At 47.1% G+C, this 57,671-nt stretch carries 50 protein-coding genes and 1 pseudogene (1 of these 51 running past the window's edge); 21 read left to right on the top strand and 30 right to left on the bottom strand.

Annotated elements, in window-relative coordinates:
• The 3 genes in view from serS to ICN39_RS06970 are tightly spaced (at most 49 nt apart) and all read right to left on the bottom strand, a layout consistent with a single transcriptional unit that may run on beyond the window.
• Positions 1-412, bottom strand: the 5' portion of a protein-coding gene (serS, locus tag ICN39_RS06980; protein WP_216233335.1) for a serine--tRNA ligase. The gene continues 899 nt to the left of window position 1, outside the view; only the first 412 of its 1,311 coding nucleotides appear in the window; the start codon lies at positions 410-412; its stop codon lies beyond the left edge, outside the window.
• A gap of 48 nt (positions 413-460) precedes the next feature.
• Positions 461-1,102 carry an outer membrane lipoprotein carrier protein LolA gene (locus ICN39_RS06975; RefSeq protein WP_255532356.1) on the bottom strand — a complete coding sequence of 214 codons (642 nt, stop codon included), beginning with the start codon at positions 1,100-1,102 and terminating at the stop codon, positions 461-463.
• 49 nt (positions 1,103-1,151) lie between these two features.
• Complete coding sequence (locus tag ICN39_RS06970; protein ID WP_370623701.1) at positions 1,152-3,464, bottom strand: DNA translocase FtsK; 2,313 nt, start codon at positions 3,462-3,464, stop codon at positions 1,152-1,154.
• A gap of 39 nt (positions 3,465-3,503) precedes the next feature.
• Here ICN39_RS06970 and trxB point away from each other — a divergent pair, with 39 nt between their 5' ends.
• A complete protein-coding gene (gene trxB, locus ICN39_RS06965; RefSeq protein WP_216233334.1) occupies positions 3,504-4,460 on the top strand; it encodes a thioredoxin-disulfide reductase in 957 nt (318 codons plus the stop codon).
• 75 nt (positions 4,461-4,535) lie between these two features.
• On the opposite strand, the gene ICN39_RS11185 is transcribed toward trxB, so the two are convergent.
• The 3 genes from ICN39_RS11185 to ICN39_RS06950 form a co-directional block, all read right to left on the bottom strand.
• Positions 4,536-4,877 carry a DNA-binding transcriptional regulator gene (locus ICN39_RS11185; RefSeq protein WP_255532355.1) on the bottom strand — a complete coding sequence of 114 codons (342 nt, stop codon included), beginning with the start codon at positions 4,875-4,877 and terminating at the stop codon, positions 4,536-4,538.
• Complete coding sequence (locus tag ICN39_RS06955; protein WP_216233333.1) at positions 4,849-5,133, bottom strand: BrnT family toxin; 285 nt, start codon at positions 5,131-5,133, stop codon at positions 4,849-4,851. Before ICN39_RS06955 ends, ICN39_RS11185 begins: the two co-directional genes overlap by 29 nt.
• Positions 5,134-5,254: 121 nt before the next feature.
• Positions 5,255-7,315, bottom strand: coding sequence for a sodium-translocating pyrophosphatase (locus ICN39_RS06950; protein ID WP_216233332.1), 2,061 nt, complete (start codon positions 7,313-7,315; stop codon positions 5,255-5,257).
• A 182-nt stretch (positions 7,316-7,497) separates the two neighbouring features.
• Between ICN39_RS06950 and ppa the strand changes: the two genes are divergently transcribed.
• The 3 genes from ppa (at position 7,498) to ICN39_RS06935 (ending at position 10,097) form a co-directional block, all read left to right on the top strand.
• Complete coding sequence (gene ppa, locus ICN39_RS06945) at positions 7,498-8,034, top strand: inorganic diphosphatase (RefSeq protein WP_216233331.1); 537 nt, start codon at positions 7,498-7,500, stop codon at positions 8,032-8,034.
• A gap of 33 nt (positions 8,035-8,067) precedes the next feature.
• A complete protein-coding gene (locus ICN39_RS06940) occupies positions 8,068-9,687 on the top strand; it encodes an NAD+ synthase (protein ID WP_216233330.1) in 1,620 nt (539 codons plus the stop codon).
• A gap of 71 nt (positions 9,688-9,758) precedes the next feature.
• Positions 9,759-10,097: a P-II family nitrogen regulator gene (locus tag ICN39_RS06935; protein WP_072583818.1), complete on the top strand. Its 339-nt coding sequence runs from the start codon at positions 9,759-9,761 to the stop codon at positions 10,095-10,097.
• A gap of 35 nt (positions 10,098-10,132) precedes the next feature.
• Here ICN39_RS06935 and ICN39_RS06930 read toward each other — a convergent pair whose 3' ends face one another.
• Positions 10,133-11,128, bottom strand: a complete 996-nt coding sequence (locus ICN39_RS06930) for a helix-turn-helix domain-containing protein (protein WP_216233329.1) — start codon at positions 11,126-11,128, stop codon at positions 10,133-10,135.
• A gap of 78 nt (positions 11,129-11,206) precedes the next feature.
• On the bottom strand, positions 11,207-11,836 hold the full coding sequence (locus tag ICN39_RS06925; RefSeq protein ID WP_216233328.1) for a response regulator transcription factor: 630 nt from the start codon (positions 11,834-11,836) through the stop codon (positions 11,207-11,209).
• 230 nt (positions 11,837-12,066) lie between these two features.
• Here ICN39_RS06925 and ilvD point away from each other — a divergent pair, with 230 nt between their 5' ends.
• Positions 12,067-13,758, top strand: coding sequence for a dihydroxy-acid dehydratase (gene ilvD / locus ICN39_RS06920; RefSeq protein ID WP_216233327.1), 1,692 nt, complete (start codon positions 12,067-12,069; stop codon positions 13,756-13,758).
• Positions 13,759-13,843: 85 nt separating this feature from the next.
• Here ilvD and ICN39_RS06915 read toward each other — a convergent pair whose 3' ends face one another.
• From ICN39_RS06915 to ICN39_RS06880, 8 genes are all read right to left on the bottom strand, one after another.
• Positions 13,844-14,320, bottom strand: a complete 477-nt coding sequence (locus ICN39_RS06915) for a copper chaperone PCu(A)C (protein WP_216233326.1) — start codon at positions 14,318-14,320, stop codon at positions 13,844-13,846.
• Positions 14,321-14,359: 39 nt separating this feature from the next.
• Positions 14,360-14,797: a TlpA disulfide reductase family protein gene (locus ICN39_RS06910; RefSeq protein ID WP_216233325.1), complete on the bottom strand. Its 438-nt coding sequence runs from the start codon at positions 14,795-14,797 to the stop codon at positions 14,360-14,362.
• Between the two features lie 35 nt (positions 14,798-14,832).
• Positions 14,833-16,083, bottom strand: a complete 1,251-nt coding sequence (locus ICN39_RS06905; RefSeq protein WP_216233324.1) for a sialidase family protein — start codon at positions 16,081-16,083, stop codon at positions 14,833-14,835.
• 2 nt (positions 16,084-16,085) lie between these two features.
• Positions 16,086-18,275: a TonB-dependent receptor gene (locus ICN39_RS06900; protein ID WP_216233323.1), complete on the bottom strand. Its 2,190-nt coding sequence runs from the start codon at positions 18,273-18,275 to the stop codon at positions 16,086-16,088.
• An 80-nt stretch (positions 18,276-18,355) separates the two neighbouring features.
• Entirely contained in the window at positions 18,356-18,727 is a 372-nt protein-coding gene (locus ICN39_RS06895) for a DUF2946 domain-containing protein (RefSeq protein WP_216233322.1), read from the bottom strand.
• A gap of 113 nt (positions 18,728-18,840) precedes the next feature.
• Positions 18,841-20,103, bottom strand: coding sequence for an oxalate/formate MFS antiporter (gene oxlT, locus ICN39_RS06890; RefSeq protein ID WP_216233321.1), 1,263 nt, complete (start codon positions 20,101-20,103; stop codon positions 18,841-18,843).
• A gap of 579 nt (positions 20,104-20,682) precedes the next feature.
• A complete protein-coding gene (locus ICN39_RS06885) occupies positions 20,683-21,150 on the bottom strand; it encodes a DUF1854 domain-containing protein (protein WP_216233320.1) in 468 nt (155 codons plus the stop codon).
• Entirely contained in the window at positions 21,147-23,468 is a 2,322-nt protein-coding gene (locus tag ICN39_RS06880) for an ABC transporter ATP-binding protein (RefSeq protein WP_216233319.1), read from the bottom strand. Before ICN39_RS06880 ends, ICN39_RS06885 begins: the two co-directional genes overlap by 4 nt.
• 203 nt (positions 23,469-23,671) lie before the next feature.
• Between ICN39_RS06880 and cphA (ICN39_RS06875) the strand changes: the two are divergent.
• Both cphA (ICN39_RS06875) and cphA (ICN39_RS06870) read left to right on the top strand, forming a co-directional pair.
• Positions 23,672-25,852, top strand: a pseudogene (gene cphA / locus ICN39_RS06875) (cyanophycin synthetase); the annotation flags it as partial.
• 12 nt (positions 25,853-25,864) lie between these two features.
• Positions 25,865-28,435: a cyanophycin synthetase gene (gene cphA / locus ICN39_RS06870; protein ID WP_216233317.1), complete on the top strand. Its 2,571-nt coding sequence runs from the start codon at positions 25,865-25,867 to the stop codon at positions 28,433-28,435.
• A 69-nt stretch (positions 28,436-28,504) separates the two neighbouring features.
• On the opposite strand, the gene ICN39_RS06865 is transcribed toward cphA (ICN39_RS06870), so the two are convergent.
• A complete protein-coding gene (locus ICN39_RS06865) occupies positions 28,505-29,503 on the bottom strand; it encodes a class 1 fructose-bisphosphatase (RefSeq protein WP_255532352.1) in 999 nt (332 codons plus the stop codon).
• Between the two features lie 69 nt (positions 29,504-29,572).
• On the opposite strand from ICN39_RS06865, the gene ICN39_RS06860 reads away from it, so the two are divergent.
• A complete protein-coding gene (locus ICN39_RS06860) occupies positions 29,573-29,797 on the top strand; it encodes a type II toxin-antitoxin system VapB family antitoxin (protein ID WP_216233316.1) in 225 nt (74 codons plus the stop codon).
• Between the two features lie 2 nt (positions 29,798-29,799).
• On the opposite strand, the gene pepN is transcribed toward ICN39_RS06860, so the two are convergent.
• The 5 genes from pepN to ICN39_RS06835 form a co-directional block, all read right to left on the bottom strand.
• The gene (gene pepN / locus ICN39_RS06855; RefSeq protein WP_216233315.1) at positions 29,800-32,409 is read right to left on the bottom strand and encodes an aminopeptidase N; all 2,610 of its coding nucleotides are present in this window, start codon (positions 32,407-32,409) and stop codon (positions 29,800-29,802) included.
• A gap of 45 nt (positions 32,410-32,454) precedes the next feature.
• Entirely contained in the window at positions 32,455-33,030 is a 576-nt protein-coding gene (locus ICN39_RS06850; RefSeq protein WP_216233314.1) for a TMEM165/GDT1 family protein, read from the bottom strand.
• 87 nt (positions 33,031-33,117) lie between these two features.
• Complete coding sequence (ald, locus tag ICN39_RS06845) at positions 33,118-34,236, bottom strand: alanine dehydrogenase (protein ID WP_216233313.1); 1,119 nt, start codon at positions 34,234-34,236, stop codon at positions 33,118-33,120.
• Positions 34,237-34,248: 12 nt separating this feature from the next.
• A complete protein-coding gene (locus ICN39_RS06840; RefSeq protein ID WP_216233312.1) occupies positions 34,249-35,631 on the bottom strand; it encodes an amino acid permease in 1,383 nt (460 codons plus the stop codon).
• Between the two features lie 245 nt (positions 35,632-35,876).
• Positions 35,877-36,626, bottom strand: a complete 750-nt coding sequence (locus tag ICN39_RS06835; RefSeq protein WP_216233311.1) for a ThiF family adenylyltransferase — start codon at positions 36,624-36,626, stop codon at positions 35,877-35,879.
• Positions 36,627-36,648: 22 nt separating this feature from the next.
• Between ICN39_RS06835 and pdxH the strand changes: the two genes are divergently transcribed.
• Positions 36,649-37,284: a pyridoxamine 5'-phosphate oxidase gene (gene pdxH, locus ICN39_RS06830; protein WP_216233310.1), complete on the top strand. Its 636-nt coding sequence runs from the start codon at positions 36,649-36,651 to the stop codon at positions 37,282-37,284.
• 13 nt (positions 37,285-37,297) lie between these two features.
• Here pdxH and msrA read toward each other — a convergent pair whose 3' ends face one another.
• Entirely contained in the window at positions 37,298-37,870 is a 573-nt protein-coding gene (gene msrA / locus ICN39_RS06825) for a peptide-methionine (S)-S-oxide reductase MsrA (protein WP_216233309.1), read from the bottom strand.
• A 49-nt stretch (positions 37,871-37,919) separates the two neighbouring features.
• On the opposite strand from msrA, the gene ICN39_RS06820 reads away from it, so the two are divergent.
• The gene (locus ICN39_RS06820) at positions 37,920-39,317 is read left to right on the top strand and encodes a coniferyl aldehyde dehydrogenase (RefSeq protein ID WP_216233308.1); all 1,398 of its coding nucleotides are present in this window, start codon (positions 37,920-37,922) and stop codon (positions 39,315-39,317) included.
• Here ICN39_RS06820 and ICN39_RS06815 read toward each other — a convergent pair.
• Positions 39,305-39,547: a hypothetical protein gene (locus tag ICN39_RS06815; RefSeq protein WP_216233307.1), complete on the bottom strand. Its 243-nt coding sequence runs from the start codon at positions 39,545-39,547 to the stop codon at positions 39,305-39,307. The genes ICN39_RS06820 and ICN39_RS06815 overlap by 13 nt on opposite strands.
• Before the next feature lie 65 nt (positions 39,548-39,612).
• Between ICN39_RS06815 and ICN39_RS06810 the strand changes: the two genes are divergently transcribed.
• Together ICN39_RS06810 and ICN39_RS06805 are read left to right on the top strand one after the other, a co-directional pair.
• Positions 39,613-41,145 (top strand): DEAD/DEAH box helicase, encoded by a 1,533-nt coding sequence (locus tag ICN39_RS06810; protein ID WP_216233306.1) that lies wholly within the window; start codon positions 39,613-39,615, stop codon positions 41,143-41,145.
• A 2-nt stretch (positions 41,146-41,147) separates the two neighbouring features.
• On the top strand, positions 41,148-41,720 hold the full coding sequence (locus ICN39_RS06805; RefSeq protein WP_216233305.1) for a chorismate lyase: 573 nt from the start codon (positions 41,148-41,150) through the stop codon (positions 41,718-41,720).
• A 16-nt stretch (positions 41,721-41,736) separates the two neighbouring features.
• Here ICN39_RS06805 and ICN39_RS06800 read toward each other — a convergent pair whose 3' ends face one another.
• Both ICN39_RS06800 and hemC read right to left on the bottom strand, forming a co-directional pair.
• Positions 41,737-42,561 (bottom strand): uroporphyrinogen-III synthase, encoded by an 825-nt coding sequence (locus ICN39_RS06800; protein ID WP_216233304.1) that lies wholly within the window; start codon positions 42,559-42,561, stop codon positions 41,737-41,739.
• Between the two features lie 23 nt (positions 42,562-42,584).
• Positions 42,585-43,550: a hydroxymethylbilane synthase gene (gene hemC, locus ICN39_RS06795; RefSeq protein WP_216233303.1), complete on the bottom strand. Its 966-nt coding sequence runs from the start codon at positions 43,548-43,550 to the stop codon at positions 42,585-42,587.
• 43 nt (positions 43,551-43,593) lie between these two features.
• Between hemC and argH the strand changes: the two genes are divergently transcribed.
• The 4 genes from argH (at position 43,594) to ICN39_RS06775 (ending at position 48,458) form a co-directional block, all read left to right on the top strand.
• The gene (gene argH, locus ICN39_RS06790; RefSeq protein WP_216233302.1) at positions 43,594-45,012 is read left to right on the top strand and encodes an argininosuccinate lyase; all 1,419 of its coding nucleotides are present in this window, start codon (positions 43,594-43,596) and stop codon (positions 45,010-45,012) included.
• A gap of 5 nt (positions 45,013-45,017) precedes the next feature.
• On the top strand, positions 45,018-45,569 hold the full coding sequence (locus tag ICN39_RS06785; RefSeq protein ID WP_216233301.1) for a TRAP transporter small permease subunit: 552 nt from the start codon (positions 45,018-45,020) through the stop codon (positions 45,567-45,569).
• Positions 45,566-47,098 (top strand): TRAP transporter large permease subunit, encoded by a 1,533-nt coding sequence (locus tag ICN39_RS06780; protein ID WP_216233300.1) that lies wholly within the window; start codon positions 45,566-45,568, stop codon positions 47,096-47,098. The genes ICN39_RS06785 and ICN39_RS06780 overlap by 4 nt, the downstream gene beginning before the upstream one ends.
• Before the next feature lie 103 nt (positions 47,099-47,201).
• Positions 47,202-48,458 (top strand): hypothetical protein, encoded by a 1,257-nt coding sequence (locus tag ICN39_RS06775; protein ID WP_216233299.1) that lies wholly within the window; start codon positions 47,202-47,204, stop codon positions 48,456-48,458.
• 46 nt (positions 48,459-48,504) lie between these two features.
• On the opposite strand, the gene ICN39_RS06770 is transcribed toward ICN39_RS06775, so the two are convergent.
• Genes ICN39_RS06770 through ICN39_RS06755 form a run of 4 tightly spaced genes read right to left on the bottom strand, consistent with a single transcriptional unit; the run spans position 48,505 to position 53,145 of the window.
• Complete coding sequence (locus ICN39_RS06770; RefSeq protein ID WP_216233298.1) at positions 48,505-50,772, bottom strand: arginine/lysine/ornithine decarboxylase; 2,268 nt, start codon at positions 50,770-50,772, stop codon at positions 48,505-48,507.
• Positions 50,769-51,683, bottom strand: a complete 915-nt coding sequence (locus ICN39_RS06765; protein WP_216233297.1) for an ion channel — start codon at positions 51,681-51,683, stop codon at positions 50,769-50,771. The genes ICN39_RS06770 and ICN39_RS06765 overlap by 4 nt, the downstream gene beginning before the upstream one ends.
• A gap of 12 nt (positions 51,684-51,695) precedes the next feature.
• Positions 51,696-52,262, bottom strand: coding sequence for a dCTP deaminase (gene dcd / locus ICN39_RS06760; protein ID WP_011902492.1), 567 nt, complete (start codon positions 52,260-52,262; stop codon positions 51,696-51,698).
• Between the two features lie 40 nt (positions 52,263-52,302).
• A complete protein-coding gene (locus ICN39_RS06755) occupies positions 52,303-53,145 on the bottom strand; it encodes a formate dehydrogenase accessory sulfurtransferase FdhD (protein ID WP_216233296.1) in 843 nt (280 codons plus the stop codon).
• A 161-nt stretch (positions 53,146-53,306) separates the two neighbouring features.
• Here ICN39_RS06755 and metG point away from each other — a divergent pair, with 161 nt between their 5' ends.
• The 5 genes from metG to ICN39_RS06730 form a co-directional block, all read left to right on the top strand.
• Positions 53,307-54,977, top strand: a complete 1,671-nt coding sequence (metG, locus tag ICN39_RS06750; RefSeq protein WP_216233295.1) for a methionine--tRNA ligase — start codon at positions 53,307-53,309, stop codon at positions 54,975-54,977.
• A 103-nt stretch (positions 54,978-55,080) separates the two neighbouring features.
• Positions 55,081-55,269, top strand: coding sequence for a DUF3460 family protein (locus tag ICN39_RS06745; RefSeq protein ID WP_216233294.1), 189 nt, complete (start codon positions 55,081-55,083; stop codon positions 55,267-55,269).
• A complete protein-coding gene (locus tag ICN39_RS06740) occupies positions 55,262-56,125 on the top strand; it encodes a ScpA family protein (RefSeq protein ID WP_216233293.1) in 864 nt (287 codons plus the stop codon). Before ICN39_RS06745 ends, ICN39_RS06740 begins: the two co-directional genes overlap by 8 nt.
• A complete protein-coding gene (gene panC / locus ICN39_RS06735) occupies positions 56,122-56,973 on the top strand; it encodes a pantoate--beta-alanine ligase (RefSeq protein ID WP_216233292.1) in 852 nt (283 codons plus the stop codon). The genes ICN39_RS06740 and panC overlap by 4 nt, the downstream gene beginning before the upstream one ends.
• Before the next feature lie 90 nt (positions 56,974-57,063).
• On the top strand, positions 57,064-57,671 hold a 608-nt coding region (locus ICN39_RS06730; protein ID WP_216233291.1), incomplete at its 3' end, for a hypothetical protein.

Here is a 57,671-nt window from a genome sequence, read left to right as displayed (position 1 = left end):
CTTTAATCTCAAAATCAAAAATAGGTTCTTCACCCCAACGCTTTACTTCTTTGTTTTCTGTTTCGTCTTTACCGGTCGGCACAGATTCATCCGGCAGGTTAGGGATGCCCATCAAGAAATCAGAAATCTCTACTTGCAGAATGCCTAGTCTGGCAGCACCAGACTCCATATCAACATTCACTTGAGCAACTTCTGCCATCTCAGCAGAGGCATCTTCGCCTTTGCCTTTTTTCATGCCAATGGCTTTGGATAGTTGATTGCGCTTAGCTTGCAATTCTTCGGTACGGGTTTGCAAAAATTTGCGCTCCGATTCCAAGGTGTTAAATTTCTCAACATCTAATTGGAACTTGCGGGTAGCTAAACGCGCAGCAACTGCGGCGATATCTTTACGGAGTAATTGCGGATCAATCATGTGATGCTCTGTAGATTAGGGGTTCTAGGTTTGAGTTTTATATGGGCTCTAGTTTAAGCGCAAGACTTCCGCCCCGGCTGGCGGCGTGAAGGTAAAGCGATTGGCGGGCAAATTGACATTGAGTTGAATCTTATCCAGGGTGACCAGAACAACGCTACCCAGCCCATCGGTTAATTCAAGCGCCTTAGGCAAGCCATTTGCCATTCCGATGGAGATCTTTGTATAAGGCAGATCATTTTTATTCTTGGCACTGGGATCCTTTTTAGGGGTCAAGGCCACCCACTTCATTCCCAAACGCTCTTCACCTTCAACTAAGTCAAAGTGCTGCTCAAGGGAAGTTTCGCCAAACAGAATAGCTGCAGGAGTAGAAGCTAAAGCCTGCCCTGCTGGACGAAATGTTGCCTGATTTAAGTCTTTGTCCCACAAGATGAGTTGCTTGCCATCAGCAATTAACTTTTGCTCGTAAGGCTTTTGTGTATCCCAGATAAATCTTCCTGGGCGTTGAAACACAAAGTGACCCTTAGTCTCGCGCACCACTTTTAAACCTTTGTCTTGCGACTCATTAGCCTTAGGTGCGCGCAACTGTTGCTGCACGAAGTCCCCTTCAGCAGTTTTAGAGTTGCGTACAAATTGGCGCAACTGGTCTGGGCCGCTTTCACTTTGAGAATAGACCGCGTTTGAAAACAGCATGACTGTTCCAAGTAATACTGCAGATAAAAGTCTTTGCAAAATCACTGCCTTACTCTGAAGGACGATGGAGGATCTCACGACTGCCACCATTGCCCATCTTGGATACGAGTCCTGCTTTTTCCATATCCTCAAGGAGGCGGGCAGCGCGGTTATAACCAATGCGCAGGTGACGCTGCACTAATGAGATCGATGGGCGTTTGTTTTCCAGAACAATGGCAACCGCTTGATCGTAGAGTGGATCAGCCTCGCCACCACCCTCACCGGTCAATGCATCCACATTGGATTCATCGGCACCTTCGAGAACGCCATCAATGTAGTTGGCTTCGCCCTTCTCTTTGAGCCACTCCACTACGCGATGGACTTCATCATCCGATACGAATGCGCCATGCACGCGAACTGGCAAACCGGTACCTGGTGCCATGTAGAGCATGTCACCCATACCAAGCAATGCTTCCGCGCCCTGCTGATCCAAAATCGTACGACTATCGATCTTAGAGCTCACTTGGAATGAAATACGGGTTGGTACGTTGGCTTTAATCAAGCCGGTAATCACATCCACGCTTGGACGTTGTGTAGCCAATACGAGGTGTATTCCTGCAGCACGCGCCTTTTGCGCGATACGCGCAATGAGCTCTTCGATTTTCTTACCAGAGACCATCATCAAGTCAGCCAACTCATCGATCACGATGACGATCACTGGCGCTTTATAGATTGGCTCTGGGTCATCCGGTGTCAAACTGAATGGATTGGTGAGCTTTTCACCCTTTTCTTCTGCTTCCAGAATCTTCTTGTTAAAGCCGGCCAAGTTACGCACACCAAACTTACTCATCAGCTTGTAGCGACGCTCCATCTCATTCACAGCCCAATTGAGCGCGTTGTACGCCTGCTTCATATCCGTTACTACTGGGCAGAGCAAATGCGGTATCTTGTCGTAGATTGCCATCTCTAGCATCTTCGGATCAATCATGATCAAACGCACTTCATCTGGCTTTGCCTTAAAAAGTAGTGACAGAATCATGGCATTAATACCAACTGATTTACCCGCACCCGTAGTACCAGCAACCAAACAGTGCGGCATCTTTGCCAGATCAGCCACCATTGGACTGCCAGAAATGTCTTTACCCAATGCAAGCGTCAACAATGAATGGTTATCGTTATATACCTGTGAAGTCAGAATCTCTGACAAATACACAGATTGACGTGTTGGATTTGGTAACTCCAAAGCCATACAAGTTTTGCCTGGAATGGTTTCAACTACACGCATACTCACAACGCCAAGTGAGCGCGCTAAGTCACGCGAGAGGTTCACAATCTGACTACCCTTCACACCAATCGCTGGATCAATCTCGTAGCGAGTCACTACTGGTCCAGGATAGGCGGCAATCACCTTCACTTGAACATTGAACTCGGCTAACTTGCGTTCGATTAAGCGTGAAGTAAATTCCAGCACGTCAGCAGAGATCGTTTCTTTTGCTTCAGGTACTGGATCAAGCAACGCTAGTGGTGGCAATTCTGAATCAGGGATATCCACAAACAATGGCTGCTGTTTCTCGCGTTCTACACGAGCACTCTTCGGAATCTCAATTGGGGCACGAACGATTTGCACTGGTGCCGCCACTTCAACGCGACCACGGAACTCTTCTACAAACTCTTCACGTTCTTCTGCGGCAGCTTCACCCAGCTTGCGATCTTCTTCGCTATCGCGACGTTCGCGGATGCGGTGATAAGCCACCTCCAAGAAACGCCCCACCTTTTCAGCAACGTCTAGCCAGGAAAAATGCAAAAATAAAGACAGGCCAGCGCAAAGGCCAAATAAGAGAACTAGGGTTGAGCCGGTAAATCCAAGAGACATTTGCAAAGGATCGCCAATCAGTTCACCCAAAATGCCGCCAGGGGGCCTAGGGAGCTCCCAGGACAGCGAATGCATTCGGATCGACTCCAAACCCATGCTAGAGAACAGAGTCAGGCCAAAGCCCAACCAACGCAATACTAGGGAGTCTGGCTTGGCATCCGGATCCGGCGGCAAGGGAATGCTCCAAAGCTCACGCCAGCCATTGAGGACGCGGCGCCCAAAGAGAGCAACCCACCAAAAGGCAGAAATGCCGAAGATATACAGCATTAAATCGGCTAAATAAGCGCCAAAACGACCCCCCAGGTTCTTAGGAGTCTCAAAACTGGCATGAGACCAGGCCGGATCAGCCTTGGAATAAGTCAGCAAAATGGCAAATAAGCCCAGGCACAAGCCTAGAGAGATGAACCAGCGAGCCTCTAGCAGGAGGCGGGGCATCCTGCCCTGCGGGCCATTCTCTGGGGGCTGGGGACTCATTGGAGTCTTGGACTTCGGGTATGCGGTTCTTGCCATGTTCTACCGATTGTAATCAAGCAAATCTATAATTTGAATATGACTACAAATACCCCAAAACACTCCAAAGTTCTGATCCTCGGATCCGGCCCTGCTGGCTATACGGCAGCTGTCTATGCGGCCCGTGCCAATTTAAACCCCACCCTCATTACTGGCCTGGCTCAGGGCGGTCAATTAATGACCACTACGGACGTAGAAAACTGGCCTGCGGATGCTGATGGGGTTCAAGGCCCAGAGCTCATGGATCGTTTTTTGAAGCATGCTGAGCGCTTCAATACTGAAATCATTTTTGACCATATTCATACTGCGGCCCTAAAAGAAAAGCCCATTCGCTTGGTTGGCGATTCTGGAACCTATACCTGCGATGCTTTGATTATTTCTACTGGCGCTTCCGCTCAATACATTGGCTTGCCAAGTGAAGAAGCATTCATGGGTCGCGGTGTTTCTGGTTGTGCAACTTGCGACGGCTTCTTTTACCGCAATCAAGATGTTTGCGTAGTGGGTGGTGGCAACACTGCAGTTGAAGAAGCGCTTTACCTCACAGGCATTGCTAAAAAAGTGACGGTCATTCATCGTCGCGATAAATTCCGCGCTGAGCCAATCTTGAATGACCGCTTAATGGCGAAAGTTGCTGAAGGCAAAGTGGAACTCAAATTGAACTCTACTCTCGATGAAGTTCTGGGTGATGAAAAAGGCGTTACCGGCGTGCGCATTAAGAAGGAAGATGGCAGCACTGAAGATCTCGCTGTAACTGGTGCCTTTATTGCCATTGGTCACAAGCCCAATACCGAACTCTTTGTTGGTCAGCTCGACATGAACAATGGCTACCTCAAGACCCACTCAGGGCTTGAAGGCAATGCCACCGCTACGAACATCCCTGGTGTGTTTGCTGCCGGCGATGTACAAGACCATATCTACCGTCAAGCCATTACCAGTGCTGGAACAGGTTGTATGGCTGCATTAGATGCGCAACGTTACCTGGAAACTTTGGAATAAGAATCTAAGTTAATAAATCAGTAACCGAGCAATAAAAACGCCTAGCAATGCTAGGCGTTTTTATTTACGATCTATTTATACACTCAGAGCTAATAGGGCCGCCTCTGGTGCACGATCAAGAATCTTTAATAGTGCTTTTGCTGCGCCCGTAGGACTTCTTTTTCCCTGCTCCCAATTTCGAATCGTTTCTAAAGAAACTTCTATGCGATTAGAAAACTCCTGTTGAGATAAACCAATTCTCTCACGCACACGCTTCGCATACTTGGCTGCGTCGTGCATAGCTTCAGCATCATCTTCTTGTTGATGCAATTTAATAAGGCGCTCAGTAGTTGCATCAAGCAACTTCTTATTAACAAAACCCTTCGGAAAGCTTTTGGGATTATTAAGATCAATCCTTACTCTTACAATTTTTTTCATAACGCTTGACCTCCCTACTATTAGCCCTTGTAGCTGAAATAATTCTTATGGCCCTGAGCCTCCTGGTAAATATAACCACAAATACCTTCTCATCGACTACTCCAAGCGCACGAAAGCGCTCTTCTCCATAATCCCAACGCTGATCATGCTCAACAAGTAGCGTGGGATCTGAAAAAACTGATATCACATATGCAAAATCAAAATTTCGAGAAATCTGGCATGAGTTACTTTTAGCCAAATCCCATTCAAAATCCATTGGCTCTATAGTAGGCCATTGGCCTATACTTTGTCAAGTGTCGTCAACATAAAAAACGCCTAGCAATGCTAGGCGTTTTAGTTTGCTACAGTCCGATTGCTACTGCATTGAAATTCTTTTCTTAGCGTGAGATCACTGGTAACAATGGCACGATAAGTAATGCCACGATATTGATGATCTTAATGAGTGGGTTCACTGCAGGACCAGCAGTATCTTTGTAAGGGTCGCCTACGGTATCGCCGGTTACTGCAGCTTTGTGAGCCTCAGAACCTTTGCCACCGAAGTGACCTTCTTCGATATATTTCTTTGCGTTGTCCCAAGCGCCACCACCGGTACACATCGAGATCGCCACAAACAAGCCGGTCACGATGGTTCCCATGAGCAAGCCACCCAATGCAGCAGGCCCCAACAAGAGACCTACAACGACTGGAGCAACCACGGGCAAGAGAGAAGGAATGATCATCTCTTTAATGGCAGCTGAAGTCAGCATATCTACAGCTTTACCGTACTCTGGTTTAGCAGTGCCTTCCATGATTCCAGGGATGTCACGGAACTGACGGCGCACTTCTTCCACTACTGCACCAGCGCAACGACCAACCGCTTCCATCGCCATCGCGCCAAACAAGTAAGGAATCATGCCGCCAATAAAGAGACCAATGATGACCATGTGATTCGATAAGTCAAAGGAAACTTGTTGGCCCATGCCTTCTAAAGCATGCGTGTAGTCAGCAAAGAGTACAAGTGACGCCAAACCAGCTGAGCCAATTGCGTAACCCTTGGTCACCGCCTTAGTAGTGTTACCAACTGCGTCCAATGGATCCGTGATGTCACGAACAGATTGTGGCAAACCTGCCATCTCCGCAATACCACCAGCGTTATCCGTAATCGGTCCGTATGCATCAAGCGCCACCACAATACCGGCCATCGACAACATGGCAGTAGCTGCAATTGCAATGCCATACAAACCAGCTAACCAATACGCCGCAAAAATCGCTGCACAGACAAAGAGAACTGGGTAAGCAGTTGACTTCATCGAAATGCCTAAGCCAGCAATGATATTTGTACCGTGACCTTTAGTCGAAGCCTCAGCAATATGTTGCACTGGCTTGAACTGGGTACCGGTGTAATACTCGGTAATCCACACCAAACCTGCTGTCAGTAATAAGCCCACTATGGTTGATCCAAACAAGCGCCATTGGCTACCTGGGATACCCAATGCATCGTCCGGCATGATGAAGTTGGTTACAAAATAGAAAGCAATCAGCGACAAGCTACCCGCAATGATTAAGCCCTTATACAAAGCAGGCATCACATTTTTCATGCCAGGTGTTGCTTTGACAAATGAGCAACCGATGATAGAGGCGATAATAGAAACGCCACCCAGCACTAGCGGGTAAATAATCGCCGCGACTGGTGCACTAGAAACCATTAAGGATCCAAGCACCATCGTTGCAATCAACGTTACCGCATAGGTTTCAAATAAGTCCGCCGCCATACCTGCACAGTCACCAACATTGTCGCCAACGTTATCGGCAATCACCGCGGGATTGCGTGGATCATCCTCCGGAATGCCAGCTTCAACCTTGCCAACTAGGTCGGCACCAACGTCTGCACCCTTAGTAAAGATGCCGCCACCCAAACGGGCAAAGATCGAAATTAAAGAGGAGCCGAATGCCAGACCAATGAGCGGATGCAATACAGAAGAAAGATCTTGTCCAGCGCCGATCGACACGAGGAACATAAAGAAGAGGCCAACTCCTAAGAGGCCTAGTCCAACTACCAACATACCGGTAATTGCGCCGCCCTTAAATGCTACATTCAGCGCTTCGTTCATTCCCTTGGTGGCAGCTTCTGCAGTACGAACGTTTGCGCGTACAGAGACATTCATGCCAATAAAGCCACAAGCACCGGAAAGTACGGCACCGATGACAAAGCCAATCGCGGTAGCAAAATCAAGGAAGAGCGCCATAAGAATAGTCAGAACCACCCCAACCACGGCAATCGTTTTGTATTGGCGAGACAAATACGCTGCCGCCCCCTGCTGAATCGCCTCGGCAATTTCTTGCATTTTGGCGTTTCCCGTACTCTGCTTCAAAATCCAGCCGCGCATCACAAAACCGTAAATCACAGCTATGACACCGCACGCCAAGGCAAAATACAAGCCTAAAGTGACATTACTCATGCTTGAACTCCCCAAAGTTAATCATTTGTTAATCTTTATTGTTTTGCATAACCGCACTTAGGTAGACCCGGTTTCTGAAAGCTTTAAACTATGGTCTTTAAGCTGTACCAGTATGTAACAGAATCATCCCTGCGCTCCCTTGATAGGATCAGGGTATTTACTAATCACTATTCGGAGTATTTATGAGTCTCGAAAAAGTCAAGCCAGGTAAAAAGATCCCTGAAAGCTTCAACGTCATTATTGAAATCCCAATGAACGCTGATCCAGTGAAGTATGAAGTGGATAAAGAGTCTGGCGCAATTTTCGTTGACCGTTTTATGGGTACTGCAATGCACTATCCGTGCAACTACGGATACATCAACAAAACGATTGCTGGTGATGGCGACCCTGTTGACGTTCTCGTCATTACTCCATTTCCACTCATTCCTGGAGTTGTAGTGAGCTGCCGCGCAATTGGCGTTTTACAAATGGAAGATGAAGGCGGTCAAGACGCTAAATTATTGGCTGTTCCAGAAGACAAAATTTTGCCCATCTATACACACTGGCAAAAACCAGAAGACATTAATCCATTGCGTCTAAACCAAATCCAACACTTCTTCGAGCACTACAAAGACCTCGAGCCAGGTAAGTGGGTAAAAGTAAGCGGCTGGGGTGGTGTTGCTGATGCTCATAAGGAAATTCTTGAGGGCATTGAGCGCTACAACAAAGAGAACAAGTAATTTTAGTTTATTGAAAAGGCTTTGTGATTCGGAGTGAGCACGCAGAAAATTGCCTTAGCCCAAATCAACCCATTACTGGGTGATTTGGTTGGCAACGCGCAACTCATTCACAAAGCCGCTTTAGATGCCTACTCAAAAGGCGCTAAGCTGGTATTAACCCCCGAGCTTTCGCTCACCGGCTATCCCCCAGAAGACTTACTCCTTCGCCCTGCTTTTATCGAGGCAGCGCAATTGCAGCTCGAGATCTTGATGAGAGAGCTGGCTCAGTATTCCGGTCTGACGGTCATCGTCGGCCACCCTAAACAAACATCTGCGGGTTTGCAAAACTACGCATCTGTTTTACGAAATGGCGAAGTCATTGCAGGCTATGCCAAACAAGAATTACCTAACCATGAAGTATTTGACGAAGTTCGTTACTTCGTGCCCGGCAATCAAGCTTGTGTATTTGAGTGTGAAGGCATTCGTTACGGAATAATCCTGTGTGAAGATGCGTGGCATCCAGGGCCAGCTAAACAAGCGCATACCGCTGGCGCACAAGTATTGTTAGTCCCCAATGCATCGCCTTATCACCTTAAAAAAGAAGCACTGCGTATTGAAGTACTGCGTGGACATATTGCGCAAACTAAAATGCCACTGGTTTACGTCAACGCTGTTGGCGGTCAAGATGAATTGGTTTTTGATGGTGGCTCATTTGCATTGAATAGTGACGGCAAAGTTGTAATGGCCATGCCCCAATTTGAAACAGGCTTAGGCCTTGTCTCAGTTGCAACATCTGGCGAGCTAGAACAGGGGTTTATTTCCCCGCCTCAGTCAGTTGAAGCGCAAGCCTATCAAGCACTCGTCCTGGGTGTACGTGACTATGTCACTAAAAATCGCTTCCCCGGTGTCATTATTGGCCTATCTGGTGGCGTAGATTCAGCCTTGGTATTGGCAATTGCTGTTGATGCTTTAGGTGCCGATAAGGTACGTACTGTGATGATGGCCTCTCGCTACACCGCAGATATCTCCTGGATCGATGCACGTGAGATGGCGCAGAATCTGGGCGTGCAATATGATGAAATTCCCATTAGTGGGCCAGTAGATGCATTAGAAGCTTCTCTAGCGGAACAATTTAAAGGCCTCAAGGCTGACGCTACAGAGGAGAATATTCAGGCACGCGTGCGCGGGACTCTGCTGATGGCACTTTCCAATAAAACAGGTCGACTCGTTTTAACCACCGGCAACAAAAGTGAAATGGCTGTTGGTTACTGCACGCTCTATGGCGATATGGCCGGAGGCTTTGCGGTCATCAAAGATATTGCCAAGACTTTGGTGTATCGCTTATGTACTTATCGCAACAGTATTGCGCCAGTCATTCCGGAGCGGATTTTGACACGCGCCCCTTCAGCAGAATTACGTCCAGACCAAAAAGATCAGGATAGCCTGCCCTCTTATGAAGTGCTGGATGGCATTGTTGAACGCTATATGGAGCAAAACCAATCTATCGCAGAAATCATCGCCTCAGGCTTTGATGCCGAGAGCGTAGAAAAAGTAACTCGCTTAATTAAGCTCAATGAATATAAGCGTCGCCAAGCTCCGCCGGGGGTTCGCGTAACCACCCGCGCATTTGGCCGGGATTGGCGCTACCCGATCACATCCCAATTTAGAGCCTAGTCCATACAAACTGCCGGATTTTTGGCATGCGATTCAAGTTCTAGGTATGATTACTGCATTAGGGGGAACAAATGAAATTAATTACATCCATCATTAAGCCATTCAAACTCGATGAAGTTCGTGAGTCATTGGCGGAAGTCGGCGTTACAGGCCTGACCGTTACTGAAGTGAAAGGCTTTGGCCGCCAAAAAGGTCACACTGAACTCTATCGTGGTGCTGAGTATGTAGTCGACTTTTTGCCCAAAGTAAAAGTGGAAGCCGTGGTTTCCGATGACCGAGTTGAAGCCGCTATCGAGGCGATTACTAAAGCTGCGCGCACTGGCAAAATTGGTGACGGTAAGATTTTCGTTACCGCAGTAGAACAAGTGATTCGTATTCGTACCGGTGAAACCGATAACGCAGCGGTTTAATCTACTGCATTAAACATGCTGAACTTCTCAGCTTCTCAACGCAGCTGAGAATCTAAAGATATTGATGGTGCTGCAGGCTGAATGATTTCAGCCGGCTCCAAATTAATTGTCTTGCCAGCCGAATTACCAATACGAACTTTCGCACCCTGGTAGTACAAATCAACCTGATTCAAGCCGCCAGTTAATACCTTCAATGGTGGCTTACCAAAGACACTCACTCCAACACCTGGCTCCAAAGTTTTACTCTGGGTCTTGCCACTTGCATCCACCACGCAAACTGTTTGAGCAGTCTTTGATTGCAGATAAACCATATCGCCAGCTTTTTTAGGCGCGTCCGGCTTGTAACTGAGAGCCGAAGCGTCTGCGGGCGGGCATTCAGTCGAAACGGTTACCGGGGTTGGCTCTGGAGTAGCTAACGAAGCATCGGCCGGGGCAGGCTCTTGTGCCACCTCTTGAATAACGACAACCTCTTCTTTAACTGGCTCAGGAAAAAATAGTGGGCGTAAGTTCACTACAGAAAAAATTAGCGCTGCGCCAATTGAAAACAGTAAGAATAGTTTCTTTTTTGAATCTACCGAAGCTTTTGATTTCTCGCTGTAGTCGATCGCTTTTTGTGAGATTTTACTAGCAGTGACCTTCTCAGAGTTTGGCTCTGACACTTTCACTACCGCTACAGGGCTAGCCTCTTCTACTTTTGCTTTTTCGGACTTCGTCTTTTTCTCTACTGCAGAAGATTTTGTCTTCCCCTGCAATTTCTCATCTACTTCAACTGCTTTAACGGGCTGCGTGACACCGGAAAAATCAAATGCATCTTCTGGCGTGATTTTTAATAGACCGGCTACTTTTTTTGCTGCCGTGAACTTCACTTGAGCACCATAGAAACTGCTGCTTTCACCATTTTCAATCTGCTCAATTTGACGAACAGATAGACAGGCCATTCCCGAAAGATCTTTCGTGCTCAGACCAAGACTTTCTCTAGCCTTAGTAAATGCCTCTTTGCGAATCTCGGGGAGTTTGACTGGTTTATTCACTGCGCAGTAACCATCTCATTTGAAAGTAACAAGATTGATAGTAATACCAAATAGGTGCTAGGGTAATTAGCCAGTAAGCTAACTGCTTAATGGATGATTCTCAAGGTTAGACTCTAAATACTTCTTGACCAACATCTGAAGAGAATCCGCATGCATTTTGTCCATCACCCTAGCCTTATGGACCTTAATGGTGGCATCGGTAGTTCCTAGCTTTACGGCTATATCCTTGTTTAGAAGGCCCTTAATAAGCCATCCACATACCTCACGCTCTCTAGGAGTGAGACTTTCGTAGTCTTTCTTAGCTTCAACATCCAAAGAAACCCTCTTCAACTGACGGCTATCGAAGTCGATTGCGTCTGCAACTGCCTTTAAGAGCTCTTCCAGATTAAATGGCTTGAATAAGAAATCTACCGCCCCCCTCTTGAGACCCTGAACGATTTGATGTGGATGACTTTGACCGCTAACAAAAATGATAGGCGTCTTGCGGCCGTGCTTTTGAAGTCTTTCCTGCAAATCTAGGCCAGTCATATCTGGCATCTGCATATCCAAGAGGATGACTGCCGGCGAGACTGGTACGGATTTTTCCAAGAAAACTGCGGCAGATGCATAGTCTTCAACAAGATAACCCAATTCCCTCAGCATTCTCGAAAGAGAAATGCGCATGGATTCATCATCATCAATCAGGTATATATGGCCGACTTTAGTCATTGAATTCAAAGGAAATAGTTATCGATACCCTAATGTACTGCAGCATCTTTTACTAGGCTATTAGCTATTTAGCTAGTATTTAGATCTAAATCCATGATTTCATTGGTATTTTGTATTGCAGTGCAGCATTTATATTGGGCTTACACCCCCTCTTCCATCTAAGACACCTTTTAGGCCATCTCACGGCACAATAGAGCCTTTCGACACAAACCTTTTCTGGAGTAATAAGCATGAAACGCCTTAATGAACGCTCGCGCATGGTCACCGAAGGGGTCGCTCGCGCACCTAATCGTTCGATGTATTACGCAATGGGTTACGAAGAAAAGGATTTCGTAAAGCCAATGGTTGGGGTTGCGAATGGTCACTCCACCATCACACCATGTAACAGCGGTTTACAAAAACTAGCTGATGCCGCTGTTGAAGCACTAGAAGCGGCTGGCGCAAAAGCACAAGTGTTTGGTACGCCAACCGTTTCCGATGGTATCGGTATGGGTACTGAGGGTATGAAATATTCCCTCGTCTCACGCGAGGTGATTGCTGACAGTATTGAAGTTTGCGTAAACGGCCTTTGGCAAGATGGCGTAGTGGTCATTGGTGGCTGCGATAAAAATATGCCTGGCGGCATGATGGCTTTAGCCCGCACGAATGTACCTGGCATCTATGTCTATGGCGGCACAATTAAGCCGGGCCATTACAAAGGCAAGGAACTGAATATTGTTTCTGCATTTGAAGCAGTTGGTGAATTTACTTCCGGCCGATTGAGTGAAGAAGATTTAAAAGGTGTTGAACAACATGCCTGCCCAGGTAGCGGCTCTTGTGGTGGCATGTATACAGCGAACACCATGAGCTCTTCATTTGAGGCTTTAGGCATGAGCTTGCCTTACTCTTCTACGATGGCAAACGTTGATGCTGAAAAAGTAGCGAGCGCTGCCGAATCAGCGCGCGTCTTGGTTGAGGCCGTCAAAAATAATCTGCGCCCACGCGACATCATCACTAAAAAATCGATTGAGAATGCAGTTAGCGTAATCATGGCAGTTGGTGGCTCAACGAACGCGGTATTGCATTTCTTGGCTATTACCAGCGCAGCTGAAATCGACTGGACAATCGATGACTTTGAGCGCATTCGCAAACGCGTTCCTGTGATCGTTGATATGAAACCATCGGGCACTTACCTTGCAACTGATTTGCATCAAGCGGGCGGCATTCCACAAGTAATGAAGATTTTGCTCGATGGTGGATTGCTCCATGGTGATTGCATGACCATTACTGGCAAAACTATTGCTGAAGTATTGAAAGATGTTCCATCAGTACCTCGCGCTGACCAAAAAGTAATTCGTACCTTAGACAATCCTTTGTACAAACAAGGTCACTTGGCAATTCTGAAGGGCAATATTTCACCAGAAGGTTGCGTAGCGAAGATTACTGGGCTAAAGAACCCATCGATCACTGGTCCAGCCCGTGTATTTGATTCTGAAGATGACGCAATGGCGGCCATCATGGCCCAAAAGATCAAGGATGGTGACATCGTTGTGATTCGTTACGAAGGTCCTAAAGGCGGTCCTGGTATGCGTGAAATGCTTGCCCCAACCTCTGCCCTCGTTGGCCAAGGTTTAGGTGAGTCTGTTGGCCTCATCACTGACGGTCGCTTCTCTGGTGGCACCTGGGGTATGGTTGTGGGTCACGTAGCTCCTGAAGCCTATGTAGGCGGCACCATTGCCCTCATTAACGAAGGTGACTCAGTGACTATTGATGCTCATCAGCTGCTCATTCAATTGAACGTTGATGAAGCAGAAATTGCAAAGCGTCGCGCAGCTTGGGTGCAACCTAAACCTCGCTATACCCGCGGCCTATTAGCAAAATATGCTCGTCTGGCAAGTACTGCAAGTAAAGGCGCTGTAACTGACCTGAACTTGGGCGACTAAGTTAGCAAAGTAAACGCCTTAAAAGAAAAAGCCCCTAAGTAAAACTAGGGGCTTTTTTATTGCCTTTAATACATTAACTTATTGCTTAATGCTTCATAGCTCCAGCACCCATTGCATTGACTGGCATCTTGACCTCAACATCGCCTGCCTTGGCAAACCTCAGCTTCACAGGAATAGTTTCACCTGCTGCTAATGGGGCTTTAATATTCAAAAACATTAAATGTAGACCGCCAGGTTTTAATTCAACAGCACCACCCGCTGGTACGGCAATATCTTTCACTTGACGCATCTTCATCACATTGCCCTCCATTGCCATCTCATGGATCTGCACTTCACCTGCAACAGGTGAGCTAGCAGAGATCAGTTGATCTGCGGCGCCTTTATTTTCAATCTTCATAAAGCCGCCGGCTACTTGCTGGCCAGGAACTGTAGCGCGAGTATAGGCATCTTCAATTTTGATTGCATTAGTAGTGACCGTTTTGGAGACATTCTGCGCCCATGCCGCTCCTACCAAAGACATCCCCACAACAGCGCACATTGTGGCTAAAAGTTTTTTCTTCATATCTACATTCTCCCGGTAATTGAAAAGCGATTCATTGAATTATGGTTTTACTATCAAAGTGTTTTGCAATTGCTGAAAGTCAACTAAGCCTGTTTTTCTAGTGACTTTGCCATTTTTATCAATCACTATGGTGGTGGGTGTTTCACCATGCCATTTTGGATCAATTTCATAACGTAAGCGCTCATCAAATGGGACTGCTACATAATAATTATCAGCATTTCCGAGATCCGCTTTACTCAACATCTTTTTGATGGATTCGATTGAAACATCATCCACTTGAATAAAAATTACTTTCGCAGTTGGATTTCTTTTTAAGAAACCGCCCCATTGCGGCAACTCTTTGACACAAGATGGGCAAGTCACACCCCAAAAATTGATAGCCAGAGGTCCGCCATTAGCAGCCTTAATGATGGATTTCCAATCCCCAGCTTGAAAAGGTTTAAGCGAGCCAGTATCAGCGAAAACTAAACCAGTCATCGATAGACTTAGGATAAGAATTAAAAAAAATCTTCTCATTGCTTTTGTCCAATATTAATTAGTTGGTATCCATCATTGCGTGTAAGCCAAGATAAAAATACATTTCTGCCTTGAGCTAACAACAATGGATGATCGCTATAGCCTAATGTGCTGGATATCGTTTTAGGCGCCATCCAATTTTTTCCATCATCGCTAGATTCTTTTAAATATACGGTAGATTGCACGCCATCAAACTCTTTCCACGCCAACCAAACTTGCTGGCCTGATGCAAATAGATATGGTCTGGAAACATTGGCCCCCTCAGATCCAATACGACTTGGTTTTGAATAGGTGGCGCCTTGATTGATGGAGTTTGCATAAAACACTCCAGAGCGCTTACTGCCCTGGGTATACCAGGCCACATGGAATGTACCAGCACTTGATACTGCTATGGATGGTCCATGATGTGGGCAAGCATCAGTCTTCCAGTCGTCATCGGCTACCTTGCGAATCGGTCCAGCACCGGAAGCTGAAATCACTTGACTGGCCTGATCCCGAATACCCCCAGGAAATATTGCTCTGTATGCCAGCACTGGATTTCCATTTGGATCAAGACTGCCCCCGATCCGACAGCACTCGCAGCTACTCTCATTAGCAATGCGTTCTGCCTGAAAGTTTTTGCCACCATCTTGAGAGAAAGAGTAGGCAACGGAACCACCAAGACGTTTCTGACCACCCTGCTTTACCGCAGAAACTAAACGCTTATCTATCCATGAGATAAAAATATCGCCATCCGACCTGATCAACACCGATGGGAAGCGCTGACTAGAGCTGTCATTTACCAGGGACTCTGGGCTAGTAAACGTCTTTGCCCCATCGGTTGATCTAGCGGTATTGATTTGTGCGTTCCAATTGGTGTCTTTAAAAAATGCATAAGCCAAAAAGATATTTCCCTTCTGGTCGGCCACGATTTGCGGACGTGCATCCGCGCCAGCATCTAATGACTTCCCGTGCTCAGCAACTTTGACTGCTGGTGAAAATGTCTTTCCCGCATCAGATGACTGTGCAACGGACACCATACCATTGGCTGTCCATGACAACAGCAGCTTTCCATCTTGGGTAAAGAATGGAGTTGCAGCATTGGCGCACTCTAGGCCGGCACTTTGGCAGACATTACTAGGCTTTGGGCTAGCCATAGAGGACGAGTGATCCATTTGCATTTGGGCTTGTGCGGCGCCACCAAGCAACTCCAAGAGAAGCGCGCTAAGCAATAAGAACCGATTAAAAGAGTGCGGGATTGGATTCATGATTAGAAGATGATACGTGCACCTACAGAAATGGCTTGCGGCATGCCCATGACGTAGCTGGAATTATTACTGCCGGTACCAAAGGTAATGTACTGGCGATTAAACAAGTTCACCGCTGAAGCATACACAGTGGTGTTTTTTGTCATCTCGTAGTTAGCGCGCAATCCTACTACTGCATAAGCTGCCACCGGTAAAGTATTGGCAGTGTTCATCCAAGAACTGCCTATGTAACGAACAGTCGTAGTGAAGCTGGCCTGTGGAACAGGGTAATACGTTAAACCGCCACCCAATATGTTCTGAGGAACGCCGCCAACTTGCTTGTTAATGGGATCGCTAGTAGCACTCATTGTTAACTTAGTGCTCGTAAATGCATAGTTTGCATCTGCAGCCCACTGCGAATTAATATCATGATGGAACTGAAATTCAATACCCTGACTTAAAAGGTTTTGGTTATTGGTGTAATAACTAACGCTCGTGGAATTACAAATTCCGATATTACCCGTACCAGCGAGTGGATTGCCAGTGGCGCCACACAAGCTTTTAGCTAACGCTACGTCTGTGGCGCTCTTAGAAGAAAGGTTGTAACTCGCTACGGCATTCTGAATGTAGTTATTAAATGCAGTGAGCTGGGCAAAGCCACCCTTCCAGCGATAGTCTGTACCGACCTCGTAACCCGTCATGGTCTCGGGGGTTAAGTTGGGGTTAGCAAAGCTATAGCCTGTTGAGGAGCCGTATGAGCGCAGAGTGTTGTTCATGCCTGGGGCATGAAAAGCTTGGTAAGCAGCTGATCGTAAATCCCAGTCTTTATTCATCTTATATAACAAGCCCAGCGTCGGACTCACTTGAGTCTTGCTTTGGTTGGGAATATTTTGATAGGCGGGATTAGCGCCATTAGGACCCGCGTTATAACTGGTCGGTGTTTGACTATTCCACTGATCGACACGGGCAGCCAAGGTTGTCTCTAGCGGAACGGATTCCGCCTTAGACTTCAGCTGACCCATGAGCCCGTAAAAAGATTGCTGTCCTTGGGCGTAATTCACTGCTGCTGAAGTGCCATTGTTATTCAAGTTATTCGTTTGATTTGAGCCGGTAATATTCCGCGCATCCACCCCGACAACATACTGATCAATTAAACCTGTCACCTCTTGGATGTATTGGGCGGAAGCCCCAACCGTACTGTAAGGATCTTTATAGTTCGCATTGATATAAGGCGTATTGGCTGGAATATTATTTGACTTAGTGGTTGAGGTTGAACCATTTTGCTTATTAAAACCGGTGTTCTCGTAGAAGAAATTGACATCCACTTTTGACTTTTCGTCCAGACGAGTTGTTGTGCCGCCCGCTAAATCTGTCTCTTGCATGATGTTGGTTGCAAAGGCATAGCCTGAGGAAAGATCAGACATTGTGTGATAACCCACGCGGAAGAAGCCATGAGTGTCTTGAGTAGCTTTGAAATAGCCCTGCATTCTGACGTTGGAGTTATGTGAGGCAGCATCACCCTGCCCATTCTTAATGCTGGTTGGTGAGGCCGGTGAAATCGTCGCGATATTTTGATAGCCATCGGTATTGAAATAATCTGCTGAAAATCGTAGTTGGAGATTTTCAGAGGCAATCAAATCCTTGGAAGCGGCTACGTTACCGGTACCAAATGCCCCATAACTCGCCGATGCTTCTTGCTGACTATTCACCGGCGTCTTAGTCTTGATATTAATCACGCCACCCATGCCATAGTTACCCCACAAGCTAGAAACACCACCGCGGATAAACTCAACCGAATCGATCGATGACATTGGCACCAAGTTCCACTGTACCGTGCCATAAAAAGCATCATTCGCTGGAACGCCATCAATCAATACCAAGGTTCTCGCATTGCCTAGGCCGCGGACATTAATACTCTGCCCTGTTGGGTCCTTTTGGTAATAAGGCGTGTCATTCAAAATAACACCGGGGACATTCTTTAAAATTTGATCGATTGTTTGATCGGGAGCTACTTCCAAAGCCTCTTTAGTCAGAACTGTTGTATTTAAGGGGATCTCATCTAGAGGCGTGCCTGAACGAGTTGCCGTTACACTAACGCTTTTTAACTTTTGATCATAGTCCGGTGGCGGTGCAATTTGGGCTTGAGCACTCAAGCAAGCCGAACCAAAAAGTACCCCTATGCATAAGCTGATTTTCTTTTGCTGCAACAACATTGAATTCTCCACACATTACAAAGGCAATCTTGATATAAACTTATTGCCAACTACATAGCTAAGCTATGCCCTAAAAAGTTTTAGGCTTGTACTGGAGGTGCTGCTGAAGGTGGAGTTACCCAAACGGCGAGTGGTTTGGGTGATTGATAGAAAAGCTGCGGAAGCAGAGCTAAAGTCTGCGGCGCCTTAAAACTGAGATTGGTATTAAAAGCCGGAGTAATCACACTTTGGGCTACGCAATAAGGACAAGGCTGCATTTGATTGGCAACGTCTTGCCCATCACCCTGAATATCGATTTGCATCTTGCTGCCATCAACAGAACAAATCTCCATTGCAAAACCTTCGCCATGCTTAGCCATTGAAACTGCTTGAGATGCGGCTGGCGCAAGCGCGCTCATTGCGATCGCTAAGGCAGCAATCCAGTGAACGAAGCGGTTTTTGGAGGAGTTCATGATGGATGGATTTTATCTGAATTCCATCTCCAGCCGATGCTGACTGGCTTTACTTTATTTTAGGCAAACAAAAAGGGGTCCGAAGACCCCTTTTCTTAGGCTTTTGACCTGAATTACATAGAAGCAGAACGCTCGATGAGTTTGCGACGCATTGGACGCAAGACAAACCAAGCCAAGATCGCAGCAGTTCCATTTAGGAAACTCGCAACCCAGAACACCACTTCCCAGCCACCAGTAGTAGCCACCAATACGCTAGACAAAGGCACTAACAATGAAGCAGTTCCTTTTGCTGTGTAGAGAAGACCTGCGTTACCAGCAGCATAGGTTGAGCCAAAAGTATCAGCGTTAGTTGATGGGAACAAGCTATAGATCTCACCCCAAGCAAAGAACACCAAGCCAGTTAACAGAACAAACATCACTGGATCACGACCGAGGTAGTACAAACCAAGAATACCTAAGCACTCAAATGAGAAGCACAAGGTCATTGTTTGTTCGCGGCCAATCTTATCTGATACCCAACCAAAGAAAGGACGGGTCAAACCGTTCAATACACGATCAACAGTCAAAGCAAAGGTCAAAGCAGGTAATGCCAAGCCCATCAAGCTCACTGTTACGCCAGCAATTTGGAAGTCTTTAGCAATTGGGCCTAATTGTGCAGTAGCCATTAAGCCACCTGCAGCAACCATGACGAACATGAGATACATGATCCAGAACACAGGCTGCTTGATCATTTCCATTGGGCGGAAATCTTTACGAGTCTGAGCAACAGCAGCTTTAACAGTAGTGATAACACCTTTGATCGGCTTAGAAAGCAACAAGCTCAGAACAACAACGATAATGCCTTGCCAGATACCAAAGTACCAGAACGCATCTTGATAACCTTGATTAGCAATCATGTTAGCGATTGGAATCACTGTCAAAGCTGAACCAGCACCAAAGCCTGCAGCAGTCATACCGGCAGCCAAACCACGGCGATCTGGGAACCACTTGAGCGCATTACCTACGCAAGTACCGTAAACAGCACCAGCACCTACACCGCTAACAGCAGCAGCTACGTAGAGCATGGTTAATGTATCAGCATGAGCATTCATCATCCAACCAAGGCCACACAAAATACCGCCGCAGAAAACAACAGGGCGTGGACCAAATTTATCAACGAGATAACCTTCGATTGGCACTAACCAAGTTTCAGTCAATACGAAAATGGTAAATGCAACTTGAATCGCTGCACGACCCCAACCAAACTTAGCGTCGATTGGGTTTACAAACAAAGTCCAACCGTATTGCAAGTTTGCAATCATCGACATACAAATGATGCCAATTAGTAGCTGAAACCAACGACCTCCTAAAGGTCCTGCAGTTTTCTCGCCGCTCATCCTGAATCTCCTATTTTTACTTATATAAATACTTATCACGCCCAAAAATTTGGGTTAGGTGATTTTTAAGCATTTATACATTGGAATACTTGACACATATCAAGTTTTCTTTAAATCCTCACTAGTGATTACCCTTGCCTTAACCCTATGAAATATAAGCTTTAGGCGGCTAAATCACCAGATGCAATTCACCACTAAAGAGCGATGAAGAGAAACAAAAAAGCCACCCGAAGGTGGCTTTTAAGTTACTGTAATTTTTTTAAATTACATGCCGCGATATGCGCCGTCGAAATCATAGTGACGAGCAGGCTTTACTTGGCTTGTTTTGCTTTCAGAAAAAAGCTGATTAATCATATTCAATAAAACAGTCATTTGAATCTCCTTAAGGGTTAGTACCTAGAGTATAACCCTAATATTATTGCGGCGCAACAGATCTAAAACACAGGCAAGACAGTCGTAAACCTCTGTTTTTACTGGAAATTAACCCAATTTGGGTGGAAATCGGGGTTTTGCCCATGAGAGCAAGGGGGGATGCCTTGATACCGCCTGCCGAACTGGGATTGGCGTGATAAATCCCTTTTAACGGAACCGATCAAGCAGTTTTTTGCTGACTTTATCTAATTGCGTAGAGTCTTTGATGAGAAATTGCAGTCCATTGGAGTCGGCAATCAGCAATGTGTTGCCAGCAATTCTACGAATATCTTCTTCGGCCTTAAGGCGAATTCGAGTTGGGCCACGATCCGTTTCGATATCCCAAATACTAGGAGTAGCGAACGTAGAAACCTTAGTGATCTTTTCAATGACTGGCATGAACTCACGTTCAGCCAATTCTTCCTCGATCAATGCAAGCTCTGCTTCAGAAATAGCAGTGACATCCGGGAACCAGCAAAGCTCTTTTCCAGATTGATTCATGATCCCAATACCAGCGGCAGGCGCAGTAATTGGAAAGGCTCTGACAGGATGAACACCAATGTGTCGCTCGCCTTTGTTGTCGATAAAGACTAGACGGCCTAAGGCATCACGCTCTAGCTGATGAGTCGCATTCATACTCCACCCCCAACGTGTTTGGCGACTTCTTCTAGTTTTTCTTCCAGACTTTCCCCAATAGCGCCGCCCTCAACGAGTTCTGCGGCATGACGCAGTTGGGCTTGATACAAGGTGTAATAAGCGCCTTGAGCTTCCATCAGTTGATCGTGAGAGCCTATTTCTACAATCTCACCTTTATCCAATACCACCAGGCGATCAGCTTTTCTTAAAGTGGAGAGGCGGTGGGCGATTGCAATCGTAGTGCGACCTTTAACCAAATTATCCAAAGCACGTTGGATTTCTTTTTCAGTAGTGGTATCAACGGATGAAGTAGCCTCATCCAGAATCAAAATACTTGGATTAATCAGGAGTGCGCGTGCTATTGAAATCCGTTGACGCTCACCACCAGAAAGGGATTGACCACGCTCCCCTACTAAGGAGTCATAACCTAGAGGAAGGCGCAGAATAAATTCATGGGCGTGCGCTGCACGTGCGGCCTCAATAATTTCTTCGCGTGTTGCATCTGGCTTACCGTATGCAATGTTTTCAGCAATCGTGCCAAAGAATAAAAACGGCTCTTGCAATACCAAGCCAATACGCTTGCGATAGTCAGCAATCCCGATACTTCGAATATCGCGCCCATCCAATGAAATTGATCCTGAGCTCACGTCATAGAAGCGGCAAATCAAGTTCACCAAAGTACTCTTACCCGAGCCACTATGTCCTACTAAGCCAATCATTTCTCCGGGGGCTATATCTAAGTCTATGCCTTTAGATACGGCACGGTTTCCATAACGGAAACCCACGCCACGAAGGGAGATGCGCCCCTTAACTTCGGTCAAAGGGGGTGGATTAATTGGCTCAGGGACACTAGACACATGGTCCAAGATATCAAAAATACGTTTAGCGCCAGCCGCTGCTTTCTGCGTATGAGAAACAATCCGACTCATAGAATCTAAGCGAATATAGAAGCGCCCGATGTACGCCAAGAAGGCAATCAAGACGCCAACAGAAATTTTCTGGTGCGCAACTTGCCAAATACCAAAACCCCACACCACTAATAAACCGGTTTCAGTAAGCAAAGTTACCGTAGGAGAAAATAATCCCCACACGCGATTCACGCGATCATTAATTTGTAAATTGTGTTTATTCGAATCAACGAAGCGCTTGAGCTCACGGTCTTCTTGTGCAAATGCCTTCACAACTCGAATACCCGGAATAGTGTCCGCCAAAATATTGGTCACTTCCGACCAAATACGATCAATCTTTTCAAAACCAAAGCGCAAACGATCGCGCACTACATGAATCATCCAAACAATAAATGGCAATGGCGCTAAGGTCACCAGAGCCAGCAAAGGATCAATGGATACCAGGATGGCCGCAGTCATCGTGATCATCAGCACATCGGTCGCAAAATCTAGCGCGTAAAGGGAGAGGAAGACGCAGATTCGATCAGTCTCTGCACCAATTCGAGCAATCAAGTCACCCGTTCTCTTGCCGCCAAAATATTCCAATGAAAGTTTAAGTAGATGCTCAAAGGTAGTATTGCGTAAGTCAGCGCCAATACGCTCACTCACCAGTGCAAGTAGATAGGTTTTCCACCAACCCAGGCCCCACGCAACAATTGCAGCACCAAATAAAGCCAAGAGATACATGCTGGCTAAATGGAAATCAATAGGATTGCCCCGCTCGTATGGAATCAATACATGATCCATTAATGGCATGGTGAGATACGGCGGAATTAAAGTTGCACCCGTGGATAAAAGAGTCAATACAAAACCAAGTAACAATTGTTTTTTGTAAGGGCGTGCAAAACGCCAAAGCTTGAATAGCGTCCAAGTAGACGGCGGCGCATCATCCTCAGGATCACAAGTCGGACAAGAATCTGAATTTGCTGGTTTTGGACTCAAACAAACTGCACAGACCTGCTTGTCGTATTCGCTAACCTCACCATTGCTAACTTCCTCGCCACGATTTAATTGCTTAAAGCTGGATTGCAAGCGAAGTACTTGTGGGTTTACCGCTAAGGTGAAATTCCAAGATCTCAACAACTTATCGGGGGTTTCCAGGCGCAAATGCCCCACTCCAGCGTGATCACCATGGATTAAATGGGTGTTGGCCTCTAGCTTCCAAGACTCAAAAGCTTTGCCATCGGTCCAAAATAGACCTTGTTCGCTGAGCAAAAGCAGGCTTTTTTCAAAGCGTAAATCGACGCCTAAATCGAGCTCAATCCAAGCCAGTAGGGCTTCGGGGCTCTTTACAGGGGAGTTTTCAGCCCCCAAGACTTCCAACCAATAGTTCGGTAGCACAGGGGCAAAAGGTAGGATTTGTGGCTTCATTGACCTTAAAAGTATAGTGGAGCTGAATTTTTTAGATTTATTGCTCCTGTCAACTTTAGAGGGTCAAAAGCCGTTAAATTCTCTAAGTAGCCCCTTTTATGTATTTTTGCTGAATTTGTGAGTTTTTCAATAACTATTAGAAACAGAGAGACTGTCTGACGCGTTAACGCCAAAACCTGGCGCCGACCATCGCAACACTGCATATGCCCCAATTACTAGATAAATCCATCGAGATTCTGAGCGTTAAGCATCTCCGTGGACCCAATATGTGGACTTACCATCCCGTTATAGAGGTATGGCTGGATATTGGTGATTTAGAGGACTACCCCTCTAACCTGATTCCTGGCTTTTATGACCGCTTAGTAAAAGCCCTCCCAAGTCTTGTTGAGCACCGCTGCAGCTATGGTGAAACTGGCGGATTTTTAAAGCGCGTTGAAGAAGGCACATGGCCCGCTCATATCTTGGAGCATCTGACCTTGGAGCTGCAAAACTTAGCCGGCATCCCTGGCGGCTTTGGCAAGGCCCGCGACGGCGATAGACGCGGTGTATACAAAGTCATGGTTAGCGCGATCAACGAAGAGGTAACACTCACTGCCCTTAAATATGCTCGCGACTTATATCTTGCCTTAGCGCAAGACAATAAAGATTGCGCTGCAGAAGTACAAACCATTATTGAAAATCTCCGCGAACTCAGTGATGACCTCTTGCTCGGACCAAGTACCGCATGCATTGTGAATGCAGCAGAAGAGCGCGGCATTCCATCGATTCGTTTGTCTGAAGGCAACCTGGTTCAACTAGGCTATGGCGCTAAACAACGCCGCATCTGGACGGCTGAGACTGATCAAACGAGCGCAATTGCTGAAACCATTTCTCGCGATAAAGATCTCACCAAGAGCCTACTGCGCAGTGCCGGAGTGCCAACACCAGAAGGCAGAACAGTTACCAGCCCTGATGATGCCTGGGAAGCGGCACAAGACATTGGCTTACCAGTAGTTGTAAAGCCTATCGATGGCAATCATGGTCGTGGTGTGTTTATTAACCTTTATACCCAGCAAGAAATTGAAGCCGCTTACGCCGTTGCAATTGATGAAGGCAGTGAAGTTTTAGTTGAGCGTCACATTGTTGGTGATGAACATCGCTTGCTAGTGGTGGGCAATAAAGTTGTTGCTGCTGCAAAAGGTGAGACTGTATGGGTCACTGGTGACGGCAAGCATACTGTTCATGAACTCATTCAAATACAGATTAATTCTGATCCACGTCGCGGTACCGCAGAAGAGCACCCTCTGAATCCTGTGCGCATTGATTCTGCAGTAGAGCTGGAACTGGCGCGTCAACAATTAATGGGCGACAGCGTTCCCGCACTAGATCACAAAGTACTCATTCAAAGTAACGGCAACGTTGCATTTGATGTCACTGATTTAATTCATCCTGACGTTGCAAGCCAAGTAGCCTTAGCTGCTCGTGTTGTTGGACTAGAAATTGCCGGGGTTGATTTAGTGGCACAGGACATTAGCAAACCACTGGCAGATCAAAATGCTGCCATTGTTGAGGTGAATGCAGGTCCTGGCCTACTAATGCATCTTAAGCCCGCCAGCGGCAAACCGCAGCCTGTTGGTAAAGAGATTGCGGATCACCTCTTCCCACCCGGGGTTGATTTCCGCATTCCAGTCGTTGGTGTCTGCGGTGAGCGAGGCAAAACCCCTGTCGCCGAAATGATTGCTCATTTCTTGCGCTTAACGAATGTTTATGTGGGTCTGTCTTGTAGTAAAGGCTTGTTCTTCGGTAACCGCGCTATTCCAAATTCCAATGCATCGAATTGGGAAAATGCCCGACGCACCCTTCTGAATCGCGCAGTAGAAGCGGTAGTCATTGAGAATAATCACTTATCAATGTTGATTGAAGGCTTAGCCTACGATCGTTGCCAAGTTGGCGTAGTTCTCAATGTCAATCCAACAGCTAACTTCCCGCAGTACGCAATTTACGACGAAGATCAAGTCTTTAGTGTTGTGCGCACCCAGGTAGATGTCGTTCTTCCAACAGGTGTTGCTGTACTCAATGCTGATGACCCAATGTGCGTGCAAATGGCCGAGCTATGTGATGGTCAAGTGATTTTCTTTACTGAGAATTCGGACTCTGAGATTGTCAAATCCCACTTAGCGAACGGTGGTCGTGCGGTTGTCGCTGGCAAACAGCAAATTACCTTGAAATCTGGAAAGCTAGATCAGAAATCTATTCCAGTACCGCACCACTCAGAAGCCAACAACTCCTCTCCTTGGAAGACAATGAATTTAGGTGCGGCAATAGCAGCAGCCTGGGCTCTTGAAATTCCATTCAACGTTATCGAAGCAGGTGCAGAAACATTCGTACCTGACGCCACTACTGCTACAGGGGCTTAATTGGAAATCACCCGTATTCGTATGTTGCGCGGCCCAAATTTATGGAGCCGCCACACCGCTTTAGAAGCGATTGTTTCTTGTGATGAGTCTGAACGCTCAATCGACTCTATCCCTCAATTTGAAACCAAGATTCGTGAGCGCTTTCCCCAATTGGGCAGCATGCGTCGCGGCGGCCACAATGAGGCACTCTCTTTGGCTCATGCCCTTGAGCATGCAGCGCTTGGCCTACAAGCACAAGCAGGCTGTCCCGTAACATTTAGTCGCACAGTGCAAACCGTTGATGTTGGCGTTTATCAGGTTGTGGTGGAATACACCGAAGAAGTAGTCGGTCGTATGGCTTTTGACTTTGCTTTTGCATTAATTCAGGCAACGCTCAATGATGCTCCATTTGATCTTGCTGCCGCCCTCTCCGAATTAGAGGCCCTGTACGAGGACGTTCGTCTTGGACCAAGTACTGGCTCCATCGTGGATGCCGCAGTACAACGCAATATCCCCTACCGCCGGATGACCGAAGGTAGCATGGTGCAGTTTGGCTGGGGTAGCAAACAAAAGCGCATCCAAGCTGCAGAGACTAGCGATACCAGTGCAATTGCCGAAGCCATTGCACAAGATAAAGAGCTCACCAAGAACTTACTTGCTGCTGCTGGCGTATCCGTACCCATTGGTGAAGTAGTTACCACTGCTGATGACGCTTGGCGTGCTGCTCAAAAAATTGGTGGCCCGGTTGTTTTAAAGCCGAAAGATGGCAATCAAGGCAAAGGTGTTGTGGCCAATATTCAAACCGAAGAAGAGGTACGCGCTGGTTTTGTTGTGACCCAGGCCTTTGGTCGTGAAACGATTGTTGAGCGCTACCTTCCAGGAGCAGACTATCGCTTGCTCGTTGTTGGCAATCGTCTTTCAGCCGCCGCTCGTCGCGAGCCAGCACAAGTCGTAGGTGATGGTAGCCACTCCGTAGCCGAACTCGTTGAAATCGAAAATAAAAACCCATTGCGTGGCGACGGCCATGCAACAGCACTAACCAAAATTCGCTTTGATGACATTGCCATGGCCCACCTAGCGAGCTCTGGCCTAACCCCACAATATGTACCCAAGACTGGTGAGCGTGTTTTACTCCGTAACAACGCCAATCTCAGCACTGGTGGCACTGCCACTGACGTTACTGACGACGTTCATCCAGACGTGGCAGCAAGTGCTGTAGCGGCCGCTCAGATGATCGGTCTTGACATTGCTGGTGTAGACATCCTCTGTGAAAACATCTACAAGCCATTAGAGCAACAAGGCGGTGGCATCGTTGAAGTCAATGCTGCACCTGGATTACGTATGCATCTAAAGCCTTCGTATGGCAAAGGACGCCCTGTTGGAGAAGACATCATCAATATGATGTTCCCCCTCGGTGAAGATGGACGTATACCAGTGGTGGCGGTTACCGGCACGAACGGCAAAACTACTACAGTGCGCCTCATTGCCCATTTGTTAAATGAAACTGGCCTTCGGGTTGGTATGACCGGTACCGATGGCGTTTATATTAATCATCGACTCATCGATACCGGTGATTGCAGCGGACCCAAGAGTGCCCGTAATGTCCTAATGCATCCAGATGTTGATGCGGCTGTACTTGAAACTGCTCGGGGTGGAATGCTCCGCGAGGGTCTTGGCTTTGATCGCTGCGAAGTTGCGGTTGTAACCAATATTGGAGAAGGTGATCACCTAGGCCTCAATTACATTGCCAGTGTTGAAGATTTGGCCATTCTCAAGCGCGTGATTGTGCAAAACGTGGCGCCCACAGGCGCTGCCGTCCTAAATGCTGCAGATCCTATGGTTGTAAAAATGGGTGATAAGTGTTCTGGCCGAGTGATCTTCTTTGCCCAAAACCAACACCATCCAGTGATTGCCGCTCATCGCGCTAAGAATAAAAAAGTAATTTATTTTGATGGCGCTTATATTGTCGCCTCCAAGGGATCGCGTGTAATGTACCGCTTCCCTATCAGTGAAATTCCGCTGACACAAAATGGTGTATTAGGCTTCCAAATTGAAAATACGATGGCCGCTATTGGCGCAGCCTGGGCTCTTGGTCTCGATGCTGAGAAGATTGCTCGCGGTCTGCATAGCTTTGAGAGTGATCCTAATTCAGTGCCAGGGCGTTTTAATCAATTTCAACACAATGGCGCCACTGTCATTGCTGACTATGGCCATAACCCTGATGCTATGCGCGCCCTTACTAGCGCGGTTGAAGCCATGAAACCTAAAAAGAGTCACGTTGTTATTAGCGGTGCAGGTGATCGTCGTGACGAAGATATCCGCGATCTAACCCGCATCTTGGGCAACTCATTTGACAACGTCATTCTTTATCAAGACGCCTGTCAACGTGGCCGTGAAGATGGCGAGGTATTAAAACTCTTGCAAGAAGGCTTGGTTGGCGCCACTAAGGCTAAACAGGTCAAAGAGATTCATGGTGAATTTAAGGCCATTGATACGGCCCTAAACGATCTTGCCGCTGGCGATATCTGCCTGATTCTGATTGACCAAGTGGAAGAATCTCTTGCTTACCTCAAACAACAGGTCAGACCTTAATCAGTATTTTTTGACATTAAAAAACCCAATCGTGCGATTGGGTTTTTTATTTCTGAAGCACTAATGCGCTTATGAGTGATAGTGCACAATGCGATCAATCTCTTCTTTAGAGCCCAGCATCACAGAAACACGCTCATGCAAGTCTGTTGGCTGCAAATCCATAATGAGATCCGTGCCATTGGTGGATGCTCCACCCGCCTGCTCTACCAGAAAACTCATTGGATTAGCCTCGTACATCAGGCGTAACTTGCCTGGCTTGTGTGGCTCACGTTGATCCCATGGGTACATAAACACCCCGCCACGAGATAAAACACGGTGCACATCCGCCACCATCGAAGCAATCCAACGCATATTGAAATCCTTGTCACGCGCGCCACTGACGCCAGCCAAGCACTCCTCAACATAACGACGGACTGGGTCAGCCCAATGGCGCATGTTGGACATATTGATTGCAAACTCTTTGGTGGAATGAGAAATCGTTACCGAGTCTTTAATCAACAAGAATTCACCAGTCACCTTATTCAAGGTAAACATCACCACCCCATCACCCAAGGTCAAGGCCATCGTGGTTTGGGGGCCATACACCACATAACCTGCAGCAACTTGATGACGTCCTGACAACAAAAAGTCAGATGTCTGTAAAGGTGCATTTGGGTCTTGCTTCTTGAGCACTGAAAAAATGGTTCCAATTGAAACGTTCACATCAATATTGGATGAGCCATCGAGTGGATCGAATAACAGCAAGTAATCGCCTGTATCCTGGACCGGAACTGGCAGCTCCATTTCTTCTGAAGCCAAGCCTGCGAGAGATTTACAACCTTTAACACCATCAATTAATAAATCATTGGCAATGATGTCGAGCTTTTGCTGAACTTCACCCTGTACGTTGCCAGTGCCCGCGGAACCCAACAAGCCAATCAAAGCGCCCTGCGCTACTTCATGACTTAAGGTTGAGCAGGTATTAGCAACCGCGGTCAGCAAATCTTGCAATCCACTCGGGATAGCAGCGCCAGCCGGCTTTGCGGAGGTCAAATATTGCTTGAAATTGATATGGGTACTTGAGGACAAAGGTATTACTCCAAAGCTCTATTGAAATTAAGGTCTATTTTGCCTTGTTCTTAAGTGCCATCATAATTTATGGCTTATCGATACGAAATTACGCACTTTAAAACAGGGGTTTTAGCAATGATAGTCAATGTTGATGACGAATTGATCCTGGATGCCATGAAGTATTTCGATCCACAGCTTAGCCCTGGCGACCTGATTAATGAGGCAATTACAACCCTTGTTCGATTGCAGGCCACTAAAAAACTGGTGGCACTAGGCGGGATGACTCCTGAAATGAAAGATATCCCACGTTAAATTTAATTACCCAGCGCTTTTCCAATCACTTCCCTCACATCCGGAGAGAGTGTTGGGCATGCTGAAACCCGCTCCAGAGCCGCTTTCATGTGTTCTTGATAGGGTTGGGCAAATAAACGCCAGCGATCTAGCGCCCTTGCGAGGCGAGCGGCCACTTGAGGATTGATAGGATCCAAGGCTAATACGCTGTCCGCCCAAAACTCATAGCCACTACCATCCGCCTGATGAAAGCTTGCTGGGTTGTTGGCACAGAATGAATGAATCACGCTGCGAACTCGGTTTGGATTATTTAACTTAAATGCAGGATGCTCACGGAGCCTCTTCACTTCAGCAAGCGTGGAGTCTAGACCTTCTACTGGCGGACGACTAGATTGCAATCCAAACCACTTATCAATGACCAAGGCATCGTTAGCAAATCGATTGTAAAAATCAATTAAGCAATCTTTAGCTTGTTTTGCGCCGTGCACCACTAATGCTGATAGGGCTGCATAACGGTCAGTCATATTGTCAGCAATTTGATACTGATTAGCGGCCATTGGGCCCCACACTGCTGGTGCCGCCTCAAGCAGCATGCTCAATGCTAGATTTTTCAGGGCACGCTTACCAGCATCTACCCCATCAGACTTAAATGGTCCAGGTGTTTGCATCTGCTGATACAAGGCGGCCCACTCAAGTTGCAACTGCTTGGCTATCTCCCTACGGAAAGCGCGTCGCGCAGCAAATATCTTCTGGGGATCAACGCTCTTGCATTGCTCATACAAATAAGACTCTGCAGGCAGTGTTAAAGCCAGATCCTTAAAGGCTGGATCCAAATTAGGGTCTAGCAGGATATTGCGGTACGCATCAATCAGCCGCTCATCAGGCAAACGATTATGCAAAATCATTTGCATCGCCAACTTCTGGCCAGCTTCCCAGCGGTTAAATGCATCATCATCGCTTGAGAACAAAGTTAGAAGATCTGCCTCAGACTGCTCAAAATCCAAATTGATTGGTGCCGAGAAGTTGCGATTAATCGAGAGAACTGGGCGCTCTTGAATATTGTCAAAAGTCCAGGTTTGGCTCTCTTGCATCAACTCCAATAACTGTTCAGCTTGATCATTGGCTTTTGTAATTAAGCGCATCTTCAATGGAATGTGAAAAGGCTTCTTCTCTGGTTGGCCTGGGCTAGGCGTACAACTTTGATTCAACGTCAGCTGGTACTGTTTCTTTGCAGAGTCATAATGCTCTTGCACCTTAACCCTCGGAGTACCTGCTTGGCTATACCAATTCTTGAACTGGGTCAGATCTTTACCATTAGCGTCAGCCATCGCTGCCAAGAAATCATCACAAGTTACCGCCTGACCATCATGACGCTTGAAATATAAATCCATGCCCTTACGGAAACCTTCTTTACCTAAGAGGGTTTGATACATTCTCACGACTTCAGAGCCCTTCTCATAGACTGTGACGGTATAGAAGTTGTTGATCTCTTGGTACTCATCAGGACGAATCGGATGCGCCATCGGACCCGCATCTTCAGGGAACTGAAGTTGACGCAATAATCTGACGTCTTCAATACGCTTGACTGCCCTACCGGATTCGCTACCCATTTGATCGGCAGAAAACTCTTGATCTCTAAATACAGTCAGGCCCTCTTTAAGGGACAACTGAAACCAATCCTGACAAGTCACACGGTTACCAGTCCAATTATGAAAGTACTCATGAGCAACCACACTCTCAATATTGGCGAAGTCAGCATCGGTAGCTGTTTCTGGCTGAGCAAGAACAAACTTAGTATTGAAAATATTCAATCCTTTGTTCTCCATTGCACCCATATTGAAATCGCTTACGGCCACAATCATGAAGCGCTCTAGATCTAACTCCAATCCAAAACGCTTTTCATCCCAATGAATAGAGGCAATTAGGGAGTCCATAGCATGTCGCGTCTTTTTGAGGTCATGCGGCTCAACCCAAATCTGAAGCAGCTTCTTAGCGCCACTACTTGTGGTGATGGTTTCTTCAATGCAGTCCAACTTACCAGCAACTAAGGCAAACAAATAGGACGGCTTTGGAAACGGATCTTCCCAAGTAGCACTATGCCAACCATTAGGTAGTTTTTCTGTAGTCAGTAAGTTACCATTGGATAGCAGTACTGGGCACTCGGCTTCCCGCGCACGCAATGTCACGCGATAGCGCGCCATCACATCAGGGCGATCTAAGAAGTAAGTAATTTTTCTGAAACCCTCTGCTTCACATTGAGTAAAGAAGTTTCCATTAGAAACATACAAGCCCATGAGAGTAGTATTTTTTTCTGGAACACAAACGCAAATTATCTCTACAACAAACTTTTCTTTACCTTCATTTGGTATTGAATGAATCGCCAGCGTTTCTGACGTTAGTTCAAAATGACGATGCGCTTCACCATTGATGCGCAAACTGACGAACTCGAGCTCTTGCCCGACCAAAACTAAGGGGGCTCCTGGCTTAAAACTTTTGCCTGGCAAAACCTCAACGCGACTTTTCACAATGGTTCGCGCCGGATCCAGAGCAATGTCTAGCTCAACCTGGTCGAAGGTGTATGCGGGCGGGAGGTATTCGAGCCTACGAAAGCTCTGGGGGAGATCGGTTTTCATGAGCCTATTTTAAGTCTAGGCCGGCAGACTGGTTGTCTCGTTATCTCAGGCCCATATTAGGGTGGCCAAGCCAATAGCAATAAAAGTAACTGCCGCCACTGCATGAACCCACTTAATGGGCATACGCTTCGTGAATTTCTGACCAATCCAGACAGCTGGCGCATTGGCCAGCATCATCCCCAATGTGGTGCCAATCGTCACTGAGACCACATCCTCATAGCGGGCACCTAAGGCAATGGTCGCAATTTGCGTCTTATCACCCATCTCCGCCAAGAAGAAGAGGCCTACCGTTAGCAAAAATACTTGGAGAGCTCTATCAGCCACCTTGGATCCAGCTGCATCATCAATATGATCCGGCACCAGCAACCATAAGCCGATTCCTAAAAAGCTCAAACCCAAAATCCAACGCATGACATCAGGTGATACCAAGGTGGTTAGCCAATGACCTAATAAGGCGGCGCAAGCATGATTTGCAATCGTGGCAATAAAGATGCCTGCAATGATCGCTAACGCCTGCTTGGGATAGCGAGCCGCTAGCATCAATGAGAGTAATTGGGTTTTATCTCCCATCTCCGCTAAAGCAACTACCCCAGCAGAGAGGGTTAAGGCTGAAAAATCCATAAATGATGTAGGTCCAGTAAGTTTTGCATATCAGGAATAGTTTAAATCCTAGCACTCACCAGACCCACTCATTTTGGAAATATATTGCTACGCCACTAAAAGCTCCTCAGCCAATGCAAAGTCCAAGCCTTGAGCCATGGCAACAGGCTTTGATGTCAGCATCCCTTTGTGCACGCTCAAACCATTGCGCAAGTGATGATCAATTGAGAGTGCCTTCATCACTCCGCGGTTAGCCAAAGCCTCAACAAATGGATAAGTAGCGTTCGTTAAGGCAAAGGTTGATGTTCTTGCAACTGCTCCGGGCATATTGGCCACGCAATAATGCAGTACACCATCCACCAAGAAGGTTGGATCCGCATGTGTAGTCGGCTTAGATGTTTCAAAACAGCCACCTTGATCAATGGCAACATCCACTACAACTGAACCTGGCTTCATTGTTTTAATCATGTCACGTGTTACTAACTTGGGGGCCGCTGCGCCTGGCAGTAAAACCGCTCCAATCACAACATCAGCCTCACATAATTCTTGTTCAATTAGTAGGCTGTCAGAATAAAAAGTTCTCACTCGATTTCCGTAAAACAGATCGATTTGGCGTAAGCGATCAATATCACGATCAAAGATACAAACATCAGCCCCCATGCCGACTGCCATTTGCAAAGCGTTACGGCCCACGACGCCACCACCCAAAATGACAATCTTGGCCGGTGAGACACCGGGTACGCCAGCCATCAGAACGCCTAAGCCGCCATTAGTCTTTTCTAAATGCGATGCAGCTGCCTGAATAGACATCCGGCCCGCCACTTCACTCATAGGCGCCAATAGCGGTAGAGCGCCATTCATGGCGGTAACGGTTTCATAGGCAATGCAGGTGGCACCCGATTGCAGTAAAGCTTTTGTCTGCCTCGGATCTGGGGCTAAGTGCAAATAAGTAAACAGAATTTGATCCTCGCGCAACATGGCGCATTCTTGCGCCTGAGGTTCTTTGACTTTCACAATCATCTCCGCCCTGTGAAATACTTCTGCTGCACTATCAACTAGGCTAGCTCCAGCAAGTCGATAAGACTCATCCGTTAAGCCGATTTGCTCACCAGCTCCTCGCTGAATCAAAACAGAGTGTCCCTGCTTACAAAGTCCGCTGACATTACCCGGGGTTAATCCCACCCGGAACTCATTATTTTTAACCTCTTGAGGTACACCAATAATCATTGCTTTCTCCTATTATTTAAAGTCACGCTGGTTTGCTGTTTTGCGATGTAGTCCCACGACATAAAACATTGCGAGATACACGCCCAATAAACACGGCCCCACGATGAGTGCGATCCGTGCATCCTCATGAAAGCCCATTAGCACCACTACTAAGCCAATAAATGCCAGAGCAAACCATGAGGAATAAGGCCACCAAGGAGCGCGATACCCTAACTCCGCCACTTGCGATTTAGAGAGCGAGCGACGGAATTTGATCTGCGTAATCAAGATCGCAATCCAGACCATGAGACCGATAAAGGTCACTGCAGCCATCATGTAGTGAAAGGCTTTGTCGGGTACAAAGTAGTTGAGCACTACACCTGACATGCAGACTCCGACTGTGGTCATCACCGCACGATGAGGAACGCCGTACCTAGAGAGCTTTGAAAAAGATCTAGGAGCGTATCCGTTAGATGATAAGGAGTACAACAAGCGTCCACCACTAAAGATGCCAGCGTTACAAGAAGAAAGTGCTGCCGTGATCACGACAAAGTTAATTAAGCCTGCTGCCTCTCGCAAACCCAGCCTTTCAAACATCACTACAAATGGGCTACCTTGCTGTCCAACTTGATTCCAAGGAAAGATTGCCAAAATGACTAGGATGGCGCCCATGTAAAAAATCAGAATGCGCCAGGCCAATGAGTCAATAGCCATGGGAATAGTTTTGTGTGGGTTCTCAGCCTCGCCCGCAGAAAGACCAATCATTTCTATACCAACATAGGCAAACAAGACCATTTGCAATGAGAGCAACATTCCACTAATACCATTTGGAAAGAAACCGCCGTGCTGCCATAAATTACTCAGGCCAATGGGCTGCCAATCATTCGTAAAACCAAACAAGATGACCGAACCTCCCAGTGCAATCATCGCGACAATCGCCACTACTTTGATCAGAGCAAACCAAAACTCAAACTCTCCAAATACCTTTACGGCAATTAGATTGATTAAACCCATCATCAGAATCGAAGAAAGCGCCCAAATCCACTGAGGCGTCTCGGGAAACCAAATACTCATATAGATGCCAACTGCTGTAACTTCAGCAATTCCAACTACGATCCAATAAGTCCAATACCCCCAGCCCACCATATACCCTGCTAGTGGGCCTACATAGGTATTCGCGTAGGCCGCGAAAGAACCAGCTACAGGTTCATGCACCGCCATCTCACCAAGCGTACGCAGCACAATAAAGGCAACAATACCTGCGAGCAAATAACCTAGAAGAATGGATGGGCCCGCTATTTGAATTGCGCTTGCCGACCCCAGAAATAATCCGACGCCGATTGTTGAGCCCAAGGCCATCAAACGAATATGCCGTACTTTGAGATGGCGCTTTAAACCAGTGTGTTCAGTCTGCAAGAGAGACCTCCTTTCGATTTGTCGTTGGCGATTTACCAACGGAGCAAAGTCTAGGGAGGACAAGCGACAAGCACTAGGGGAGGAAAATTACTAAAGTAACTAAATGAATAAAACTATTTGGATAAGAAAAGAAATGCCTTTTAAATCAAGGTGGAGTTTGAGATAAATAATTTCTGACTGCAAAAGAATCAGTAATTTCCTACAGGGAATCCCCTTAAGGATTTACGGCAATTTTTAAGAAAATCTTACCGAGCAGAGATGAGGTTCAGAATTTCTGCGGCAGCGGCAAGCCCGCAGGCAGCCGTCACCATCACGGTTGAGCCATAGCCCGAGCAAGCTAGACCTCCGCTGGAAGCCCCCGCTCGTGGTTCATGCGAATAGATCGCACGAATGCCAATTTTTTTCTTGAGATTTCTGGAGAAACCATGATCCTGCCTTAGTCCTTGGCGAACCTTGGCTAACAATGCATCTTGTTCGGTTCTGGAAAGATCTTCACAGCGTACAGATGTGGGATCTGACTTGCCGCCAGCAGCACCACACATTACTAAAGCGCGATTATTTTTGACAGCCCAAACTGATAAAGCAATTTTGGTTTGCACTGAATCAGTCGCATCCAATACCAATGCATTAGCCGGAATGAGTCGATCTAAGTTTTCTGGCTCTAAAAACTCATCACAAGAAGTCAGTTTGATTTCGGGATTAATTTGCAGAATACGTTGTGTCATTGCTTCGACCTTTGCCTTGCCGTACTGCCCTTCTATGGCGTGCAACTGTCGATTGGTATTGCTCTCAGAGATGTGATCAAAATCAATGATGACAAGATGTCCGATACCGGTGCGAGCTAAGGCCTCTGCCGCCCAGGATCCCACTCCACCTAGACCAGCTACCACCACTGTTGCATTCAGAAAGCGCTCGCGCAGTTCTGGCCCATAGAGTCGTGAAACCCCACCAAAACGACGATTTTCTAAGCTGCCTTCTACCTTGTCTTCTGCCATAGCTTCTCTTTATACTGAATAAATGGACTCCATTGCACAACTCCGCAAAAACTATACCTTTGGTCAACTCTCAGAGACCGAGGTTCCTCAGGACCCCCTCCAGTTTTTCAAGCTTTGGTTTGACCAAGCTGTGAAGGCGGAGTGCCCGGAACCTAACTCTATGACCCTTGCAACAGCGGATAAATCAGGCAATCCATCAGCCCGTATTGTCTTACTAAAAGGCGCAGATCAAAACGGCTTTACCTTTTTTACCAACTACGAGAGCCAAAAAGGCAAAGACTTGGCTATCCGCCCTCAGGCAGCCCTCCTCTTTCATTGGCATGAATTAGAGCGCCAAGTACGTATTCAGGGTGTTGTTGAACGGGTTAGTGCAGCTGAAAGCGATGAGTACTTCCATTCCCGCCCATCTGCCTCCAGAATTGGTGCTTGGGCTTCACCTCAAAGCGCTGCTATCCCAAACCGTGAATTTTTAGAAGAAGCAGAAAAGCGATTTAAGGCGGAGTTTGGCGATACCCCTCCGCGCCCAGAGCATTGGGGTGGCTACCGCCTACGCCCTACTGAAATTGAATTCTGGCAAGGCCGCCCCTCTAGGCTGCATGACCGCATGCACTACAAGTTAGAGGGTGCCGGGTGGCGAGTGAACCGCCTAGCCCCCTAAAGACTGTTAATCCTCAGGAATACTGTGGCGCTATGAGCGATTTAAATTTCGCTCTAAATTTGGCCAGCTTGGGTGCAACTACTGCCATGCAATAACCTTGATTAGGATGTTGCTGAAAATAGTTCTGGTGGTAGTCTTCTGCGGGATAAATAGTTGGGGCAGCATCGATCTGCGTCACCACTGGATTGGCGTAGATTTTTGAATCCTCAAGCTCTTTCACTACCTCGTGCGCAATCTGAGATTGCTTTTCACTATGAGTAAAAATCACTGAGCGATATTGCGTGCCATGATCATTGCCTTGATAGTTCAAGGTAGTTGGGTCATGAATGACAAAAAGGATTTCCAATAAATCCCTGAATGAAACGATTTGCGGATCAAATAAGATGTCGACAATCTCGGCATGCCCTGATACACCAGTGCAGACGGCCTCATAAGTTGGATTGGGTCTGGCGCCACCGGCGTAGCCAGAAACCACAGACCGAACACCAATAATTTGCTGATAAACCGCCTCAAGACACCAAAAACAACCTCCACCCAAGGTGGCGCGCTCTAAAAGGGGTTCTTTTTTATCTAAATTTGTTTCCATGGCTTTATCCTAATGCCTTATTCCAATACCTGCCAACTATTAATAGACCATGAATCGCTTCACTATCCAGCTCGATGAAATGAAAGCAGCCTACGCTGCAGAACCAAACCCTACCCTCGAAGTGAGACTGGATCGAATTGCCCGCATTGAAAAAATGATCGAGGCAAATGAAGAGAAAATCTGCAAAGCCCTCGAAGCTGACTTCGGGGTGCGCCATCCAGTAGAGACAAGACTTGCTGAATGCCAAATGATTTATCAGGCATGTAAGTACACCCGTAAGCATCTCAAAGAATGGATGAAGCCGGAGCAAAGAGAAGCTCCATTCCACATGGGCGCCTCACAAGCCTGGGTTGAAAGTCAATCGCTGGGCGTGGTTGGCATTCTGAGTCCGTGGAACTATCCGGTTCAATTGGCGCTCATTCCCGCGATCGCCGCTTTTGCTGCTGGTAATCGCGTTTGGCTCAAGCCTTCTGAACGAAGCTCACGCACCTCAGGATTTATTGCAAGTCTCATTCAAGAATATTTCCACCCTAGCGAGTTCTGCGTCACTACCGGGGGCCCAGAAGTGGCCGAGAAATTTGCAGCACTACCTTTTAATCACCTTTTCTTCACTGGCTCAGGAACCATTGGCAAAAAAGTGATGCGTGCCGCCGCAGAAAATCTCACACCAGTGACTTTGGAGTTGGGCGGCACAACGCCCGTCATTATTGATAAGAGCGCCAATCTTAAAGATGCTACCGCCTCGGTTGTTTATGGCAAGTTACTCAATGGTGGCCAAACCTGTATTGCCCCTGACTATATTTTGCTAGAGCAAAGCATTCAAGAAGAATGTATTCAAGAGCTACAAACTGCAGCTCAAGCTCAATTTAGTAACCCGGAAGAACTAACAGGCCCCATTGATGAGCGACAACTGGAATACTGGCAGCACCTAGTCAGCGATGCGCTAGACCGTGGCGCAAAAGTGATTCCCTTACTGAATAACCCCGGTGCTGGTGCAAGACCATTTGAACCTATCGTATTGCTTAATGTTCCACCAGAAGCCCGAATTCTTCATGAAGAAATCTTTGGACCCATTCTGCCAATCATCACCATTGCGGATACCTCGGCAGCGATTGCTTATGTAAACAACAAGCCAAATCCATTGGCTCTTTATTGGTTTGGCAAAGACAAAAAAAATATGAAGCGGGTCTTAAATGAAACACGTTCTGGGGGCGTCACCATTAATGACACACTCTTACATATCACCATTGAGGATCTTCCTTTTGGTGGCGTCGGTGCGAGTGGCATGGGTAGCTATCACGGCAAAGCAGGTTTTGATACCTTCAGCCATCAAAAGTCAATTCTGGAAGTACGCGGCTTCTTTGATTTAAACCTTTTTAAGGGAACCAAAACGGCACGCCCTCCATACGGAAAAATGACTGAGTGGCTTTTGCGTTATCTCAAATAGAGAGCCAAGCAAGCAATAGTTGAATTACTCACCCCGCTAGATGAGGCTTTATCTCTCCATTTGTTAAATAAGTCGGGAATACCCTTGTAATCGAGTGCTGAAAATGCCATAATAGGAGGCTTTTTAAAGCAATTTGATTCATCGCCCCCCAGCTCTATTTCAGCGATTAGTTTAGAAGTCATAAACACAACAACGCTGCCGCTTGTCTGATGGTCGATGCCTTTGACCATCGCACCCTATAAAAAACCATGGGTGCAACATACGGAGACATCCCTTAAAGGGGATGTGTAATAGCATGACTTTTTCTAAAGAAACTAATCACGAGTCGAAAGACTCAAAGAGCACTGGAACTGAGTTCCAGAATTTTGCCCTAGCGGCATCACTCCTTAAAAACGTTGCTGAACTGGGTTATACCCAAGCCACTTCCGTGCAAGCTCAGGTTATTCCTGCAGCTTTAGCTGGTGGTGACTTATTGGTTAGCAGCCAAACTGGTAGCGGTAAAACCGCAGCCTTTTTATTGCCTTTGATTAATCAACTCATCGAAGACAACCCGAACAACTCACCTGTACCAGGTCGCGCACAGCCTAAAGTGTTAGTGCTCTGCCCTACTCGTGAATTAGCTCAACAGGTTGCAGCCGATGCAGTGAACTTAGTTCGCGGCATGAAAGGTATCCGTATCGCAACTGTGATGGGTGGCATGCCTTACGGCAAGCAGATCCAGGCATTGAAAGGTGCATTGTTAGTTGTTGCAACTCCAGGTCGTTTGCTCGACTTGTGCGATAGCAAAGCAATTCGCCTGGACGATGTAAAACAACTCGTTATCGACGAAGCTGATCGCATGCTCGACATGGGCTTCGCTGATGACCTCGAGGCTATTGATAAGCGTTGCGCAGGCCGTAACCAAACTTTGATGTTCTCTGCAACTTTTGCGCCAAAGATCATGTCTTTAGCAAATGAGTTGACTACAGATGCTAAGCGTATTGAACTTGCTCACGCAGGTGAAAAGCACGCCAACATTGAACAGAAGTTGCATTGGGCTGACAGCATGTCACACAAGCATAAATTGCTCGAACACATTTTGGCTGATGCCGATTTGGATCAAGCGGTTGTGTTTGCAAGCACTCAAGTTGAGAGTGAAAAAATTGCTGACACATTGCGTGCAAATGGCTATGAAGCAACTGCCCTACATGGTGCAATGCCTCAAGCTGTGCGTATGCGCCGTCTCGAATCTTTACGTAAAGGTCACACCAAGATTTTGGTTGCGACTGACGTAGCGGCCCGCGGTATCGATGTGCCACGTATTAGTCACGTGATTAACTTTGGCTTGCCAATGAAACCAGAAGACTATACGCATCGTATCGGTCGTACAGGTCGTGCAGGTCGTAATGGTGTTGCTATCACTTTAGTTGAACATCGTGATCGTGCGAAGATCCGCAACATCGAACGCTTTACACAGCAAGATATCGTTGCTTCAGTCATCGCTGGTCTTGAGCCACAAGCCAAGCCTAGCTTTGGTGGTGGCGGTGGTCGTCCTGGTGGCGGTCGCTCTGGCGGCGGCTTCGGTGGTGGCAATCGCTCTGGTGGCGGTGGCGGCGGTCGTTACGGCTCAGGCGCTCGTTCAGAGTCTCGCTCTGGCGGCGGCTTCGGTGGTGGCAATGCAGGTGGTAGTCGTTCAGGCGATTCACGTCCTGCGCGTTCTGCTGATTCACGTCCCGCGCGTTCTGCTGACTCACGTCCGGCTCGCTCTGGTGACTCACGTCCAGCAGGCGGCCCACGTTTTGCTAAACCAAAGGCCGGCGGTCAACGTCGTAGCTTTAGCGGTAGCTAAAAATGATTCACCGCAATCGTCTCCGTTCTGCATGGAATCGAGTCGGTTCCGGTGAAATCCATCGGGCGCCACGCGAGTGGCAACCTTGGCTAAGCGATACCGGGTCTCTCACCCAAAAAATTGAGAAGGCAATTGGGCACAAACTAGAAGTTCAGGTTTTGCGTGACTGCCCTCAATCACTCAATAGCGACGAAAGTCGCTATTTTCATTTCAGACTCAGACGCTGCAGAGCGCGGGAAGTATTGCTCTGCTCAAATGGCGTTCCTTTAGTGATGGCACACAGTGTCATTCCGACTTTAAGCTCCAGTGGTAGCAATCATCAGGTCTTGCGCTTAGGCACCAAACCTTTGGGTGCGGTCTTATTTAGTAAAACTCGCAAACACTCTAAGGCAAAGCCGCCGCGCGATATTGCGCGCCTAGATAAAAGCAGTGAATTGTGGAAAAAGTGCTCTAAGCACTTTGCCGGCTTGGGCTCACCCTTATGGGCACGACGTACCCTCTATCACTTAAAGGGTCATCCTATTTTGGTAAATGAGATTTTCTTGCCTGCCTTACTGCAGACTGCAAAGCGTTAGTTATTCGCTTTTACTTTTAGATTGTCAGCCAAGCTAGGGTTGACTTGATTAAAGCTTCATCGCCCGGCTCACTCGTAAAGACTTCACCAAACCCAATCATTTCAGCCGCATCCGCAATATTGTGATGTGGACATAGCGCACTAGCGACATTGAGGTTTTGTGTAAATTGATCCTTCATGACTTCGCCAAGATAGCGAACAGCCTCAGAAGAAGTGAGTAGCCAAAGAGATTTGCTCAAATCCATTTCTCGCACCAGTTGCCAAGAAGGATTGTCAATATCCAAAGGTATGCGTGTGTAAGTTGAAATAACCTCCACAGTGGCGCCTGCCTTCCTTAATGTGTCAGCCAGCCAATCACGACCACCTTCACCTTTAAAGATCACTACCTTTTTATCCTGCCAATCCCATTGCAGAGATTGAAGCTCATTCCACAAACCCTCAGAGTCCCAGTTTTCATTATTTTTGGGGATGATGATCGGTGTTGGGTGATCCTCCAGGCCAATGCCATGATTTTTCAGGGCAAGATGACTGCTGCCCCCCATCACACCAATCGGAATCACCTTCCTGGAAAGGTCTTGCCAATCCCGCTCCAGTAAACGCATCACACTCTCGATGGCATTTGGGCTAACAAAGATTGCAAGATCCGCATCATCTAAGGCAGCAGCAATATGGCCTGCCAAGTGCTCATCCAACTTTGGAGCAATGGTTAACAAAGGCAATGAAAGTATCTCTGGCAGACTACGCTTTCCTACGCCACTGGCTTCGATGGCGCGGGAGAGGACTTCAATCAATTGACGCGCTTGACCAGCAGGCCGAGTAACAATGATTGTTTTGGTGCTCATGCTGATGAAGATCGCGCTTTGTATTACTTAGGAAGTGTTGGAATTAAATCTGCGGCGCCTTGTGACAGCAAGTCTTTTGCGACTGCAAGACCCAAGGCCTCCGCATCCTCAACTGATTTCACCTGAGCACTACCGATGGCCAAGCAAATAGCTTTTCCATCAACACTCGCTACAAAAGAGCGAATGTTCATTTGATTCTGATCCCATACTGCGTGCGCAGCAAGTGGGACCTCACATGACCCGCCCAATTGACGAGACACCATACGTTCAGCAGAGACAGCAAACAAGGTTGGCAAGTCATTTAATGGAGCAAGCCATTGTTTGATGTTGGGATGCTTGCTTAATGTCTCGATACCTAAAGCACCTTGGCCCGCTGCAGGGGTGTAAGGATCATATGGCAAGAATGCACGAATGCGTGACTCTAAACCCAAACGCTTTAAGCCGGCGGCTGCCAAAATAATGGCTTGATATTCACCACGGTCTAACTTGCCCATACGGGTGTCTAAATTTCCGCGCAATGGCTCTATAACCAAATGAGGGAACTTTGCGCGTAGCACTGACTCACGTCGCAAGCTCGATGTGCCCACAATTGCCCCATGAGGAAGATCCTCAAGACTGGCGTAATCATTGGATACAAAGGCATCGCGCGCATCTTCCCTGGCCATAACGCAAGAAAGATCAAATCCCTCGGGCATTACCATTGGGACATCCTTTAAGGAATGAACCGCTAAATCGGCGCGACCATCCTCTAATGCGGTTTCGAGCTCTTTCACAAAAAGCCCTTTGCCACCCACTTTAGAGAGGGCTCTGTCCAAAATCTGGTCCCCACGGGTGGTCATCCCCAGAATCTGGACATCGCAGCCTGGATAGAGCTTATTAAGGCAATCCCGGACGTGCTCGGCCTGCCACATAGCTAGGCGACTTTCGCGGGAGGCGATTACGAGGCGCTTTGGAGCGCCAGATGGGGAGGAATTCAGGGTTTGGGACATAACATTTAAAATAATCAAAGACCTACACCAATATACTGTGTTTATGAGCTCATCAAATAATTCCTTAGCCAACAAAGCCCAAGCTTGGTCGGCCCGTTTTGCAGAACCTGTCGACGAACTCGTTCAGCGTTATACCGCCTCTATTGGCTTTGATCAACGCTTTGCGATGGTTGATATTGCCGGCTCCCTCGCCCATGCTGAAATGCTGGCCACCCAAAAGATCATTAGCAGCCAAGATTTAGCCGATATCCAAAAGGGTATGGCTCAAATCAAGAGCGAAATCGAGTCTGGTCAATTTAATTGGCAACTAGCACTGGAAGATGTTCACCTGAACATCGAGGCACGCTTAACCGCATTAGTAGGCGATGCCGGCAAGCGTTTGCATACAGGTCGCTCACGTAATGACCAAGTAGCAACAGATTTGCGCCTATGGTTGCGTAGCAGCGTTGATGAGATTGCAGTCACTCTCAAATCTTTACGCCTAGCGCTTTTGGATTTAGCTGAAAAACATGCTTCCACCATCATGCCTGGTCACACTCATTTACAAGTGGCGCAACCAATTACTTTTGGTCACCACTTAATGGCCTATTACGAAATGTTTAGTCGTGATGCAAGTCGCTTAACAGATTTACGCGCCCGCTTTAATCGACTGCCCTTAGGTGCAGCAGCATTAGCTGGAACCACCTACCCCATCGATCGTGAGCAAGTAGCCAAGATCTTAGGTTTTGATGGTATTTGTAATAACTCTTTGGATGCCGTTTCTGATCGCGACTTTGCGATTGAGTTCTGCGCCTTCTCATCTATCTTGATGATGCACGTATCACGTCTATCTGAAGAGTTGATCTTATGGCTGAGCCCGCGCTTTGGCTTTATTGATCTGCCAGACCGCTTCTGCACGGGTAGCTCGATCATGCCGCAAAAGAAAAATCCGGATGTCCCAGAATTAGCACGCGGCAAGACTGGTCGTGTTTATGGTGATCTAATTTCCTTGTTGACCTTGATGAAAGGTCAGCCGTTGGCTTACAACAAAGATAATCAAGAAGATAAAGAGCCCTTATTTGATGCGGTAGATACCGTTCAAGATACCCTGCGTATTTTTGCTGACATGGTTCCGCACATTGAAGTGAAAGCAGAAGTAATGAAGAAGGCTGCTGAAGAAGGCTTTGCAACAGCAACCGACTTGGCTGACTACTTGGTTAAAAAAGGCTTAGCTTTCCGCGATGCCCATGAAGCGGTTGCACACGCTGTTAAGGCTTGCGTAGGCAGAAACTGTATGCTGACAGATTTAAGCCTCTCAGAACTTCGTTTTGCATGCGGCTTAGATAACCGCCCTGAACTCATCAGTGATGATGTATTTGCATTACTTACCGTTGATGGCTCAGTACAATCACGCCAACATGCTGGTGGCACTGCCCCAGCCCAAGTGCTTGCCGCCATCAAACGGGGTCGCGCAGACCTCTAAAGTGCATGGGGTTTTGGTCCAAACTTTCTGCAGGCATTGATCGTGTAAACCAGCTTCTGGGCAAGACAGCCAGCATCATGATTTTGCTGTCCTGTATCGTATCCGCACTCAATGCCATACTCCGCTATGGATTGGATGTCAGCAACAACTGGCCACTAGAACTGCAGTGGTATCTTTTTGCAGCTGCGGTCATGCTCGGTACGTCTTACACACTCAAACGCAATGAGCATGTGCGTGTAGATTTAATCTACTCACAACTCTCTGATCGGGGACGTTTGTGGATTGATCTCTTTGGCCTAGTCTTCTTTTTAATGCCTGCCTGCCTCTTATTCGCATGGCTCTCATGGACCACCCTTTTTTATCCCTCATGGTTGGTAATGGAGCACTCACTGAACTCTGGTGGATTGGCGCGCTACCCCATTAAGTTTGTGGTGCCCTTTGGGTTTTTTATGCTGAGCCTGCAAGGTATTTCAGAAATCATTAAACGCATCGGTGCTTTGCAGGGCAAAACCACCGTCCCCGCCGAAGACCTCCATTACGAAAAGCCAATGCAATGATCCCATTAGAGTGGATGCCGCCCCTCATGTTTGGCGGGCTAATCGTCTTTATGTTGATTGGCTTCCCGGTTGCCTTTTCACTCATGGCTGCGGGTTTATTTTTCTCAGCCATTGCGATCAGCGAAGGTTTCTTTGGAATGCCATTTTTGCAAGCTATTCCGCAGCGCATCTTTGGTAGCGTGCTTGCCAATGATCTACTATTGGCCATTCCCTTCTTTACTTTCATGGGCGCTATCTTAGAGCGCTGCGGTCTCGCAGAAGAAATGCTCGACTCGATGGGCCAACTATTTGGGCGCGTGCGTGGCGGCCTTGGTTACTCCGTGATCATCGTTGGATTTATCTTGGGCGCTATCACTGGCACTGTAGCTGCTCAGGTGATCGCTATGGCGATGATTTCTTTACCGGTAATGATGCGTTACGGATACAACATGCGCTACGCTACGGGCGTTTTAGCAGCCTCTGGGACCATTACGCAGTTAGTGCCCCCATCATTAGTATTGATTGTGCTGGCAGACCAACTCAAAACACAAAGCGGCAGTGCGGATGTGGGCAGCATGTATCTCGGCGCATGGGGTCCATCGCTTTTGCAGATTGCTCTTTTTGCCCTGTATACCTTCTTCCTGAGTCGTGTTCGCCCCGACTATCTACCGCCAGTCCCAGAGAGTGATCTCACACTCAAAGGCTGGGCACTTTGGAAAAAATGTCTCATGGGGATCATCCCATCAGCGGTCCTGATCTTCCTGGTTCTGGGTACCATCATGACTGGCATTGCCACCCCTACAGAATCTGGTGCCATGGGTGCAATGGGTGCACTTCTTCTCGCTTGGCTGCGCCGTGCAAGTATTCCTAATCTCAAAGGATTAGTACAAGAGGCCTATCAAAACACCATGCGTATTACTGCCATGGTGGTTTTTATTCTCATTGGATCAACCTGCTTTTCTGTTGTGTTTCAAGGAGTGGATGGTGGTTTCTGGGTGGAAGAACTTTTCTCTAATCTACCTGGTGGTTGGATTGGATTCTTAATCGTTGTGAATCTGTTTGTTTTCTTTTTGGCCTTCTTCTTAGACTTCTTTGAAATCGCCTTCATCGTTGTGCCGATGTTGGCACCAGTAGCAGTGAAATTACTTTCACCGGTATTGCTCGATTCCATGAATGGCAATCCTCAAGCAGCAGCCAGTGCGGCACTAGTGTGGTTTGGGGTCATGCTCTGTGTGAATATGCAGACTTCTTTTATGCATCCGCCTTTTGGTTTTGCCCTCTTCTACCTGAGAGGCGTAGCACCTAAAGAAGTGAAAAGTAGTGATATCTATTGGGGCGCCCTGCCTTGGGTAGGCCTACAGCTAGTAATGGTCGTGCTGGTAATGGCATTCCCGGCATTAGTTACGACACTCCTAGATAAGCCTGCCGCCATAGTTCAGAGCCAAGACTTTAATTTCACCGGCAATCAAGAGGGCAAACCAGAGGCATCCTCCAATAAAGTGGACGAGGATGCTCCAGTGACGTTTCAACTGGATAAGCCAATCAAGTAGCACCCCCCAATTAAAGGAGGGGGTTTTCCCCAAATTCGTGCCAAGAGTGGGTCTTTGTCTTAAAAATCCATTACGCTAGGGAAAATTCAAAATGGTTAACAAAATGAACTTTCCTTCCTTAATTCGCAAGACGCTTCCATTGTGGATACTCCCCCTTGTGCTAAACGGCTGCGGATCAGCAACAGCCCCTGACTTCAGCGCGATGTCCTCAAAGTATGCCAACACGCTTGAGCAATATCAGATCAATATGATTTTTCAGAATATTTTGCGTTCCTCTGAAGATCGTCCGGTGAGTTTTTTAGATATGCCAACAATCAACGGCTCGGGCTCTATTACTGCAACTCCATATGCAAGCGCATTTTTCTCGGGCGGCATTCTGCCTTACAACGCCAGCTATCTTCCGATTAGCGGTGGACTTAACAGCATTACCCCCGGAGTGTCGCTATCGGTTGGTAATACTTTTAACTTCACACAATCCTCCCTGGATAACGCAGTATTTTGGAAGGGCTACCTAAGTGAACTCCCAATAGAGATGGTGAAGTATTTTGAACACAATCACATACCAAAAGAAGTTCTCCTCAGTCTAGTGGTTGACGAAATTATTATTACTCAGCCTGACGGCTCGCAAACTTATCTGATCAACAACCCGCTAAGACCTGACTATCCAGAGTTTCAAAAGCGACTTTATAAATTAATTGGCTACGGTCTTGGTGCTTACCTGGTAGATACCTCCCAAAAGATTGGCCCTCCAGCAAGCATGAGCTCTCTTAAGGCAAATTTTGGAGGTAACACGCTGGAAGCCATGAAGAGCGCAGATATCATTTTGCAAAAAGTCGGCCTACCCTCTGAGCTTATATTTCAACCAATCCAAGTATCAAAAAAATATAAACTCTGCATCAATGCCAATAAGTACGAAAACTTTGTCCGGGAAGAGTTTGGCGATGAACTCTTCTGCCAAGAAACACTGGCACAAGAGCTAAAGAAGGGCAACCTTACTAAGAAAGCACTGCCCAAGGCTGAAATTCGGATACGCTCAACGAACAATATATTTGAGTTCCTAGGCCAGGTAGTGAAAGCCCAATTAGCTGATCCACCTTATATGCTGACGCTACCCCCAACAGCCACTACTTTTAACAGCAACAAAAAGACCTCGAATGAGTATGCATTGTTAGTAGTCGATAAAGATAAACCTCAAACAAGACCCTTTTCAACCATTGAAGGCTTGGATGGTAGTGTCTATAGCATCCCCAGCCAAAACAATGGTTACTCACCACTCGCCATTAAGCTACTATCCCAATTTATGTCGTTGCAGAAAATTCCGGGAAGCATCCCAGCATCACCATCGGTATTGCTGAAATAGAAACTGATCTAGCATTAATAAATAAGGCCCTTAAGGGCCTTATTTATTAGAGAGTAATATCGCGCTCTTGTCTCACGCAATCGACGTAGTATTCGCTCTTGCCATCGACACTGGTTTTAACAAGTCCATGAATGTCAGTCTCAAATCCAGGGAACTTCTCATTGAAGTCTCTAGCAAAGTAGAGATAGCCAATGATGCGCTTGTTAAAACGCTCACCAGGAATCAACAACGGAATACCTGGAGGATATGGAGTCACCAACATGGCAGTTACGCGCCCCTCCAATTGATCCAGCGGCATACGATCTACTTCTTTGTGTGCCATTTTTGCCCATGCTTCTGAAGGCATCATTGCTGGAACCATATCTGAGGTATACATCTCAGTAGTCATGCGTGCCACGTCACGGCTCTTATAGAACTCATGAATTTGCTGGCAAATATCTTTCAAGCCAACACGCTCGTAGCGTGGGTGCTTAGCCACAAACTCAGGCAATACTTTCCAAAGTGGAGCATTTTTATCAAAGTGATCTTTGAACTGTTGCAACTCAGTAACGAGGGTATTCCAACGGCCTTTGGTAATTCCGATCGTGAACATAATGAAGAAGGAGTACAAACCACACTTCTCAACAATCACGCCATGCTCAGCAAGATACTTAGTCACAATGCTCGCAGGGATACCCATAGAGCCAAAGTTGCCCTCAATATCCAATCCAGGCGTAACTACGGTTGCCTTAATTGGGTCCAACATATTGAAGTCTTTAGCCAGCTTGCCAAAGTCATGCCAGGCAGCGGATGGCTCCAAGACCCAATCAGAGCGCTCGCCAATACCCTCTTCAGCTAAATGATCTGGGCCCCAAACCTTGAACCACCAGTCGGCCCCAAACTTATCATCCACCTCACGCATGGCTCGGCGGAAGTCCATCGCTTCGGCAATAGACTCTTCAACCAAGGTTGTGCCGCCAGGAGATTCCATCATAGCAGCCGAGACATCGCATGAAGCAATGATGGCGTACTGTGGGCTAGTAGAAGTGTGCATCAAATAGGCTTCATTGAAGCAATCACGATCAAGCTTGGTATCTTCTGCATCCTGCACCAATACTTGTGAAGCCTGAGACAAACCAGCCAGCAACTTGTGAGTTGATTGCGTAGCAAACATCAAACTCTTCTTGGTACGCTTACGATCTGAACCAATGGCATGCATGTCTTTATAGAAGGGATGGAATGCTGCGTGCGGCAACCAAGCTTCATCGAAATGCAAAGAATCAACTTTGCCGTCCAGCATCTCTTTAATCATCTCAACGTTGTAGACGATGCCATCGTATGTACTTTGGGTCAGCGTCATCACACGAGGAACTACATTCTTATCCTTAATAAACGGATTGGCATCAATTTTCTTCTTGATGTTTTTCCACTCAAACTCTTCTTTAGGAATCGGTCCAATAATGCCCAAGTGATTACGGGTAGGCATTAAGAAGATCGGGATCGCGCCCATCATGGTGATGGAATGAATTACAGACTTATGGCAATTGCGGTCAACTAGGACTACGTCGCCAGGCGCAACTGTAGAGTGCCAAACAATCTTGTTTGAAGTAGATGTTCCATTCGTTACAAAGAACAAATGATCAGCATTAAAGATACGTGCAGCATTGCGCTCGCTCTGCAGCACTGGTCCCGTATGGTCCAGAAGTTGACCCAATTCCTCCACAGCGTTACAGACGTCAGCACGTAACATGTTCTCACCAAAGAACTGATGGAACATTCTGCCCACTGGGCTCTTTAAGAAAGCCACGCCACCAGAGTGGCCAGGGCAATGCCAAGAATATGAACCCTCAGAGGCGTAGTTAGTTAACGCGCGGAAGAATGGCGGCGCTAATGAATCCAAATAGACTTTTGCTTCACGAATAATATGACGTGCCACGAATTCTGGAGTGTCTTCATTCATGTGAATGAAACCATGCAACTCGCGCAAGATGTCATTAGGCATATGACGTGAGGTACGTGTCTCGCCATACAAGAAGATGGGAATATCTTCGTTACGCTTGCGAACTTCAGTAATAAAGGCGCGCAAGTTATTTAGGGCTGGAAGATCATTGTCTTCAGAGTCAGAGTCAAATTCTTCATCATCAATCGAGACGATAAATGAAGATGCACGAGAAGCCTGCTGAGCAAACGAAGTTAGGTCGCCATAGCTAGTTAAGCCAATAACTTCCATACCCTCATTCTCAATCGCCTCGGCGAGGTCACGAATTCCCGAACCCGAAATATTTTCGGAGCGGAAGTCCTCATCAATAATGATGATTGGAAAACGAAATTTCATAAAAACTCCCCTGCTAACTTATCCGAATTACCCGGAATCCACTTATCAAAATTGGCAAGGTCAATGACCCGACCACCATCTGGCAAAACTGTGACTATATCGACGAAGGTCGCATTTTGCTGCACATTTCTAGGTAAGTAAACATGGCGTGCATAGACTTGATTGGCTAGGCTCTCATGGTAACCAGTAAAGGTTATCAATAAATGCCATTGTTGCTCAATGGCCGCTTTACCCAAGTACTCTTTTAAGGCGCTATTATCATCAACACTATGCATCGCCGTCCAGGTTAAAGAGAAGACCGGACTTTCGGAGCGATGCAACTGTAACTCGACTGACCTGCGATAACGCTCGCCCTCACTTGTCATGCTTTCTGCAATCAACCACAAACGTAATTGCGCCTCAACAATATGAGAGCTACGATCATTTGCCACGCGAAACTTAAATGTTTTGACGCCGTTATGACTGCCCACTACCGCCACCTTAGAAAAGCGTACTCCTGCAGTGGGCCTTGTAAATCGAGCAAATGCTAATCCCGTAGTCAGGGCTGAGTAAACAATTCCAAAGAATGCCTCAAAGGTCACGATCGCATTAGGCCAGCTTCCCACAGGAGTCATTCGACCATAACCGATTGTTGCCATTGTCTGAACGCTAAAGAAGAAAACATCCAATAAAGAGCCTGGCTGGGCATGAGTAATAGCGCCATCCCCACATGCGATGTAAGCAAAAGCAAATAGAAGGTTTGTTGCAAGATACACAAAAACGACTAGCAGCATAAAGCTAGTCCAGCTGGTGCCTAGTAGCCAATGGTAAAAGTTATTCTCTGGGCGCGCCATTTCTGAGCGCGAAAGTGTGGCGCGATATTCCTCTAAATTAATCCTCGTAGGACGGCGATTAAAAAGAAATTTACGCACTACCGTAATGTCTTAGGTCTTTGGCAGGGTAACGCCCCGCTGACCTTGATACTTACCGCCGCGATCTTTATAGGAAGTGCCACAGACTTCATCACTCTCAAAGAAGAGTACTTGCGCACAGCCTTCACCCGCATAAATTTTTGCAGGCAATGGCGTGGTGTTTGAAAATTCTAGAGTGACATAACCTTCCCACTCAGGCTCAAATGGGGTGACGTTCACAATAATGCCGCAGCGAGCATATGTACTCTTACCAACGCAGACGGTTAAAACGCTTCGTGGAATCTTGAAGTACTCAACCGTTCTGGCAAGTGCAAAAGAGTTTGGTGGAATGATACAAACATCGCCTTTGAAGTCGACGAATGATTGTTCATCGAAATTCTTCGGATCAACAATGGTGCTATTGATGTTCGTAAAGATTTTGAATTCGTTTGCACAACGAATGTCATAGCCATAGCTTGAAGTGCCATAACTTACGATTTTGTTGCCGGCGGCGTCTTGGCGAACTTGCCCAGGTTCAAATGGGCTGATCATGCCTTGCTCGCCCATGCGGCGGATCCAGTGGTCTGATTTAATAGTCATGGCCGAATTGTAAAACCTTCGCCCTCCCCTGCCCACGAATTTATTGGGGTTTTTGGCTAAAAACGACCCTCTCCGGGGCGTTATAGATCTCGAAGTGTTTACCAGAGCAGCGAGAGAGGATGGTCAGATTAGTCTTTCGTGCCAGCTCGAGGCCCATCAAGGTAACGCCCGAGCGGGTCAAGAGGAATGGAATACCCATCTGAGCACCCTTGATGACCATCTCTGAGGTCAGGCGCCCCGTAGTAAAGAAAATCAAATCCTTGCCCGGCTTATTAGCTAGCCACATCAAGCCAGAAATCGAGTCGACTGCGTTATGACGGCCAACATCCTCAATGAAGTGCAAAAGACGCACTCCATCCTTGCCGTCCCGCTCAAAAACTGCGCAAGCATGAACCGAGCCAGACTTCTTATAGATCGTGTCATGCATCCGAATCGAGTCAATCAAGGCAACTATTGCCTCTTGAGAGAGTAGCGGCCCCTCGGGTAGCTGAATCTCAGACATCTCTTCTATCAAGCCACCGAACATCGTCCCCTGACCGCAACCGGTGGTTACTACCCGCTTGCTGGTTAGAGCATCAATATCTACCGTGCTTCTGCGGGTTTTAACAGCGGCTGAATCGGTCTCCCAATCCACCTGGATGCTCTCGATGTCATCAGGAGACTCCACGAGGCGCTGGTTACGCAAATAACCCAAGACTAGGGCCTCTGGAGCACTTCCCAAGGTCATCAGCGTTACCACTTCACGCTTATCCAAATAAATGGTTAAAGGGCGCTCCCCGGGAATATGGGTAGTTTTAAGGCGCCCCAGCTCATCCATAACTTCGACCTCATGCACCAAGGGCACGGAGGCAGAAGACATCTGAATGGTTGGTTTTGCTGCCATAAAATACTCTCTAAAGTCGGGCTGAACTCAATTTTATCGGGGTTAAGGAACACTCCGCGGAGCTTTACTTTAACCGCAGACTAAAATCACTGCATTAGCCAGCATAATTGAGTGTTGCACCCTATTGAACCTTCTAACCTTCTTATTTAAGTCCGTATTACATGAGCAGTTCTCAACGCCGCCTTCTTGTCACCTCCGCCTTACCGTATGCCAATGGTCAGATCCATATTGGCCATTTGGTGGAATACGTACAGACCGATATTTGGGTTCGCTTTCAAAGAATGCGCGGTCATGAAGTGCATTACGTTGGCGCCGACGATACGCATGGCACTCCCATCATGTTGCGCGCTGAAAAAGAAGGTATTACCCCTAAAGAACTGATCGCCAATGTTTGGAAAGAGCATAAGCGCGACTTTGATAACTTCCTCATTTCGTTTGATAACTACTACACTACAGATAGTCCCGAGAATGAGAAGTTAGCGCAAAGTATTTATCTCAAGCTACGTGATGCTGGCTTGATTGAAAAGCGTGCGATTGAGCAAGCTTACGATCCTGTTAAAGAAATGTTCCTACCGGATCGCTTTATTAAAGGCGAGTGCCCTAAATGCGGCGCTAAAGATCAATACGGCGACAACTGTGAAAAGTGTGGTGCAACGTACTCACCTACTGACTTAAAGAATCCTTTCTCGGTAGTGAGTGGCGCAACACCCATCAAAAAGATTTCTGATCACTACTTTTTTAAGTTGTCTGATCCACGCTGCGAAGAGTTCTTACGCGACTGGACGCAAGTCAAAACACCATTGCAGCCTGAGGCTCGCAATAAGATGAAAGAATGGGTTGGCCAGCCTGGCGAAAGCAAGCTGGGAGACTGGGATATCTCCCGCGATGCCCCGTATTTCGGGTTCGAGATCCCTGACGCACCAGGCAAATACTTCTACGTGTGGCTTGACGCCCCGATTGGTTATTACGCCAGCTTCCTCAATTACTGCCAAGCTAAAGGTCTTAATTTTGATGAGTGGGTTAAGCCAGATACCACTACTGAGCAATACCATTTCATTGGCAAAGATATTCTGTATTTCCACACTTTGTTTTGGCCTGCGACTTTAAAGTTTGCTGGCTATCGCACACCAACTAATGTTTTTGCTCACGGCTTCTTAACTGTTGATGGCGAGAAGATGAGTAAGTCACGTGGCACCTTGATTTCTGCCAACAGCGTGATCGAATGTGGTTTTAATCCAGAGTGGTTCCGTTACTACTTCGCAACCAAGCTCAATGACAGCATGGAAGATTTAGATTTGAATCTTCAAGACTTTGTTGCGCGTGTAAATAGTGACTTACTCGGTAAGTACATCAATATTGCGAGTCGTAGCGCAGGCTTCTTAGTAAAACGATTTGGCGGCGTTGTTTCTGATGAAGCAATGAGCAATCCACTCCTCAAAGAAATTGCATCATCGAGCGACAAAATTGCAGAACTTTATGAGGGACGTGAATACGCAAAAGCACTGCGTACCGTGATGGAGTTGGCTGACAAAGTAAACGGCTTTGTAGATGAGAACAAGCCATGGGAAATCGCTAAAGATCCAGAGCGTGAAGCTGAGCTGCAACGGGTTTGCAGTATTACCCTGGAAGCATTCCGGATGATGAGCCTGTATCTCAAGCCGGTTATTCCTCAAGTAGCCGCAGGAGTTGAAGAATTCTTCTCCCTTCTACCCCTCTCCTGGGAAGACATCAATACCCCTCTTTCCAGCAAAAACCCAATCAAGCCTTACAAGCACCTGATGACTCGCGTGGAAGCCCCTCAAATTGAGGCTTTGCTGGCTGCAAACTTGTAAAAAGCCCCCTAAAAAGCACCTATAATGGCGGTTGTAGTCCATAGATAACTTTGCGAATTAATTTCATAAGTTATTGAATTTATTGAGTATTTTAGGAAATGCCATGGCAAGATATCAATCTGAAATCACCCAGTTCTTAACTGAACTCAAAACCGAGCATCCAAACCTCGAGGCTGAACAGCAAGCTGGACGCGCCCTCCTTTGGGACAAAGAGCCATTAAGCGTTGAAGATCAGCGTCGCGCCAAAGAGGCAAATATTAAGCAACGCGCTTACGTGTACTCGAATGACTGAGCCTAGCGCACAGCCGATGTCGGATTTGCTCGACAGCACTCCATCGGTTACCGATGGCATGTCGGCCGCTTTCGCCAAACTTTATGGCGAACCACTTTTTAAGCTTCCTACCGATCTCTATATTCCACCAGATGCTCTAGAAGTTTTTCTAGAGGCATTTGAAGGCCCCTTGGATCTATTGCTGTACCTGATTCGCAAACAGAACTTCAACGTACTCGATATTCCAATGGCACAGGTTACTCAACAGTACCTGAGTTATGTTGATCAAATTCGTCATCACAATCTTGAACTTGCTGCCGAGTATCTACTCATGGCAGCAATGTTGATTGAAATTAAATCTCGCATGCTCCTGCCGATGAAGAAGGCGGACAGCGAAGAAGAGGTAGAAGATCCACGTGCAGAATTAGTACGGCGCCTCTTGGAATACGAGCGCATGAAGCTTGCCGCTCAAGAGCTAGATCAGATTCCACAGCAAGGTCGTGATTTCCAGGTAGCCCATGGTTATGTGGATACTACTGTCGCCATTGCTTGGCCAGACGTCAATGTAGAAGACTTACAAATGGCTTGGCGTGATGTTTTGCACCGCGCCAAACTCACACAGCACCACACCATCACTCGCGAAGAATTATCTGTGCGAGACTTCATGACACGTATTTTGCGTCGTCTACAAAGCACTAAATTTGTTGAGTTCAGCGAGTTATTTGAAGAGGCCATTAACTCTGGCAAGGGCATACCTGTTGTCATCGTGAACTTCATCGCCATGCTTGAACTCTCACGTGAAGCATTGGTAGAAATTACTCAAGCTGAGCCCTACGCCCCAATCTATGTGCGCCTCGCCTACACGCCTGTTGCATGAAAATTATTAGCGACATCCAAGAATTACGCGACCACTTAAGAGGTCAAAACCGCGCCTCATTTGTACCCACAATGGGCAACCTTCATGAAGGTCACCTCTCCTTGATGCGCTTGGCAAGACAGCATGGTGATCCTGTTGTAGCCAGCATCTTTGTAAACCGCTTGCAGTTTGGTCCCAACGAAGATTTTGATAGCTACCCACGCACTATGCAAGCGGATATCGACAAGCTGGAAAAAGAAGGTGTGTACATCCTGTTTGCACCTACCGAGCGCGATCTTTATCCACAGCCCCAAGAATATCGAGTCGACCCACCGCAACAATTAGGTGACATCCTCGAAGGCGAGTTCCGCCCAGGTTTCTTTAAGGGCGTTTGCACCGTTATACTAAAACTCTTTTCTTGCGTGCAACCTAAGGTTGCCGTATTTGGTAAAAAAGATTATCAGCAGCTGATGATTATTCGTCAGATGGCTAAGCAGTTTGCTTTACCTGTGGAAATTATTCCTGGTGAAACTATTCGTGCAGAGGATGGCCTGGCCCTCTCTTCACGTAACGGCTACCTCTCCACTGAAGAGCGCGCTGAAGCACCAGAGTTAATGAAGGCGCTCAAAGAAGTCCGGGAGCGCGTCATCCAACTGAAGGATCGTAATAGCCAATCCATCTCCGAGATTGAAAAAGCTGCAGTTGCTTCTTTAGCGAAACGTGGCTGGCAACCAGACTACATTGCCATTCGCCAGCAAAGCGATTTAGCCCCAGCATCGAACGAACAACTGCAAGCAGGTGAGCCACTTGTTATTTTGACAGCAGCTAAGCTCGGCAAAACAAGACTGATTGATAACTTAGAGATTTAATCTCTGAGCTTGGATCCCACAGGGCATCTACACAGCACTCTTATTAGCCCACAAACAATCCACGCACGAAGAAAATTCAACAAGGACAATATGAATACCATCAACGTTAATCGCCGTCTCGCACTCAAAGGTATTGGTGCGCTTGGAGCCTCTGGAGCGCTAGTTGCATGCGGCGGCGGAAGCTCATCCTCTACTCCAGCAACGGCAAGCATTCAATACTTCACTGAGCCCTATTTTCCTGCAGGATCGACCGAGATTACCGGAGTAAGAGGTATTGGCAACTCTAGCGATGTCTTCCTTACAGGCATCAACATGGATACCACCACTACACCCACAACCAATTACGGCCTTCTCTATCGCGGTCCTCTGTTGATCCCTAGCGTAAATAGCTGGAACAAAATTGGCCCAGCCAAGACAATTTTGAAAGCTAGCGGGACTGACACATCGTCAGGCCTGAATTTTTATGGCCCAAATGGTGGGGCGAGCGCTGGAACTATCGTAGTGGTTGGAAACTACAATTTACCTGGCGTAACTACAGCATACGGCCTGCTTTACCAAGGCGCCCTAGATGTGACCTGTCCTGGGATTTTCAGACCAAAAGCTTTTAGAGATAATGACTCCTTCAACCTAAGGAGCAGGTATGAAGAGAGCACGGTTTTCAGACGAACAGATTGTTCGGATATTGCAAGAGGCAGATC

Origin of the sequence: Polynucleobacter sp. AP-Reno-20A-A9, assembly GCF_018882085.1 — a bacterium.
Lineage (GTDB): Bacteria > Pseudomonadota > Gammaproteobacteria > Burkholderiales > Burkholderiaceae > Polynucleobacter.
This window is presented reverse-complemented; position numbering and strand designations above follow the sequence as displayed.

Excerpts from the sequence above, each read along its gene's own strand:
- hemC (WP_216233303.1), bottom strand. The coding sequence starts at position 43,550 with ATGTCCCAAACCCTGAATTCCTCCCCATCTGGCGCTCCAAAGCGCCTC.
- trxB (WP_216233334.1), top strand. The coding sequence starts at position 3,504 with ATGACTACAAATACCCCAAAACACTCCAAAGTTCTGATCCTCGGATCC.
- metG (WP_216233295.1), top strand. The coding sequence starts at position 53,307 with ATGAGCAGTTCTCAACGCCGCCTTCTTGTCACCTCCGCCTTACCGTAT.
- ICN39_RS11185 (WP_255532355.1), bottom strand. The coding sequence starts at position 4,877 with ATGAAAAAAATTGTAAGAGTAAGGATTGATCTTAATAATCCCAAAAGC.
- ICN39_RS06905 (WP_216233324.1), bottom strand. The coding sequence starts at position 16,083 with ATGAATCCAATCCCGCACTCTTTTAATCGGTTCTTATTGCTTAGCGCG.
- pdxH (WP_216233310.1), top strand. The coding sequence starts at position 36,649 with ATGGACTCCATTGCACAACTCCGCAAAAACTATACCTTTGGTCAACTC.
- ICN39_RS06915 (WP_216233326.1), bottom strand. The coding sequence starts at position 14,320 with ATGAAGAAAAAACTTTTAGCCACAATGTGCGCTGTTGTGGGGATGTCT.
- ICN39_RS06935 (WP_072583818.1), top strand. The coding sequence starts at position 9,759 with ATGAAATTAATTACATCCATCATTAAGCCATTCAAACTCGATGAAGTT.
- ICN39_RS06810 (WP_216233306.1), top strand. The coding sequence starts at position 39,613 with ATGACTTTTTCTAAAGAAACTAATCACGAGTCGAAAGACTCAAAGAGC.
- ICN39_RS06745 (WP_216233294.1), top strand. The coding sequence starts at position 55,081 with ATGGCAAGATATCAATCTGAAATCACCCAGTTCTTAACTGAACTCAAA.
- dcd (WP_011902492.1), bottom strand. The coding sequence starts at position 52,262 with ATGACTATTAAATCAGACCACTGGATCCGCCGCATGGGCGAGCAAGGC.
- ICN39_RS06950 (WP_216233332.1), bottom strand. The coding sequence starts at position 7,315 with ATGAGTAATGTCACTTTAGGCTTGTATTTTGCCTTGGCGTGCGGTGTC.
- oxlT (WP_216233321.1), bottom strand. The coding sequence starts at position 20,103 with ATGAGCGGCGAGAAAACTGCAGGACCTTTAGGAGGTCGTTGGTTTCAG.
- msrA (WP_216233309.1), bottom strand. The coding sequence starts at position 37,870 with ATGGAAACAAATTTAGATAAAAAAGAACCCCTTTTAGAGCGCGCCACC.
- ICN39_RS06910 (WP_216233325.1), bottom strand. The coding sequence starts at position 14,797 with ATGACTGGTTTAGTTTTCGCTGATACTGGCTCGCTTAAACCTTTTCAA.
- ICN39_RS06770 (WP_216233298.1), bottom strand. The coding sequence starts at position 50,772 with ATGAAATTTCGTTTTCCAATCATCATTATTGATGAGGACTTCCGCTCC.
- ICN39_RS06885 (WP_216233320.1), bottom strand. The coding sequence starts at position 21,150 with ATGAATGCGACTCATCAGCTAGAGCGTGATGCCTTAGGCCGTCTAGTC.
- ICN39_RS06800 (WP_216233304.1), bottom strand. The coding sequence starts at position 42,561 with ATGAGCACCAAAACAATCATTGTTACTCGGCCTGCTGGTCAAGCGCGT.
- ICN39_RS06925 (WP_216233328.1), bottom strand. The coding sequence starts at position 11,836 with ATGACTAAAGTCGGCCATATATACCTGATTGATGATGATGAATCCATG.
- ICN39_RS06785 (WP_216233301.1), top strand. The coding sequence starts at position 45,018 with ATGGGGTTTTGGTCCAAACTTTCTGCAGGCATTGATCGTGTAAACCAG.
- panC (WP_216233292.1), top strand. The coding sequence starts at position 56,122 with ATGAAAATTATTAGCGACATCCAAGAATTACGCGACCACTTAAGAGGT.
- ICN39_RS06775 (WP_216233299.1), top strand. The coding sequence starts at position 47,202 with ATGAACTTTCCTTCCTTAATTCGCAAGACGCTTCCATTGTGGATACTC.
- pepN (WP_216233315.1), bottom strand. The coding sequence starts at position 32,409 with ATGAAAACCGATCTCCCCCAGAGCTTTCGTAGGCTCGAATACCTCCCG.
- ICN39_RS06900 (WP_216233323.1), bottom strand. The coding sequence starts at position 18,275 with ATGTTGTTGCAGCAAAAGAAAATCAGCTTATGCATAGGGGTACTTTTT.
- ICN39_RS06835 (WP_216233311.1), bottom strand. The coding sequence starts at position 36,626 with ATGGCAGAAGACAAGGTAGAAGGCAGCTTAGAAAATCGTCGTTTTGGT.
- ICN39_RS06955 (WP_216233333.1), bottom strand. The coding sequence starts at position 5,133 with ATGGATTTTGAATGGGATTTGGCTAAAAGTAACTCATGCCAGATTTCT.
- ICN39_RS06850 (WP_216233314.1), bottom strand. The coding sequence starts at position 33,030 with ATGGATTTTTCAGCCTTAACCCTCTCTGCTGGGGTAGTTGCTTTAGCG.
- ICN39_RS06880 (WP_216233319.1), bottom strand. The coding sequence starts at position 23,468 with ATGAAGCCACAAATCCTACCTTTTGCCCCTGTGCTACCGAACTATTGG.
- ppa (WP_216233331.1), top strand. The coding sequence starts at position 7,498 with ATGAGTCTCGAAAAAGTCAAGCCAGGTAAAAAGATCCCTGAAAGCTTC.
- ICN39_RS06820 (WP_216233308.1), top strand. The coding sequence starts at position 37,920 with ATGAATCGCTTCACTATCCAGCTCGATGAAATGAAAGCAGCCTACGCT.
- ald (WP_216233313.1), bottom strand. The coding sequence starts at position 34,236 with ATGATTATTGGTGTACCTCAAGAGGTTAAAAATAATGAGTTCCGGGTG.
- ilvD (WP_216233327.1), top strand. The coding sequence starts at position 12,067 with ATGAAACGCCTTAATGAACGCTCGCGCATGGTCACCGAAGGGGTCGCT.
- ICN39_RS06740 (WP_216233293.1), top strand. The coding sequence starts at position 55,262 with ATGACTGAGCCTAGCGCACAGCCGATGTCGGATTTGCTCGACAGCACT.
- ICN39_RS06805 (WP_216233305.1), top strand. The coding sequence starts at position 41,148 with ATGATTCACCGCAATCGTCTCCGTTCTGCATGGAATCGAGTCGGTTCC.
- ICN39_RS06970 (WP_370623701.1), bottom strand. The coding sequence starts at position 3,464 with ATGGCAAGAACCGCATACCCGAAGTCCAAGACTCCAATGAGTCCCCAG.
- ICN39_RS06815 (WP_216233307.1), bottom strand. The coding sequence starts at position 39,547 with ATGGTCAAAGGCATCGACCATCAGACAAGCGGCAGCGTTGTTGTGTTT.
- ICN39_RS06860 (WP_216233316.1), top strand. The coding sequence starts at position 29,573 with ATGGCTTATCGATACGAAATTACGCACTTTAAAACAGGGGTTTTAGCA.
- ICN39_RS06975 (WP_255532356.1), bottom strand. The coding sequence starts at position 1,102 with ATGCTGTTTTCAAACGCGGTCTATTCTCAAAGTGAAAGCGGCCCAGAC.
- ICN39_RS06755 (WP_216233296.1), bottom strand. The coding sequence starts at position 53,145 with ATGGCAGCAAAACCAACCATTCAGATGTCTTCTGCCTCCGTGCCCTTG.
- ICN39_RS06895 (WP_216233322.1), bottom strand. The coding sequence starts at position 18,727 with ATGAACTCCTCCAAAAACCGCTTCGTTCACTGGATTGCTGCCTTAGCG.
- argH (WP_216233302.1), top strand. The coding sequence starts at position 43,594 with ATGAGCTCATCAAATAATTCCTTAGCCAACAAAGCCCAAGCTTGGTCG.
- ICN39_RS06780 (WP_216233300.1), top strand. The coding sequence starts at position 45,566 with ATGATCCCATTAGAGTGGATGCCGCCCCTCATGTTTGGCGGGCTAATC.